This is a genomic window from Microcoleus sp. ARI1-B5 (assembly GCF_036705795.1).
In the GTDB taxonomy this organism is placed as follows: Bacteria; Cyanobacteriota; Cyanobacteriia; order Cyanobacteriales; family Microcoleaceae; genus Microcoleus.
In genome coordinates this window covers 57672-115119 of the sequence record NZ_JAUBVK010000017.1, presented here as the reverse complement: position 1 = coordinate 115119, position 57448 = coordinate 57672, and the positions used below count along the sequence as shown (strand labels likewise).

The following is a 57448-nucleotide window of genomic DNA, read 5'->3' as shown; positions in this document are numbered from 1 at the left end:
AATCCTCCCCTTTCTTCTTGTACAGGCACAGCGGTACTGGTAAAGTTCGTTGTTCTTTCTCGCGATCGAACAGATACGCATTCAAGTAACGAGTTGGACTGTCAAAGAATAGGCTTCTGATTTTATCATCCAGGATATCTAAGTCTTGGATATCCGGTTGCCGCAGATAGCGACTAATTAGCATTCCCCGAATTGTACTTCCAGGAATATAAGAATGGGAGACATCACTGTTTGGGTCGCCTTGTAATGAGGTGGCGAGAATGGGTTGTTGGGTATGTAATAAAAAAGTAATAGCTTTCATTGGATTTTCCCAAAAAGGTCAATGTATTTTCTAGTAATATCTTCGTCAATATCTTGGTTTTTATCTAAATAATGCAGAGTGCATTGTACGTGACCTCTTCCTCGGTTTCGTCCACTTCCCATGCGTCGAAGTGCCAAGGTTCCAACTCCTAAAAGTGCCAGCATATGGGATGTGGGATCTATATCAAAAAATAGGGGTGCTTCGTAACTGGGTTGAGAGTCGGGACAATCTCGTACAATAACCCGCATCGATCGCAAACTATGTTCGACAGGTGCACCATTTTCGGGATCGATCGCAGTTTGCTTGCGAATGGTAGTCAAGGAATTGAGGACATCTTCACGAGTGGGAAAACTATCTTGCTGCTGCTGTTGTGCTACAGTTCTTCGTAAGTCTGCGGGTAAGCAAGCATCGCCAACGTGCATTTTTGCCATTGTGTCGTTGATACTACCGCGTTGACCGAATAAATCATTTCGGATTTTTAGCCAATGTTGTTGCTGAGACATGGGTAATAAAACGACTAAGTTATCGCACTCTTCACTTAACAACCCTTTCAAAGTCCGACCTCTTAAGTAGGGGAAACCATTGCGATCGTGTTCTACTTCTGAGTCAACTAAACCAGCAACTCCGTCCCCTCGCCCAAAAGTTGTATCGCTCAATAGTTTAATTCTGATGGCGTACATGAATTACTCTCCTAATGGGATATAAAATTCCATTGCTTCAATGGCATCAAAATAGCGACAACGCCCTTCACTCCAACCTTGCTTTTTGAGAGCAGAATCAGCAGAGAAAGCTGGTAACTCATCTATATTGTAAGTATTGAGAAATTGCTCGGTTGCAGTGATACCCTCTCGTAACACTTCTCGCAGATTAATGACTTTGTTTCGCTTGTCTTTCCAGGGTTCCTCTTCGTTAAAAGTCCTGACAACTTCAAAAAAATTAGTACAGATTAGCCCCTCATTACCGTATTCGTGCGATCGCATCGGTCGTGTTGTTAGTTTTCCTCCTTGGTATTCTCGTTCTCTAATTTCACTAATTGAGCCTGACAAACCACTGGCTGCGATGTGCCAATCTAAGGCAGAAAATATCGGTATTCTCCCTGAATAGTTATTCGTCTTTTGACAAACAAACTTTTTCGCACTGCTGCACAATGCTTGACATAATTCGTAAGTTCTCGTAAATGGATAGTGAGTCTTGACAATGGCAATTCCAGCGCAAGCTGTAGCTTTACCCTTTCCATCAGGTAAATTTTGAGTTCGTTCTTCAAACTCTTTCAAAAACTTAACTGCGAGGGGCAATCCTATTCGACCATCACAGACAAAAGTAACATCATCACCTCCATCAACAATAGGACGGAATGGTAAATAGTTTTCTTTGATGCTAATCTTTTGTGTTTCAATTGCATCAATAACCAGTTTCCCTACGGCTTCGATCGCTTGACTTGCAGCTTTACTGACTCCCCAAGAAAGTCTACGCATTTCTACAATAAAGTCTCGATTGGATTTCTGTAATTTTCCATAGTTTTCAAATCGCTTACCCATCTGATTGCCATCTGCGTGAACTAGGGCGATGTAACTACTTTCTTGTTCCGTCCGACCCATATCATCAACATCACGAGCTATTTTATACTTACTCGGCTTGCCTTTAAATAGCATCTCCTTAAACTGTGTATTAGCTTCATCTGCTGCTTTCAGCTTGGCAATAATTTCTCTTGAAGCCAGATAGCCTTCACCGTCAGGAATTCCATATTTACCATTAGTGTCTTCAACAGCAACTAATCCAGTTGAACGACAAGTTGCTGTTACGCTTAAACCTAGCAAAGGTACAGAAAGTCTTGGCTGTCTTTTTTGGGCATCTAACTTACCTTTTATCAGGTCAGTTTCGATGACTTGCTGTAATAATTGTGTATCCCAGTTAAAAGGATGGTGAGCAATGACTATGTTGAGTCCAGGTGCATCCTCTAGTATCTTTATGGTTAGCTTTTGGGTAAATTGTCTGGCATTTTCCATTCTTCTAAATACCAAAACAGTATTTCCACCACCTGCATAAACCAATTCAGCAATGATACTTTCATCGCTATTGATGCGAGGTTCTACTTCATCTTTATCTTCATCAGGAATATGGACATTACCGAGACATCTCAGACACTCCTTAACCCATTGAACGGTTGCTAGCTTCACCAAATGCGAAGCCCCAATATTTTCTTTCAATCGATTGCTACCAAAGACATACTTTTGAATCCCTGTTGTGTCAATGACTGTTGCGATGTAGTGACTCATTTCGACTCCTGACTTAATAGTTATTTCCTTCGAGCCAATTAGTAATAGCTTTTGATAATTTTTTCAGATGCTTATGTCCAAAAACAGCAATTTTTGGATCTTCAATTAGAGACTTAAAGGTTTTGATGATATTTTCTGGATTTTTATGAAAGCAAACTAGAGCTACTCTTGCTTCGGAACCGCCTAGTTGTTTGGCTCTGATATATGCCTCAAAAAGTTTTTCTTTACAACGCTCAGTTGAACGAGAAGTCGTACAAGATATAGCAAAAAGTTGGTAACTCCGCATAAAAGCAACGTCAAACTGAAACTTTTCCCAGTTGTCATCTGGCTGATCGATGATGTTGAATGACATTGCACTTCTATCTATCGGTGGATTGACGGAAATTTGTTGAATCTGGTCTAGTACATAATGTTCTAGCCATCCGCAGCTTAACCACTCACAGACATGAGAGAACTTATCAAATTGTCCATGCTGTTTAGCAGTTTGTAGCGATAGCTTATCTGATGATGCACGTAAATGCTCCATCAAAATATTTTTAATTACTTCTGGTGCTGCTGTTAAGTCAAGTTCAATAATTTTTTTGAGATATTCCTCATCTTTCCAATCTATATACTTGCCATATTGATTTTGTTTTTGCGTCTTCGGAGTCAGCACGTTTTCACACCACTTTAACCAAGCATTGTCAAAGCTGCCTCGTTGGTGGTCATCCATATAAAGGTTTACTATGGTTGTTGCAGCTTGTATCAGTTTGGGTTGATTTATAGGTTTTTTACCCTGTTTCCAATACAGCCTATGCAAGCTAAAAAGAGTTTCTCCTGTTATTTCCAATTTCTCTTTAGGTACTTCCAGAGGAATAGGACGATCGTTTTTGCGATCGAACATCATTTGTAAGCTACGGGAGTCAAGGTAGCTGAAAACAGGTTCAGGAGAAAGGTTTAAATCGAGGAAGGCTTGGTAGGCGTGAACTGCCATTGCCTTTGTTCCTCCCGTGTAGTTCAGTCCAAACCGTTTTTTATCTGGGTACTGCTTTTGAAGTTCTTGGACTTTATCTTTAATAGCCTTTTGAATTTCAAAAGCATTCGACTCGTTGTTCCATAGCTCAACTTTTTCTTCTTCACGGAGACCTAAAACTTCTTTTAGCCGCTTGTAAGCCTCAGAAGTATATTCAGTGTAAACAAGGTAAGGCTTACCACCTTCTTTGAGTAGTGTCTTAGCAGCTACATAATTAGGTAAAGGGTTTTCTCCTATGAGTAAAAATAGATGCTCTACTTGATGGTGTTCCCAATCTAACGGATTATTGGTAGTCATACTTTAGTCCTTGTTTCATTTGTTGACGTGCAATTCCATCTAATTTCATATTGTCACCTAAATTTTCCACAAAATCAACCGCCAAAAAAATAATCCCCCAAATCCCCAAAAAACCCGCCACTCCCCCAACTCCCTCAACTCCCCCAACTCTCGCCAATAATGATTTTTTAGACATAACTTGCTCTGCACCTACCCAAAATGACAACAAATAAGGTAAAGTAAACGGCACAATAGTCTAAGGTTCTCGAACTGCCACAACTCGGCAAACCCAGCCTTGACCTGCAAAACTCGCCAATACAGGCGACATTAACCGCTAATCGCTAACCCCTAACAACCGACAAAAATGCAAACCTACTACTACGTTTTAGCCAGCCAACGCTTTTTGCTAGAAGAAGAAGCTCTAGATGAAGTGTTTAAAGAAAGAACTCGCAACTACCACGAACAAGAAAAACAAATAGATTTCTGGTTGGTCAAACAGCCCGCTTTCCTAGAAGCACCGACAATGGCCGAAGCTAAAGCAAAATGCCCTCAACCAGCCGCCGCTATTGTTTCCACCGATCCAGTCTTCATCACCTGGTTGAAACTGCGATTAGAATATGTACTGACTGGTGAATTTCAAGCACCGTCAGCAACTATTCCCGATGCCCTCGCATCCCTACAGACAGCATGAATCAACTAGCCCACAAATCCACAGCGAAGCTGGGAAAATTCAGGGGAAAATTGTACAATTTTATTGTGTCTATTCCCCTATTTTCTGCTACTTCGATCGCCCTTTTGACCTTGACAATTCTAGCGAGTTCTGTTAAGGCTCAGTCGAGCTGCGAACCGCCGAAGTCCGACGAATATCTACTGTTAATTGTCACCCGAACACCCGAACAGCAAGAAAGAGCAAAACGCTCTTTTCCCGGAAATACTGACAATACAGTTTGTCGGTACATTAACGATACAGTGACGCGGGTTGGTGGGTTTCGTAACTCGCAAATTGCCATCGATTGGGTGAAATATATCAAAGATGTTGTCGGATTGCAAGCTTACGTAGTTCGATCGCCCGCAGCGGCACTACCCCAAAATCTGCCAGTCTACAACCCCCAGCCAGCACCAGGTTCTGAACCAATCGCCAATCCCCAGACTGGGAATAGTGGGTTCAATCCCCAAGCCCTCGGCCCCGGTTACGCCGTGTTAGTAGATTACTTCAATCAACCGGAATTAGCCGGCCAAGTCAAGCAAGCATTGGGTACGCAAGTAGGCTTAGCTTCCTACGGCCAACGTCCCTTTTTATTCGTCGCTTATACAACGGATCAAAACGCTGCTACTGCGACGGTAAAAGCATTGAGCGATCGAGGTTTTTGGCCGATGTTGGTAGACAGCCGCCGCGTTACGGTAATTAGTCCTGCTGTTAGGTAAAACTTATGTTTGTAGATCAGACGGCGAAGGTCATTCGCGCCTATACAAACGATGTCCGCCTCCGCGGACGGAAGAAGAAGATCGCCTAATTTTAACGGTCAATTCTTCAACCCGCTTGGAGTGGGTTTTGTTTGTATAGACGCGAATTCCATTCGCCCGGTTTTTTTTAACCCGCTCTTCTAGGGTTTTGTTTGTATAGACGCGAATTCCATTCGCCCGGTTTCTTCAACCCGCTCTTCTAGGATTTTGTTTGTATAGACGCGAATTCCATTCGCCCGGTTATCTTCAACCCGCGGAGGCGGGTTTTGTTTGTATAGACGCGAATTCCATTCGCCCGGTTTTCCTAATTAACAATCATTGTTGTTTAGGCGGTGGCTGGCTGATTCCGGGCTGACTTTCGGCCCGTTTTTTTGCTTCCATTGCGGCTCCGTAATCCGGTTTGTAGCGAATTGCTTTGTCATAGGAGGCGATCGCATCTCCGAATCTTTTCACCGCTACAAGGGCGTTACCGCGGCTGTACCAGGCTTCCGAATAGTCCGGCTTGACATACACGGCTTCGTTGTAAGAGGCGATCGCATCTTCGTACCGCTGCAAATTGTACTGAGCATTGCCTCTATTGTACCACCCTTGAGATTCTTTGGGATTTAAATCCAAGGCTTTGCTGTAACACTCAATAGCTGCTTCGTACTTGCGTAATTCGTGGTACGACCAGCCTAAATTATACCAGGCTTGATGATAATCCGGTTTTAATTTAACAGCTTTTTCGTAAGCTTGTACCGCTTCTTCATGTCGGCGCATTTTCAGCAAAGCGATGCCTTTACTGTACCACGCTTGATAAAAATTTGGCTGAAACCGCACGGCTTTTTCGTAGGCCTCAAAAGCTTCTTGGTTTTTGTTCAATTCAAGGAAAACATTGCCTAAATTGTACCAAGCCTCAGAATTGTCGAATTTAATTTCAACTGCTTTTTGATAGGATTCTGCGGCGCGATCGTACTGTTTTAAATTTTGGAAAGCTTGTCCCCGATTGTACCACGCGCGGTACAAATTTGGCTGAAAATGTACGGCTTTTTCGTAGGAGGCGATCGCTTCTTCGTACCGCTGCGAATCTAACAAAGCATCGCCTCTACCTTCCCACGCTGCGGGATAATCTGGCTGGATTTTCAAAGCATTGTCAAAAGATGCGATCGCCTCTTTTGACTGCTGCAACTTATCCAAAGCATAACCGCGTCCCGTCCAAGCCTCCAAATATTCCGGCTTTAATTCTATTGCTTTATCGTAAGCTGACTGCGACTCCTTATATTTTTTCAATTCATATAAAGTTTTAGCTTTTTCCTGCCAAACTTCCGCGTAGTCAGGCCTGAGAGTTATAGCTCGATCGTAAGCTGCCAGAGCTTCTTCAAATCGGCTTAAATTGTAAAGAGTAATGCCTCGGTTGTGCAAGTCAGTTGCATTCGCCGAATTAAAACTATTGACACCATAAATTGATGCGAGAATGGTGATGCCAATAAAACTGGCGATCGCCCCGATTTTAAAATACAGTTTTTTTCGCGGTTTATGCGGCCCCTTCGCAGCAGCAACCGGAGGTAATACCGGAACTGTACCGCTGAAAGAATTTCTCAATTCTTTAATAGCTTCTAGAGTTTCGCCGGCACTCGAATAACGCTGCCGAAAATCGTACCGCACCATCTTATCTAAAATCTTCGCAAATTCAGGACTCACCGATGCTTTGTCCTGCCAAATAATTTCCTCTGTATCGGGGTTTTTTGGCATTTGGTGGGGATTGATGCCTGTGAGGAACTGAATTGCGATCGCACCTGCGGCATAAATATCGCTGCTGAGTTTCGGATTACCGTGAGATTGTTCGCTGGGCATATAACCGGGAGTTCCGATGCTCACACTTAAGCTATTCTTGGGCTGAGTATTGGTAATTTGAGTAGTAATTTCCTTGACTGCGCCGAAGTCAATTAACACTAACTTACCATCTCTGTCTCGGCGCAGGATATTGCGGGGATTGACATCGCGGTGAATCACGTTTTGCTGGTGTACAAAATCTAAAATTTCCAGAAGTTCCTGCAAAATTGCAATAACTTCATCTTCTTTCATTCCGCCCGGATTTCCAGGAGAACCCCCCCCTGCCCCCCCTTGGTAAGGGGGGGTTTGGGGGGGTGTGATTTCTTGACTTAAATCGTGGCCTTCGATAAATTCTTGAACGAGATAAAACTCTTGATTTTCTTCAAAGTAAGCAAAAAGTTGCGGAATGCGATCGTGATTTCCCAACTTGTACAAAACCTGTGCTTCCGTATCGAACAAACGTCTTGCTATTCGTAAAGTTTCGGGATCTGTTGCTTGAGGTTTAAGCTGCTTGACGACACAGAGGTGATTACCTGGTAGCTGCTTATCTTCAGCTAAATAAGTTTGAGCAAATCCCCCGCCTCCCAAGTGACGGATAATGTTGTAGCGCGTGCCGAGTGTTATTCCAAGCATGAAATTTACCTGATATTTCCGAGTGTTTCTCCCCTTTCGGAGTAAAACATGGGTTGGGGGAGAGGTTTTGTATTTATAGTCCTGGACGCACGGGTGGTCAGAAACCGGGTTTTTACGAAAAAACTCGTTGCAGTCCTAGAATTGCTAAAAAACCCGGTTTCTTGAGTCGCAGTGCATAAGTCCTGATGTGATTAAGTTTAACTAATTTGCGATCGACTTTACAGCACAAAGCCTGTGAAAATACCAGCAGATTCTGCCGACAAGCGGTAAAATAGTCGGCGCATCATGTTTGCAGTGACAGTTGCAGTTCAAAAAATAGCAATCAGTTTATTGAGAATTAGCCTGCAACCAAGCTGTCAAATCTTCCGCGTTGGAGAAATCTAACAGGGCTTCTGCTAAATTCTCTAATTTGTCGATCGACAATTCGCCGATCCGGGTTTGAGTATCCGGGTTTAGTTGACCTAAACGGCGATTCAGGAAACGTATAATGGCGCTTATTTGTCCTTGTTGCTGACCTTTTTTTAGGATTTCTTGTCTGGCTAATTCTAGACCTTCTTTTCTGCCTTGCTCAAATGAGGTTTGCTCATAGCTTTGCTGATCGTGCGCGAAAAATTCTTGTTTTTGCAATATGTCAAATTCTTCGCGAGTTAGATTAACATCCTTGGCAATTTCAAAAGCTCTATTAATTTGCGGTACTTCGCCCAGTATTGCTGGAATTTCACGTAAAACTCCGCTATTTTTGATAAAGTAAATCCACCGATCAGTAATATTTTCTAATTGGTCTAATTCTTTCTTGAATTTTGGCAACTCTAGAAAAACCAACTCCATCTGAGTATAGGGATAATCAAACAAGTGAGTTGTTTCTTTTAAAGCAAAGCGCGAAGTTACATTTAGATGATGATTAAACATTTTAAAGTCTGCAATTGCCAAAAAAATGACAGGCTGCAATCCCTTGTACAATTCCCGAATCATGAATTGCGTTCCATAAGTTTTTGCTGTATCCGACAAAACTAGCTTAGCAGATGTCCGCACGTGCAAAACTTGTATTTTAATAATTACAGATGTGCTGTTGTTAAGTGTGGCTTGGACATCTAAATAGCTGTTTTTCGAGCCGATTATTGGGTAAGTCACATTAGGGTCGATAATTTCTAGGCTTTCAATTATTGTTTTTCCTTCATATAGTAAAGCATTCAAAAAATCAATTAAGATATCTGTATTGTCGGGTGAGCCAAATATTTTGGTAAATGCAAAATATATTTTTGAATTCATGAATCTCATGTTATTTTTCTCCCTCCATATCTGTATTGTGCGGACTGTGCACTTTACTTTGATTTAACATGGTTTAGACGCATGGGCTAGAAACCCGGTTTCTACGAGTTTTGCCAACAATAACGATAAATCTACGAAGAAACCGGGTTTCTGAAGTCGCAAGTGCCTCAGTCTAATTTTAGTTTAAACGGCTTTCAAAATCTCATCATCCACCGAAAAATCTATCTCAGCTTTGTCTCTTCCCGAAACTAGATAATCATTCTGAAATGAATCTTTCAATCCCGAAACCAAGTCAAATTCCGGCTTCCAGTTAAGCTCGGTGACAGCTTTATTAACAGAGGCGAAAAAGTGCTGCAATCGCATCGGGAAAGCTTTCTTTTTGCCGAAGTCAAATTGTTTCGGATCGTAGTGTACAATCTTAATAGCATCAGGGGATTTGCCGATCGCCTGAATGCAGGCGCGCGCTAAACCGTCAAAGGTGACAAATCGATCGCCCGAAACGTTGTAAATTTGCCCGATCGCCCTTTCATTCCCCAAAACCGCCGCCATCGCCCTCGCCAAATCCTGACAGTGCCCCAACTGCGTGAAGTGCATTCCGTTACCGGGAATCGGAATCGGTCGATCGCGCGCAATGCGATCGAAAAACCAAGCCTCCAAATCGTTATAATTTTGGGGCCCGTAAATGTAAGTCGGGCGAATCGAAGTCCAAGGCAAACCGGACTCGGCCAAGTAATTTTCCGTGTCGCACTTACCCAAATGCCGGCTTTTCGGATCGGTAGCGTCCCCTTCAATATGAGGCATTTGATCGGATTTCAAATAAACCCCCGCAGAGCTCATGTAAACAAAGTGCTGCACCCGCCCTTTAAATATTTCAGCTAAAGGCTGTGTATCGCTCAGTTCCCGACCGTTGTTGTCAAAAACCGCGTCAAACTCCTCCGTCGATAACTGTTCTTGCAATTGTGCGACATTCGTGCGATCGCCCAAAATCTGTTTCACACCCGAAACCGGCACAGGCTTGTTGCCCCGGTTAAACAACACCACATCATGCCCTTGTGCTGCTAAAATCTTAGTAAGATAAACCCCAATAAACCGAGTACCGCCCATCATTAAAATTCGCATTATTGCCGATGCTCCTTACAGTTAGTCTAAATATTTTACAATAAAGTTATGCCCTAGGCAGAAACCGGGTTTTTCACGAAAAAACACGGTGACAGCTATCAGCCCCGGTACAAAAACCCGGTTTCTTAAGTTTTCGTGCGCCAAAACTACTTAAGCCCAAAGAAACCGGGTTTTTAAACCGAATATCCGGGCTGCAACCTGTGTATTTTCGTAAAAAACCCGGTTTCTACGTCCAGGAAAACTCAAATTGTGCGATCGCTCAAAATAAACATACTTTTAATTTCCCTAAAATAGCCCTATGCAAGTTCCCCGGCTGCATCCAGAAACAATCGAAGAAGTCAAACAAAGAGCCGACATAGTAGATGTCATTTCCGGCCGCGTCGTATTGCGGAAACGCGGCAAAGAATTCGTCGGATTGTGTCCCTTTCACGACGAAAAATCTCCCAGTTTTACCGTCAACCAAGCCAAACAAATGTACTATTGTTTCGGCTGCGGTGCAGGCGGCAATGCCTTTAAATTCCTCATGGAATTGGAGAAACGCCCTTTCAGCGAAGTAGTATTAGAACTAGCTAAAAATTATCAAGTCCCCATCAAAACAGTCGAACCAGAACACCGACAAGAATTGCAGCGCCAAATTTCTCTGCGGGAACAACTCTATGAAATCTCAGCACTAACAGCCAAATTTTACGAACACGCTTTGCGGCAATCTCAAGGACAAGAACCCTTAGCATATCTCAAATTAGAACGCAAACTCAGCGAAGAAACTATCCAACAATTTCAATTAGGTTATGCACCCCAAGGTTGGGAAGCACTTTACAGTTATTTGGTAGAACAGAAAAACTATCCGGCACAGTTAGTAGAACAAGCAGGATTAATTGTACCTCGAAAGAATGGCGGCAGCGGTTATTACGATCGCTTCCGCAACCGCATTATGATTCCCATTCGCGATACCCAAGGCAGAGTCATCGGTTTCGGCGGCAGAGCTCTCGGCGACGAACAACCGAAATATCTCAATTCTCCCGAAACAGAACTGTTCGATAAAGGCAAGACTTTATATGGCTTAGATACAGCCAAAACAGCCATTAGCAAAGCCGATCGCGCAGTCGTCGTAGAGGGGTACTTTGACGCGATCGCACTTCAGGCCGCGGGCATCTGCAACGCCGTCGCTTCCCTCGGCACAGCCCTGAGTTTAAACCAAGTGCGGCAGCTACTGCGCTACACTGATTCTAAACAAATTATCCTCAACTTCGACGCCGATAAAGCAGGAACCAAAGCAGCAGAGCGCGCAATTGGAGAAATAGAAAAACTCGCGTATCAAGGAGAAGTTCAACTGCGAGTGCTCAACATTCCCGACGGCAAAGATGCCGACGAATACCTCAAAACATACTCCCCAGAACAATATCGAGAATTGCTCGAAAACGCTCCGCTGTGGCTCGACTGGCAACTGCAACAAATGCTCGTCAATCAAGATTTGAAGCAAGCCGATACCTCCCAACAAGTCACGAAAAAAATCGTTAAGTTATTAACCAACATCACTGACGACAACCAACTAGCACATTATTTGCAAAAATGCGCCGAAATCCTCAGCAAAGGAGATTTTAGACTCACAAAAATGCTAGCCGAAAACTTGCTCAATCAAGTTGTCAGCGATTGGGCAAAGCGGCAGAGTCAAGACGAATCTTTGACAATGCCCCTGTTAATTAGAAACAAGCTGAAGCCGAACAAACAATATAAAAAGCAGCGTGCAAGCGGCGACAAAAATAGCTCAAAATCCGGCTTTTCAGCAGCCGCCCGCAGTCTTTTAGAAGAAGCAGAAGCGCAATTATTGCAGATTTACTTGCACTGTCCCGAATACCGCCAAGAAGTCAGAGAAGCCATAGAAGCTAGAGACGTGCAGTTTAGCCTTTCTCATCACAGATTTTTGTGGCATCACATTGTGAATGCAGAAATATTCCACAAAATGTCTTTACAAGTAGCGCCTTCTGAGTTAATATTTAAATTGCAGGATAGTTTGATTGATTATCCCAATCAACTCAATCAAATCTCGCATTTATTTCACTTAAACGAGTTTTCCGAAAAAAACGTTTATCGCGCACCTTTAGTAATTCGATCTGCGATCGCCTGTATCGAGCAAATCATCAGCATGAAGCGGCGCCGGATTGCACTCGATATGTGGAAGAAAACCGATGCTGCTATAGAATATTACCAACAACTGTGCGCCGAACAAGAATGGATAGAGGAACTAGAGCGGCTGCGTCAAGTTAATTTTTACGATTTAACCTCCGTACCTTGGGGCTAATAAGATTTTATAAGACGGGCGCGGTTGAAACCGCGTAAGCGTCAAACACTCACGCGAGGAGTGCGGGTTGAAGACGGGCGCGGTTAAAATCACGTTATTTCCTTCAGTCGGCCCGAAAGCGGACATCGTTTGTATAAACCTGGTTTCAACCGCCGTCCTATCTTTTAGTAATCGCAAAACAGAGTTTCGCGAGTATCTCTACCAGTCACCGGATTAGTACCTTTTGCGACTTTACAGAGCTTTTCGATCATATCGTCTCGCAGCAGTGCCTCAGTAAAATCAGCACCGTCAATGATTGCTCCTTCGAGTCTGGTATTGTAAGCAAAAGCACCCTCAAGGATAGCATTAGTTAAATTTGCTTTCATCATGCGAGCCAAATCCAAAGTCGCACCCGTGAAATTAGCGCCTTCTAAATTTGCCTCTTCCATATTGGCTGCAAAAAAGCTCACGCCCCGCAAATCTGCATTAGTAAAATTGCTGTTGCGAAGATTAGCTTTATTAAAACTGTCGTCAGTCAAAACTTGTCCTGTAAAATCAGCGCCAACTAGGATTTCTTTGTCGTGATCCAAGGCGAAAGCAGGTGCGGGATTGATGCCGATCGCCAAGGCGGCAATTACTGCTAAAATAACAAAACTCAGCAAGAAAGTATAAATATTTTTGCGATGTTGGCGAATTCCAGAATTCATAAGTTAAACCTAATGGGCAGCCGTGACAGTTCAGAATTGAATTCTACCAGAAAGCGCGCGCGGCGCAGCTATCCCGTAGGGAATCGCCCGTTAGAGCCCGCCGGCTCCAACTCTCCCCAATCCCCAAACTCTCGGGATTTGGGTACATTGGGAGAAAACTTAGTCGCCGAGTGGTTGCAGCAGCAAGGCTGGGAAATCCTGCACCGACAGTACCGCTGTCGCTGGGGAGAGATTGACATCATCGCCCTCGCAAAAGATGAAGAAAGCCCAAAAAACCGAGGCATTCCCCATCACCCATTCCCAACATTAGCCTTTGTAGAGGTCAAAACTCGCCGCCGAGGAAATTGGGATAGCGGCGGAATGCTGGCTGTTAGTGCTGCAAAACAAGCCAAACTTTGGCAAACCGCCGAAATTTTTTTAAGCACTCGTCCTGATTTAGCAAATAATTCTTGTCGCTTTGATGTCGCCCTAGTCAGGTGCGAACCTTCACGACCAAACACTAAGCAGATAATACCACCCTTAACGGCAGCGAACTCTCAATCCGCCCTTGCCGGAAATTACCTGCTCACCCTGCAAGAATACATTCGATCGGCTTTCAGCAATTAGAAATGTCAAATTAAAAATTACAGGGTAAAATCAAAAAGCAATGCCACTTGGTAATTTTTAATTGTTAACTTTGCCTTACTGTCGCCCATTTCTATCTTCATCTTTAACTGACGTGGAAAAAGCCTTAAATCCTCTCCCCGAATCCCCGAATCCCCATCGGAGCCTGTGTCATAACAGGCAATTTATATGCTCCGCAGTCTAGGCGAGAGTTTCTGGGCAGTATCCCAGACCCTTGACAAATTGCTGGCGAAACGCTTCAATTTCCTTGCGATCGGGGCTGCCGTGACAAACCACGGCCACCTGGTAGCGGCGCATCACGCTCAGCGGGGACTGTCCCGTTTCCAAGCTCCAGAGTGCCATTTGCAAACGAATTTCAGGATCGTAAGGAATCCCGAGTTCGTTCATAAAAGCCCGAAAATCCCCGTGCATTTCTGGAGTTAAATATTGGCTCATTTTCACCTTCACCACCCAGCCGTCAATTTGGTGAATAACAGTGATAAATTGCAAGGGAAGATGATGAGCCGTGCGCAGGTAATCCACGACTCTCAGAGTAAGGCTAGTATTGGCGATGTAGTAGAGGTATTCCATAACGATCCTTCGAGCAAAGCTGATGCTACACCTCTATCGTCGCGGGCTAGACCGGCCACCACAAGGGGAAAAGCACCCGACTTGGGATGGGGGTTTTTACCCAATTTGTTACCCAGTTGACAGATTTTTGACAGGAATTCACCCGATGACAGAGATAGACTGGTCTTTGGACGGTTATGACTACGAACTTTCGCCCGATCGCATTGCCCAAAATCCCGCAGTGCCGAGGGACAGTTCTCGCTTGCTGGTTGTAGATTCTGCCAGCAGCCACCAACACCGGATTTTCCGGGATTTGCCGGATTTGCTCGAACCTGGAGACTTGCTGGTACTGAACAACACCCGCGTTCTGCCAGCGAGGCTATACGGACACAAACCCAACGGCCCGGCTGTGGAGATATTGTTGATGGAAGAACGGCAGCACAACTGCTGGCTGGCTTTGGTTAAACCGGGGAAACGCTTAAAGTTGGGAGCAAAAATTGAGTTTGAGCCACACTGTGATGACTCCGCAGCAGCAGGCCCTTGCTGTTGCCTTCCCCAGGCGCAGGTACTCGATCGGCGATTGACTGCGACAGTTATAGATAGAGACGAGGCAACAGGGGGACGGCTGTTAGAGTTTGACATCCCCACAGATGCGACTCTGGCGAAGTTTTTGGATGAATACGGCCACGTACCGCTGCCGCCCTACATCGAAAATTCCCAAGCAGCAGCGGAACAGTACCAGACTGTTTATGCCGAAAAACCAGGGGCGGTAGCTGCCCCGACAGCCGGCTTGCACTTCACCGAAGAATTGTTCAGCCGCTTGGAAGAGCGGGGAATCGAAAAAACTTTTGTTACCCTCCACGTCGGAGTCGGGACGTTTCGCCCGGTGGAGGTAGCAGACGTGACGGCTCACCAAATGCACAACGAATGGGTGGAAGTACCCCCCGCTACCGTCGAGAAAATCCGCTCCACTCAAGCCCGAGGCGGGCGGATCTTTGCTGTGGGTACGACAGCAGTGCGAGCTTTAGAGGGAGCCGCAGCCGCGAGCGGCGATTTTTCCTTGCAGCCTTTTTGCGGCCAGACAAATTTGTTTATTTATCCCGGTTACAAGTGGCGGGTTGTAGAGGGGATGATTACCAATTTTCACTTGCCGCGCTCTACTTTGATGATGATGTTAAGCGCGATGGTTGGAAGGCCTCGGCTGTTGGATTTGTACCGATCGGCGATCGAGCACCAGTACCGATTTTATTCCTTTGGCGATGCCATGCTCATTTTACCTGCGGCAAAAAGAGATTGACTCATATCGCGATCGCGCCGACGGTTAGGACGTTCTCGCTTTGCACAAACCAAGGGTTTTATTGCGAATTGCTGCTTGCTTCTGCTATATCTGGCACCATTCTCAACCTTTCCTTTACGGGCGGCCCGTTCGTGGCCACCCCACCATCAACTTTAGGTGTTGTGGGACAGCCAGGAAAGCCTCTTAACCGAGAATGGTGCAAAATATCAGAAATGCCAATTTTTAATTTTTAATCGCTTTATTCTTCCTCCTCTTCTTCATTGCCGGGATACACGAAGCTGTTGGAACGCCCAGTCAGAACTGATTTGCCCAGGGACAGAGCTTTCTGAGCTGCCACTACAGCTTTGCGCTTCCATGTGGCCTTGCGCATATTCTTTCTGGATTTGGAGGTTTTCTTCTTAGGGACTGCCATGACGCTAAATACTTTCGGATTGTACAGACAAACAAACATTCTAGCCGATTTTGCCTCGCTGGCTTCTTCGACAAACGGCAACAAGCGATCGGCAAGCAATATCAAGTAGTAGGGTGCGTCAGCGATTAACTTCTCCAACAACACGCCGGCATCCCGTAGCTGAGGCACCCGCTGCAGTTAAATCCTCGCGCGGGTGCCTCAGCCATTAGCTTCTCCAACAACACGCCGGCATCCCGTAGCTGACGCACCCGCTGCAGTTAAATCAGGCTTGCTCGACTCTGGGACAACATCGATCGTCGGTATTCGTCAGAAGGCATTCCTCAGAAAAAGATTCTCCCCCGATCCCCATCAGACCCTCTCTGCCGCTTAGAGTTCGTGAAAGTGGTACATCACGACGCCAGTAACTGGGTCGTTCTCGATGCTGACATAACCCGTTTTGAGCATTGCCGTGAAAGCCTCTTCCACTTCCACAAAAGTAGCCCCGGTTGCCATCACCCCTTGGGTGACAGATAATCTTCCGTTCTTGGTATAAGCTGCCTTCAAGAGTTTAATCCCTAACTGATCGGGAGTTTGTTTGGGGTATGTCGAGGCGATCGCCCCGCTGGTGGAATATAGCGGTATACCTTCGCGAGACACGCCGAGTTTGCCCCTGAGACTGGCATTGTGTTCGTCCACCATGTTCGGCAGCAGCAGCAAGTCAAACAATTGCCCGAACCCAAACAACCCAAAGGTACACAGCCACAGCAAACCCGTGCCAATCTTGCCGTTGTAGAGGCGGTGGAGTCCGAATGGGCCGAAAAAACAAGCGGCCCATAAAAGGTAACTAACACCCAAATTGCTCATTTTCTGACCGTCCTGCCTGGTTATTCTAACTATTGCACTCCCTCAATATATATTTTGTACTTTCTCTTTGGTGTTTAAACAGCTTGACACCAGCATATATTTGTGCATCATCTGAAGGAAGAGAGAAGACAAAAATTGAAATTCTCCCTCGCACACTCTCCCCCACTCCCCCTCGGACACTCGGACACTCGGACATGAGTAATTCTGCGTAGCAATTCTTAACGCCAGCGACATATTTCCGGGGTCGAGAGCTTGGTAAACTGGAGGGCGTGGAAATTACAGCAGCTTTGACCTGAATTCCACAGGGAGCGTCAAAGTGCGCGCGCCGCCAGCGCTGGCCGGACATACAGGGGCGATCGATCGCCCGCAGTACCCGACACCTGAACCGATCAAGTAGTTGTTATAAGCAAAAATCCAATAAACATATGGTAGATTCCCTCAAAAAACCCACTTTTGAAGAACTGCGGCCGGGAGTGAAAGCCCCAGCCAAAGAAACTATTCTCACGCCGAGATTTTACACAACAGACTTTGACGAGATGGCCAAAATGGACATCTCGATCAACGAAGCCGAACTAGAAGCAATTATCCAAGAGTTCCGCGTTGACTACAACAAAAACCACTTCGTGCGGGATGAGGAGTTCGCTCAATCTTGGGATCACATTGACGGCGAAAAGCGCCAGTTGTTCATTGAGTTTCTAGAACGTTCATGCACCGCTGAGTTTTCTGGCTTCTTGCTTTACAAAGAATTGGGACGCAGGCTCAAGGACAAAAATCCAGTGCTGGCCGAAGGTTTCAACCTGATGTCGCGCGACGAAGCGCGGCACGCCGGATTCCTCAACAAAGCTCTCTCGGACTTTAATTTGTCCCTAGATTTGGGTTTCTTGACAAAGAGCCGCAGCTACACATTCTTTAAGCCGAAGTTTATTTTCTACGCTACATACTTATCCGAAAAGATCGGTTATTGGCGCTACATCACGATTTACCAGCACTTAAAAGCGCATCCTGAAGACCAGATTTATCCGATTTTCCGATTCTTTGAAAATTGGTGTCAGGATGAAAACCGCCACGGAGATTTCTTCGATGCGGTGATGAGAGCTCAGCCTCAGATGTTGAATGATTGGCGCGCTAAACTTTGGTGCCGTTTCTTCTTGCTCTCGGTGTTCGCGACGATGTATCTCAATGATATCCAGCGGGCGGGTTTTTATCGATCGCTCGGACTCGATGCTCGCGAATACGACATTGAAGTGATTAAAAAGACCAACGAAACCGCAGGCCGCGTATTCCCCGTCATGCTCGACGTGAACAATCCCGAGTTTTACGAGCGGCTGGATGTTTGCCTCAAGAACAATCAGAAGTTGACCGCAATTGTTGCTTCTAATACTCCGAAATTCTTGCAGTTATTCCAAAAATTGCCTCTGTATTTGTCGAACGGTTGGCAGTTGGTGAAACTGTACTTCATGAAGACAATCGAGTCGCCTTCTGTTGAAGGTGCAGTCCGTTAAGTTTTGATTTTTCATCCTCTGTTACGGCGGTTCTGCAGCAAGCAGAGCCGCTTTTTTGGTATGATGTTAGGTCAGTTTTCGTGAAAGGGCGATCGGGTTTCAAATTTTTTTGAGGAACTTTATGAAGAAGAAGTTAATTGTGAGATGAAAAGTGAGTAATACGAACACGGGAAGACGCAACTCTTTTGCAGACTACAAAGCAGATGGACACAACTGGATAACCTTGACTCTCGGAGAATACTATCCCGATATATTGCAGGAGGCTTGCCAACTTTACGAACCAGTTTTAGTAATGTTTGGGCAATTACTCAGGACTTCTGAATCCTCTGTGCGTCTATTTATACAGATTTCAGATGTTCCCAGCACATGGATGCGAGTTCAACTTTTTAGGGTGTTTCGCAAGTATGTCAGCCCTGAACTCCCAGTGGAAATGCTCAGAAGGAAAAAAAAGGTAACAGAAATTTGCAATCAGTTCGGATCGCGTTTTAGGTCGGTTCAAGAAGTTCAAGCTGCTTATATGACTCGTCCAATTCCCGATGAGGCAATGTCGGCTCTATTGTGGGAATACAAAAGTCGCGGCAAGAAGGGATACGACTTAACTGAAAGATTTTTCTCCTTATTTCGCTTACACTTTCCCTACTTGGCAATCAGAGGGCCAGAGCGAGCAGGAAAAGATATCATGATGGGAAATGTCTTCGCCAACTATCCGAACCCGAAACGTCCTGTTGATTTTGTGATTTACGATATTAATGAAAATGACTTGCTGGCAATAGGATTGGCAAGATATGATTCAGATAGAGGCGGTGCACAAGAAGACGATCGAACAGGTGGTTATCGTAGCTGCGCTGATGAAATCCTCAGTTATACACACAATCATAACTTAAGAACCAAAGTAATTTTTCTGAATGATGGGCCCGGTCTTTTACTCGGCTCGATGTGGGATGACTACGCCAATATTGAAAATAGCTGGCAAGATAAGATTATGGTATTGACACTGCGGATGGTTCCCGATCGCATTACAGTGGAATGGCTGCGTTCTTGAAAATAGGAGTGACAATGGCTACTGGTATTTCAAAAAAACAATCGCAGAGTCAAGCTGCATCAAATTTTAGTGAAAGCCAACTAAACAATAGCTTGGATGCGTGCTTTTCCTATCCAGGCAAAGTGCCTGCAAGTGAAGTTTTAGACACCGATCGAGCTGAATGTGTAAAATTGTGGCCTAGCAATGAACAGCCAAGTATGGCCAATGAAAACCGTCTTTACTATGGTGATAATTTACCAATTTTAGCATCTTTACTTAAAGATAGTTCAGTAAAAGGTAAAGTAAGATTAATTTATATAGATCCGCCTTTTGCAACTAAAAGTGTGTTTCAGTCGCGTTCTCAGAATGATGCTTATTCAGACTTATTAGCAGGCAACAATTATATTGAATTTATTCGTCAAAGGTTGATAGTTCTCAGAGAATTATTAGCGGAAGATGGTTCGATATACGTCCACCTTGATGAAAATATGGCATTTTATATCAAGGTAATTATGGATGAGATTTTTGGCGCGCGCAATTTCAGAAATTGGATTACTAGAAAAAAATGTAACCCCAAAAACTACACAAAAAAGACTTACGGGAATGTTTCGGATTTTATACTATTTTATACGAAATCAGATACTTATGTCTGGCATCGTCCTGTTGAAGAATGGACTGAGCCGCGCGCCAATAAAGAATATGAATACATTGAAAAAGAAACTGGGCGGCAATATAAAAAGGTTCCGATTCATGCGCCGGGAGTGCGAAATGGCGAAACTGGAAAGTCTTGGCGAGGGATGAATCCGCCACCGGGAAAGCATTGGCAGTTTCCACCTAAAACACTAGATGAAATGGATGCTAGAGGGGAAATATATTGGTCAAAAACTGGCAATCCCCGCCGCAAGATATATTTGGACAGCAGTCAAGGAATTCCAGTACAAGATATTTGGCTTGAATTTCGCGATGCTCACAATCAGAATATTAAGATTACAGGTTATCCAACCGAAAAAAATCCCGATCTACTTGCTAGAATTATTCGAGGATCGTCAAATCCTGATGATTTAGTTCTCGATTGCTTTGCTGGTTCTGGTACAACTTTGAGTGTTGCTTCGGAGTTGGGAAGGAGATGGATGGGAATTGATAATAGTTCGGAGGCGATCGCCACTACTTTGCGCCGTTTTGCTAAGGGCTGCGAACGGATGGGCGATTTTGTCAGCCAGCAAACATCCCCACACCAGAATCCATCGGATGACGAGTCTCGCCAGTTATCGCTTTTTAACTTAGAGGAATCTAGATTTCAAGCTGAGTCTCCCTCAGAAAAAAGCGAGACGATTAATAACTTTGCTCTTTATGCAACTGATTCGTTTGCTGGGGAACTAGAAGATATTGTGAGACAATGGATAGAATGGCAGTAGGATCATACAGTGGCTCAACTCAGTATTTTTAAATTAGCGATCGCCCTCTAATCTAGCATCTACTATTTTCTGCTGTTTTATGAAACTCAACAAACAACAATTAAACAAATCGACTTCTATTTTCGCTCTAGGAATGCTCGCTGTTTTCCTCGTCTCCTTAACTCTGCGATTTTGGGAACTGGAGCGATTTAACACTTTAGTATTTGACGAGGTTTATTACGCGAAGTTTGCCAACGATTATCTCACCAAAACTCCTTTTTTCAACGCTCACCCGCCTCTGAGTCAATACATAATTGCGATCGGAATTGCGATCGGCACTCACCTCCCCTTCGGCAAAACAGCCGTCAACAGTCTGGCGGGTTCCCTGCTTTCCCCTTGGGATTACCGCTGGCTGAATGCCCTCACGGGTTCGTTTATTCCCCTAGTTGTCGGAGCCTTAGCTTATCAGCTAGTTCGCCGCCGCACCTTTGCTTTTCTGGCTGCTTTATTTATCGCCTGTGACGGTTTATTTTTAGTTGAATCTCGCTACGCGCTCAACAACATTTATCTAGTTTTGTTGGGAATATTAGGACAGTTATTTATTCTGAAATCCGTAGAAGCAGAAGGCAAAAAGCGGTGGCTTTGGCTGGTGCTAGCCGGGATAGGTTTCGGCGCTTCTGCTGCTATCAAATGGAACGGATTGTGGTTTATTTTCGGTACTTATCTCATTTTAATCTGCGCTTGGGCAGTTCGTTTTATCCAGGGAAACCAAAGAGATGAAGAACAGAGTGCCGAGGTAAATTCGGCTCTCCTTCCGCCCGAAAGTCCCGTACAAAAACTGACTCAACTCAATTTTATGGAAGTAATTTTGAGTCTAGCTGTAATTCCTGTTTTAGTTTACAGCATCTCCTGGATTCCTCACCTGCATCTCAATCCAACTCCCAACTTTTGGCAGATGCAAACGGAAATTTTGACTTATCACCAGCGGATTAAAAGCGGGCCTGACGTGCATCCTTACTGTTCCGCGTGGTACGGTTGGCCTTTGATGCTCCGCCCGATAGTTTATTTCTACAAAAAAGCTAGCAGCAATGCACAATCCGATCCGGTTTTGCCGCCTTTACCCAGCGGTGTTAACCCGGTAATTTTTGACGTTCACGCGATGGGAAATCCTTTTCTTTGGTGGCTGTCAACTTTAGCTTTACTGCTAGTAATAGGAGTTTTGGTTCACCGGATTTTGGTGTGGATGGAAACGCGCAGCGAGGCTTCTGTGGATGCGATCGAACAGCAGCGGCCGATTTTGTTTCCGCCGACGGCCCAAATGTGGCTGGGACTGTATTTAATAGTTAACTGGGCCGCTAATTTGTTGCCTTGGGTGAAGGTGACTCGCTGCGTATTTTTGTATCATTATATGGGCTGTTCTGTGTTTGCAGCCTTAGCCCTTGCTTGGTGGACAGACAGGTGGCTGCACAGTCCACAAACTCGCCTCCGAGGGATGGGAGTAACAATTATTTTTCTGGTTTTGGGTGCTTTTATTTTCTGGATGCCTATCTATTTGGGACTGCCTTTGTCGGAAATGGAATGGACAATTAGGATGTGGCTGAAGTCTTGGCGTTAAGTTAGAATATACAAAAATTGTGCAGGAGCTAGAAAGCCGGTTTCTTTGTGTAAACTGGACTTACGCATCAAGCTAAAGAAACCGGGTTTTTACCAATCTGCGGGTTGAAGGAAGGATTTTCGTAAAAAACCCGGTTTCTTACCGCCCGCGTGTAAGTCCTAATAGAAATGTTATGTCTCAAAACTTGCCAAAAACCTCAGCGGAAATGGAAGCGATCGCCCGCGCACCAAACCTTGTCGAAATCAACAAAGAAATCCGCGACTTGATTATAGATTATGCCATTGGCGCAGCAATTCTGGGACTCAACCCGCTGCCGGGAACTATGACGGTGACGCTGCTGGCGGCGAGCGTGTTGCTGTTAAAAATGATGCGGGATATTGGGGCAAAATGGGGATATCCAAAAGGTCAAGATGCGCTGGCGATCGGAGGCAATCTGTTCGGGGGTTTGGGTTCTTTTTGGGTAGCGTTTATGGCTTGGATATCGATGTATGGTTTGGGTTTGTTTGTGCCGTTTGTGGGCGGTTTTGCGGTGGCATCGTCGCTGTTTGCGCTGACTTGGAGGGTGGGACAGGCGACGCACCTTTATTATGCTAGCGGCCGTCAAATGGATGCAGCGGAACTCAAGCAAGTGTTCAATGATTCTCAACCGGAAGGTGAGGCATTGTTTAAGGCGAATATTGGGGCGATCGCCTATCCCGAGCAAGTAGCAGGAAATCCGATTAAATCCCTGAACGATGACTTGATAAATGGTAAGATAACTCAAGAGGAATTTGAGGATAAAATTAAAGAAATTTTGCGTTAAAACCTGTCACTCAAATAAAACTATGAAATTCACCGTCGATGTAGAAAACAACCCCGCAGGTTGGCCGGATCACACTCAGCTACCAGAATCAGACGGTACTTTTGTGAAAAAGTTTCAAGAACATCCCCAAAGCATTTTGTTAACGGATTCCATTACTCCGGTTCTCCAAACTATTCATCCAGATGCTGATTACTGTATTGGTCAAGATAGCGGCATTTATTGGCGATTGACAGACCCGCTAGAGCGTGGTGCGGAAGCACCGGACTGGTTTTACGTTCCCAATGTCCCGCCAACATTTGACGGTCAAGTGCGTCGTTCTTATGTGATGTGGCAAGAGTTTATAGCACCGTTAGTTGTGTTAGAATTTGTGTCGGCAAATGGTGCCGAAGAACGGGATAGAACGCCGGGATCATCTCAATTTTGCTCAGCTAACTAAATCCGCCATATCGATTTTAGATTGAAGAATTGTTGGATTGAAGAATTGTTGGATTGTTAGATTGAGGGATTGGGGGATTGGGTGCCAAGCATCAGCACAAGCGTGAGTATTTCCCGGTACACTCTGCGTTCATTAAAAAATGCTTTTTGCAACCCTGAGATGCTCCCTTGCCCTTCAACAAAGAATGCTGGCAATGGTGGGGTCAGCCGTTTGGCAAGTAAAACCCCTAAGAATTGATACTTGTAATTAATCGCAATTCTGAGCAAACTACAAGTCCCTGAGCAAGAACCAACCGTGCGCTTTACGGTTGATATGTCTGAATCACTGCACCGTAAATTGTCGATATTAGCCGTGAGGACTGGGCGCAAAAAGGTTGATATTGTTCGGCTTTTGCTCGAAGACTCGCTCAAGGATGTGGAGGTGTAATGCGATTAATCGGTTCCTGTGTTAAAATTAAATGTCGCTATCGGTACTGTGTCATGTCCCGAATTGCCACTCTAATAGTTTTTTCTGTTTTGTCGCTCCCCCTACCAGTTTTGGCCGCTTACCCCGACCGCGAAACGAATGAATTTGTCCAGCGAAGGTATAACTTGTTTCTGCAAGCCACCAGAGAAGGTTGCACTTGGTATGCCAATCCAAAAAGCGCACGAATGTATAGCGATAAAAGCGCACCATTGAATAGCTATGGCAAGCGTTCTGTGAGTGTTTCAGTGAGTGTCTTGCAGGTCAGGGGGGAAGGTGGGGGGACGGCGTGTAACGGCGTTTTCGAGTTCTTGGCCGTTACCGCCGAGTGTGAGTCGGGATACATTTCTTGGAGCCGACACATTGGGTCTATTCCTTCATGGGAGGTTTTCCGCGATAATCACAAACCCCAAACCGCCAGCAAAATCTGCTCTCTAATTCACCCAGAAGGCGAGTGAACCGAGCGTCCCCCTTCCCTTATACCGAATTTTTTGTGTACACCTATGGACTGCGTGCCAGAAATGATACGTCAAGTGCAGGTAGAAGTAACTTTTTCCGATGGGACAAAATTGGTCACGATTCATAATCTAATTTGTTAAAAAGAGGGCATGATGAAGAAACAAATCACCCGCCTTTGTTGCGAACTGGTCAACAGGAAACTAAACCTGGCAAATTCTGGATTTATGAAAATGTCATCCGTCCGGAATTTTACGGAATTTATGAAGTGACTAAGGCGAGTGTAGAAGTTTACCATTTAGTAGGCCGTAGCTATCATTTAGTCCCGGCAAACGATCGCGGTCATTATCCAATTCCACCGTTAGGAGTAGAATTGGGAATTTGGCAGGGAAGGTATCAAAATGTTGAGTTACCTTGGCTGCGTTGGTGGGATAGTGAAGGGAATTTGCTGTTAACGGGCTTTGAAAGAGTTGAGGAAGAACAACAAATAGCTGAACAGGAACGGCAAAGGGCTGAACAGGAAAGGCAAAGGGCTGAACAGGAACGCCAAAGAGCCGATCGCGCTCAAGAAGAATTAGAGCAATTGCGCGCTCAGTTGCGATCGGCTGGAATTGAGCCCCAATTGTGAGGAAAGCTTTGTTGGGAGGGGACTGTATTGGGAAAGCAGAAATAAAGGACGAGGTGAGAAACCGGGTTTTTTACGACAATCCCCCGTTGCAGCCAGCAGATTAGGTGAAAAACCTGCTGGTTGAGCCCAGTCGAAATCCGGTTTCTTTAGTATTGATATTTAGAGTTAGTTTATGACCAAGTATATTGCAGCAAAAATTACCCGCAGACAACTGTTGCTCGGAGGATTGGCAGCCGCGTCAGCAGCTACGGCAATACCTGAATATTTGCGCCGGAAAGCTGATAGCGATCGCCAGAAACAAGTTTTAGCTTTACTCGACGAAAGAGACGCCGATAAGATTTTCCTAAAAACCTTAGAAGCCGATGCCAAAAAAATCAATCAAGCGCGGCAAATTCAAGCTTCTGTCAAGCTATCTCCGCCACCAATTCCCTACAATCGCGAGATTTCTAAACTGTTGATTCTGTGCAGCAAATTGGCAACGCAGCAGTACCTCAAAGGCAAAGTAGAGCCTAAATATGACGGTAACATCAAATCGCTGCCTGCTTACACGGCTAAGTTCAAAGACTATACTCTAGTTGCTGCTATCAAAGGAGAAGAAGCTAATGTTTCAGAAGAAATCGAGGTAGATATTCCGCAGCCGACGGCTTCCCCCAATAGTGCAACAGATCCGATCGGCGACAATGTAGGTACTGCTAAAAAAGCAATTGTAAATACAGCTAAGGAAGTAGTGAAAATAAACCGCAAAATTCCGGTTTATTTTGGTTTTGTCCTCAGTTCAAAAAAACACAATATCATCGTCTTTCGCGGCACCCAAAGAACCATCGAATGGGTACTCAATATCAATGCTGTTTATGCTACCAAAGAAAGTAAGGTTTTCAGTAAGTCCTACGGTACAATTCATCCCGGTTTCTCAACCATCTACAGCAATATTGCCGCTCAAACACTGGAAATTGCCAAAAAGCTAAATCCGTCGGTTCCTTGCTACTTATCGGGCCACAGTTTGGGTGCTGCGATCGCTACTTTGGCTGCGATCGACATTGCGGTGAGTATTCCTCGGTTGAAAAAGCAGGTGCAGTTGTATACTTATGCCAGTCCGAGGGTGGGCGATCCGCTGTTTGCTAGGGAGCACAACCGATCGATACCCAACAGCTATCGAGTGGTAAATTTGGCGGATGCTATTACGCTGGTGCCTTTTACGGTATTCTTTAAGACTGAATACGTGCACGTCGGTGAGGAGTGGGCTTTTTTGGCGCAAAATGGGGATGTGATGCCGAATCATGTGGTGGATACTTACAAAAGTGCGATCGACAAACAAGTCGAAACCAACAAACCCCGAAAATCCCCAACTTCCGGGTTAAAATAAGTTTGTAGCTAATAGCGAATAGCCCGGGCGAATAGAATTCGCACGCCAAACAAACGAAGTCCGCAGCTCGACATTATATTCTAGATCCTGTCTCCTCGAACAACCCTAAGAAGATTGGTTTGTAGTGAGGACTTTAGTCCTTCTTTCTGCGGACTAAAGTCCTCACTACGAACCTTTAGAGATTGCGTCCCCAGCGTTGCGGAGGGAATTCCCCGGACATAATATTACATTAAATTAGCTTTTATTGATACCCTTTATTTGTGAAACAATGCGCGATAAACTGGTTCCCCGCGTTTGAGAGTAGCAATTTCTCTTTCAGTAGCAACAGGTAGAGGATTTTCTGCTAGCCAATTATCCCCATTTTGGCGTTTAAAACTAGGATTAGATGAAAAGCGATCGCACATTTCGCTTTCTACTTCCTCAATATCAGATTGAATAAACACTTCGCCCCCAATTGCCAGATAAGTCGCCAACTCGCCGACTAATTCCTGCTGTACCACCCGCCGCTTGTGGTGCTTTTTCTTGAACCACGGATCGGGAAATTGAATGCTAACCCGCTGCAAAGTACCAGCGGGAAGAGTTTCTAAAATAGGCTTTAGGGAACTATTCGCGTTGCAAAACAAATAGTGGAGATTTGTCAAGCCTTTTTCATCGCGCCAAAGATTCGCCTCCTCTACAAGAGGTTCCCGAATTTCTAATCCGAGAAAATTCCAATCAGTTTGGATTTGCGCCATGTGCCACAAAAACCTTCCTCTGCCGCAGCCGATATCTAAATGCAGCGGCAAATTTAAGTCGCTATATATTTTCGTCCACTCCGGGGGGCTGGCGGATGCTTGATATCTAATTGATAGGGGATTTACGTGTTCCCGCACTCTTACTCTTGCCAATTTTGCTGTCTCCTGAATGTAATTTTTAACGGCTGATGAAGGCACGCATTCCTGGACGCACTCATACCAAAGAAACCGGGTTTTTTACCCTTACTGCGGGTGAGTGCGAAGGATTTTCGTAAACAACCCGGTTTCTGGCTGCCCCGGAGTGAGTCCTCGCAGATTAACGCGGATTAACGCAGATTAATTTAGAAATGAAAAATCGCAGTGTTATGATTTTTCATTTCTAATTATTGTATCAAGCTTCTGGTTCAATGCCTGCTGCTCTTAATTGTGCGGATAGTCGATCGGCTCGCTGCCTTTCCCTTTCCACCATCTCCGCTCCCCACAATAACATTTGTCCGCTTTCATCCCACCAGCGCAACCAGTAGCCGGTTCTTTCAGCTTTTGTTCCCTGCCAAACGCCTAAAAATAACCCAACTCCTTCAATCCAATAACGATTGTTTGCATCCGGCTGCTGTGCTTCATATCTTCCTGATGAATTCAACCGATAAACTTCTAGCAATCCTGCCGCCGGCTCAAAAATACCATAGATTGGTACTCGCAGTATTTGCTCGTAAAAAAACCATTTTCCTGGGGTAAAAGTTGGTTTACTTGAATATTCGTCGTACTGATTAGCTGATAAAAACTCCAGCGCGATATCCGGGATTTCTCCTTCTAAGTTTGGGGTGTAACTGCGGCGAATTTCGGGGGCAGCAAGCGGTTGTACGTTGCGGGCATAAAACCAATCTGGCGCTTTAATAACTAGCTTGCCATTTAATGTAGCGCACACACCCATATTTGAGGCAACTAAGATTCCCTGTAACATTAGTCCCGCGATTTCTAGGATTTCGCGCAAGGCTGCTGCGAGCAGGGGTTGGTCGATATTTTCCACTGGTTCTTCGTCTAATATGAAATCGTCTGGCAATTTTTCCCAGGTAATTTTTATGTCGGCTGTACTTACTGTCACGGTATTTTACCTCTTAGCAAAAAATAGATTCAGCATCCCTGCCATCAAAACTGCGCTGTTTCAGGTCAACTGTCAACCCTTCGACTTCGCGAGCGCGCAAGCTGTCAACTGTTTACTGCCAACTGTCAACTGTCACAGGTCAACTGTCACAGGTCAACTATCAACTGTTTACTGTTTACTGAGACTGCTGGAGTGCGGTTTGCAATACTTCCTTATGAAAGAGCGATCGCCCTACAATAAATTTTATCCTTTCCGGCGATAGTGCGTCGCCGTTGGCATAGTGATCCATCCAGGTTTTGCTGATTAAATACGGATCTTCGGGCAATTCTGATAATAAGTATCCCGGCATTTCTAACTCATCCATTAATTGGCTGACTTTGGGATCGTAGCTGAGGGCAAAACAGCGGCATTCTTCGGATGCTGCCATAATTAAACTGTGGTAGCGCATCCCGATCGCCATTTCGACTCCCCGGAACACTCCTTTCAACTTCCTCGGATCGTCTAAACTGAGGATGCGGCTCCTTTTCGGCAGCGCTTCGTGCAAATGTTTGGCAATTTCTAAGTCGTGAGATGCTTGAAAAGGCAGCAGTAAAATCAAGGTGCGAGTGGCTTTTTGAAAGTCAACTAAAGCTTGAGTTAAGATTGACAAACGGGCGGGTGTTAGTGTAGGATGCGATCGCAAACAAACCGCAACTCGGGGCGCCGGCAAGTCCCACAAACCCGACACGGGCGAATTTTCTAAAGCCCACACGGGATCGGGCGCTAAAGTAAAGGGAATTTGCCAATCTGCAAGTAGGGTAGCTGAGCCTTTATCCCGCACGCTGACGGCGGTGCATCCAGCAAAACAGCGCTGAGATAATTTGCGAGTCATTTCCCGCTTCAAAGGCCCAATTCCCTGGGCCCAAGCAACAGTTTTCAAGCCCATCCGCTGCGCTAATCCCATCAAACCGCCATAATAGAAAGGGCTCGCAAGGCTGGTAGCGTCTTGGATTAAGCTGCCGCCTCCCCAGATTAGCGCGTCACAGGTGCGGAGTGTATCGAGGACTTGAAACGCATTCATGCGATCGCGCGCTGCTACTCCGTACCGCTGATTTGTCTCGACAGGATTGCCAGAAAGGACGATCGGCGTCACGCCATCTGGTAACATTTGCAGTAGCGAAGCCAACAGCGCCTCGTCGCCGCCGTTGCCTTTACCGTAATAGCCGCACAAAATTGCTCGCATTTCTACTCTTTGTTGGGAATCGAATATAACTATTACAATACCTAATTATTGTTACCAAAAGATTCTTTTGAAAACAACAAAATATCACAACCGCCCGATCGCTCTTGACACAAATAACTTCATGAATAGAACCGCAAACCTGCTAGCATAAACGGTGTAAGTGTCAACCCTTCTCCCTTGCTCTTCGGGCAAGCTGTCAAATCACGAAGTTCGCTCTTCGGGGACGCTCTAATTTCAGTTGACAGTTGACAGTTGACAGTTGACCTGTGACGAAAGGAGGGCGACCTCTACCTGGAAGTCCGAGGATTGGAGTAATGAATAGTCGGATTTTAATTTCTCCCTACAAGGCTTGGGGCTTTAAACCAATTCTTTCTGGTAACGGTGAACTGTAAACTGCTAACTGTCAACTGTCAACTGTCAACTGTCAACTGCCACACATCTTCTTTCAGAATACAAAAAATGCACGCTTTGTCAATTCCCACCTGGATTATTCACGTCTCTAGCGTCGTCGAGTGGATTGCAGCCATCTGGTTAATTTGGACTTACGGCGAAGTCACTCAAAACCGAGCTTGGTGGGCCCTTTCCGCCGGAATGCTGCCCGCCCTCGTCAGCGCTATGTGCGCCTGTACGTGGCACTATTTTGACAACTCCCCAGCCCTAGAATGGATTGTTACCCTGCAAGCGGCGATGACTGTCATAGGCAATTTTACTCTGTGGGCGGCGGCTTGGTGGATTTGGCGATCGGCTCAACCAGCAGAGAAAATTAAAGATTAAAAAATGGAGAAATTAATTGAAAAATAGCACTCTTTTGGCAACATTTACGGCAAGTTCACTTTTGTTAGCTCCCGGATTTCTTCTCCCCAGCCAAGCCAGCAACAACCGAGTGCAAATCGCCCAACAGCCTAACTGCAAAAGTCCTCAAACTACGCTTGACATGAATATGTGTTCTAGTCAAGAGTTTAAAGCAGCAGACACAAAGCTCAATCAATTATATCAGCAACTTCTGCCAAAACTCAACAGCAAACAGCAGCAAAGATTGACGGCTGCACAGCGTAGTTGGGTCAAGTTTCGCGATGAAACTTGTGATTATGAAGCAGGGAAGTTTGAAGGCGGTACTTTGGCTGCTCCTACCTACGGTTATTGCAGAGCCAGAGTGACGCAACAGCGCGTTAAAGATTTGGAAGATTATTTGAAACAAGCAAGTTTGTAAAAGCGCGATCGATATTTAGGGAGGTGCGCGCGGTGCACTCTAGGATATGCAAAGATATTTTTTTGGCACTTACCTACTTACCCAGAGAATTCGCAGCAATTAAATTAGTTTCAATCAACAATCGATCGAGACTATCAACCAGTCCATCAAGACACTCTAAAATTTGGCGATCGCCCGCAGGTAAAGAAATACAATGAGTTAGACTGCAAATCAGGCTCTCCAAACGCTCGGGCAAGTTGGAACACAAACTTGTTGCCCTTTCTACAAGACGTTTTTCGCCCGGATGGGGGATCGAGTTAACCGCAAAAACAATATCAAAATAACTGCCTAAAAAAGCGGCGGTGCGGTGGATAATACTTACTGAATCGCGGCGGGAGACAGCCGATTCTAGCTGGTGGCGGAATGAAGAAATATTGCGGCGCAAAATCGGATAATTTTTGGCAATTATAGCTTGGCGGAGTTTTTCTGGGTAAGGGCGATCGGCATTTGCTTGCAATTGCTGAAACCAACCGTCTCTGTCATACAATGATACTGAGGTGAGAACGTTCCACCAAAAACAGGTTGAATAACCTACTGATGCTTGATGTTTGACCAGGACGCGATCGATCTCTGCTTCGATCCATTCCGGGCTGCGGTACATAATATCTACACCGCATCCCGTGTTAATATCTATCCATTCGTCCCCGGGTTCCCAAAATTGATTGTTGATTTCGATGCGATCGCCCCATTGTCTCGCAATCCTCTCCCGTATGTCAACAGAAATTTCCTCTTCAACATATACGTAAACATCAAAATCAGACGACTCATCCGCAAGTATAGTTGTTCGAGAACCTGCTAAAGCGACGGCTACAACTTGAGGCAAACTGCCAAACCGATCGCCAATAGTTTGAGCCAGCGGGGGAATTTCTTCGAGAGCGAGTTGATAATTGTGCAGCATTTAATTACCTGGTTTGGAGACAAAAAAAGCAACAGCAAATTCTTCACTTTAGCACTCAATAGTTTAACGCATAACTTTTAAGTTGTAACTCAAAATTGAGAATTTTTAACAAATCCGGCGCAGGCGAACTGATGCGCGGCAGCATCAGCCCCCCTACCCAAATTAGCCCAAAAGTGATATAAAGCTTTGTTTTTTTATTTTACCTTTTACCGCGCCGATAGTGTAGAATCTAAAATCTAAGAATCTAAAATCTAAAATCCCTATGTCCTTCGTTGGTTTGCACATTCACAGCGATTACAGCCTGCTGGACGGGGCGTCTCAGCTACAGCAGCTCGCAGAACGGGCGGTGGAATTGGGGATGCCCGCGATCGCCCTTACAGACCACGGCGTAATGTACGGGGCGATCGAGCTAATCAAAGTTTGCCGAAATAAAAATATCAAGCCGATTATTGGCAATGAAATGTACGTCGTCAACGGCGACATCGAAGTCAAAGTTCGAGGTAGAAGAAAATACCATCAAGTTGTATTAGCTAAAAATACCCAAGGCTATAAAAACCTCGTCAAACTAACCACAATTTCCCACTTAAAGGGAATGCCAGAAAAAGGTATTTTTGCCCGCCCCTGCATCAACAAAGACCTCCTAAAACAATACTCCGAAGGTCTCATTGTTACCAGCGCTTGTTTGGGCGGCGAAGTTCCCCAAATGATTCTGCAAAACAAACTAGATACTGCCCGCGAACGCGCAAAATGGTATCAAGAAGTATTTGGGGATGACTACTATTTAGAAATTCAAGACCACGGTTCCCAAGAAGACCGGATTGTTAATGTTGAAATCGTCAAAATAGCCCGCGAACTCAACATCAAAATAGTTGCCACCAACGATTCTCACTATATTTCCTGCAACGACGTAGAAGCACACGACGCTTTGCTGTGCATCAACACCAACAAACAGATTGAAGAAGACAAGCGGATGCGCTACAGCGGTACTGAATATCTTAAGTCTGCGGAGGAGATGGCGCAACTGTTTCGAGACCATTTGGACGATGAAACCATCAAAGAGGCGATCGACACCACATTAGAAGTCGCAAATAAAGTAAAATCTTACGACATCATGGGGGAATACCGCATTCCCAACTATCCAATTCCCCCAGAACACACAGCCGATACCTATGTCGAAGAAGAATCCTGGAAAGGACTATTAGAACGCCTCAAATCTAGAACCCGCAATGAAATTCCACCCGTTTACAAAGAACGGCTGGAATACGAACTAAAAATGATTCAGCAGATGGGTTTTTCCACATACTTTCTAGTAGTTTGGGACTACATGAAATATGCCCGGGACAATCACATTCCCGTAGGGCCGGGACGCGGTTCTGCGGCAGGTTCCCTAGTGGCCTACGTCTTGAAAATTACTAATATTGACCCCGTGCATCACGGACTGCTGTTCGAGAGATTTCTAAATCCCGAGCGCAAATCCATGCCAGATATCGATAGCGATTTCTGCATAGACAGGCGGGACGACATGATTAAATATGTTACTGAAAAGTATGGCGTAGAGCGCGTAGCGCAAATTATTACTTTCAACAGAATGACATCAAAAGCTGTGTTGAAAGATGTTGCCAGAGTGTTAGGAATTCCCTACAAAAAAGCCGACGAAATGGCAAAATTAATTCCCGTATCCCGGGGAAAACCGGAAAAACTTAAAGTGATGATTTCCGATGACACACCCGCCCAGGAATTTAAAGACAATTACGAAAATACAATTTGCATAAATGCCGAAACCGGGACAGAAGTCCCAGTTCGTCAGTGGATTGACATGGCAATTCGGATTGAAGGGACAAACAAAACCTTTGGCGTTCACGCAGCCGGTGTAGTGATTTCTTCCGACCCGCTCGATGAAATTGTACCGCTGCAAAAGAATAACGAAGGTGCTGTGATTACCCAGTATTACATGGAAGATTTGGAAGCACTAGGTCTGCTGAAAATGGATTTTCTGGGATTGAAAAATTTGACGACGCTCCAGAAAACTGTTGATTATATTCAGCAAACCCAAAATCTAATTGTCGATGCTGAAAGCCTACCTTCTGATATAGAGCGCAGAGCTCAGGAAACCTTTGTTAGAATCAAAAAGTTACCGGATGATGTTGATAAAACCTATAGACTTTTAGAAAGAGGAGATTTAGAAGGTATTTTTCAGTTAGAATCCTCTGGAATGTTGGATGTAGTTAGAAAACTCAAACCTTCCTGTCTCGATGATATTTCTTCTATTTTGGCACTTTACCGGCCGGGCCCGCTGGATGCAGGTTTGATTCCTCAGTTTATTGACTGCAAGCACGGTAAAGCTGTTGAGTACGATCATCCGCTATTAGAGCCGATTTTAAAAGAGACTTACGGAACGCTTTGTTTTCAAGAGCAAATTATGCGGATGGCTCAAGATTTGGCGGGCTATTCTTTGGGTCAAGCTGACTTGCTGCGCCGCGCAATGGGCAAGAAGAAAGCTGATGAAATGCAGAAGCAAAAGGAAACGTTTATCGATGGTGCAACTAAGAATGGAGTGAGTCAAAGAATTGCTGAAAAGTTGTTCGCACAGATGCTACAATTCGCTGAATATTGCTTGAGCTATGACACGAAGATATTGACTGTGGAATATGGGCCGATGGCTATTGGCAAAATCGTTGAGGAAGAAATTGAATGTCATGTTTACAGTGTTGATAATAATGGCCATATCTATACACAACCAATTGCACAGTGGCATCGCCGAGGTCAGCAGGAGGTCTTTGAGTATTGTCTGGAAGATGGCTCGATAATTCGTGCGACAAAAGATCACAAGTTTATGACTGCTGACGGTCAAATGCTGCCCATTGACGAAATCTTTGAAAAAGGATTAGACTTAAAACAAATCAACTCCATCTCACATCTATAAAATGTATCTCGACTATAGGAAACTAAAATCGGAACACAAGGAACAAATCATTTCTGCCTTTAATGGGTAAGGTGCGCAGTGCGCACCCTACAAAAGACAAGATTGAAAAAGTCGCTTTCCAATCAAGAAGTAATCTGCGTTGCATCTGTGTTTATCTGCCTTGCATCTGCGGTCGATCTATCAATCAAAGATTTATGCAATTGCTCGTCTAAACTCTACCGGTGCGCCGCGCACACCTACAAAATACTGCAAGGAAAAAAGACTAAAATTGAGGAAATTATAAGGAGTTACAAACATGGTTAAAATTATTAGTCGAAAATCACTAGGAACTCAAAAAGTATATGACATTGGTGTGGAACGAGAACATAACTTTATCCTAGAAAATAGTTTGGTGGCCTCTAATTGTTTTAATAAATCCCATTCAATGGCCTATGCCTATGTAACTTATCAAACTGCTTATTTAAAGGCGAATTATCCTGTAGAATACATGGCTGCACTGCTGACAGCTAACAGCGGCGATCAGGATAAAGTGCAGAGATATATCGCCAATTGTCTCAAGCTGAATATTGAGGTTGAGCCGCCGGATGTTAATAGCTCTGAACTTACTTTTACACCGCTCCCCAAACAGATGACGGGATCTCCAAAAGATAAAATTTTGTTTGGGGTTTCGGCGGTAAAAAATGTGGGAGAAACGGCAATTGAAACTATTTTAGCCGCCCGCAAGGAAGGGGGTAAGTTTAAGTCGCTGGCTGATTTGTGCGATCGCGTAAATCTACATTCTGTCAACCGCCGCGCCCTAGAAGCCTTAATTCAGTGCGGTGCTTTTGATAAAATAGAGCCGAACCGCCGTCAATTAGTAAACGACCTCGAAGGCGTGATGAAATGGGCCGGGGAACGCAAAAAAGATAGAGAAAGCGGTCAAGGTAATCTGTTTGACTTGTTAGGTGGGAATAGCTTCGGAAAGTCGGCAAGTACCTATGACTCTGCCCCCAAATCAAAGACTGTGAAAGATTTTGATAAACAGGAAAAATTGCAGTTAGAAAAAGAATTGCTCGGCTTCTATGTCTCAGAACATCCCCTAAAGTTGCTCGTTCAAGTAAATCAAGACCCAGATGTTGTGACTCTCGGACAGTTAGCCGATAAAAAGGGGAAAGTCTCAGTTATTGTCATGCTCAACGCTATCAAACTTGTGGTGACAAAGAAAGGCGATGCGATGGCTATTTTGCAATTAGAAGATTTGACAGGTCAAATCAAAGCTGTTGTGTTTCCCAAGGCTTACGAACAAGTCAAACCTTACGTGGTAGAGAATGCTATTTTACTGATTACTGGAAAAATCGAGAAAGATGGCGAGGAAATTCAGATAATTGTAGACACTGCAAAGCCTGTGGAAACAGTACAGGTTGCAGAGGAAATTGAGGTAGCCCAACCTGAAATACAAAACTCTTGGGAGACGCCACCGGAAATACAAAATTCTTGGGCGGCGCCACCGGAAATACAAAATTCTTGGGCGAATCAACCAGTCAACTTTGGACGATCGACAAAACCAGTGGAAGTTCTAGAAATGGTGATTGTCAAGTTTACACCGCCGCAGGTGCAAGATGCAAAAAATCTCAATTCCCTGAAAGCTATTTTGCAAGAACTTTCCAATCGGGGAGAGGATGCTAGCGTTTCGGTGGGCGGAATCGTTGTCGGTGAATATTCCTGTCAGCCGCTTCGCATTAACCCTAAATTGTGGGTGCAAGATGGCGAGCAAACTGTTAGCCGTCTCAAATCTGCTGGATTTGAGGCTTGGGTTTTCCCTCTCGACAGTCGCGGGGATGCTGCGATATTTCGGGAAATGCGATCGCAACTTAAGATACATTCTTGGGCCAATCGCTTAATTGACGCAGATGTCGATCGCATTTCCCAGTATCTCAACTATCTCGCCCAACTAAACAAACGCCCGCCAAACTAACACCTCGCCGCTATCCCCTCCGGTGACTAAAGTTTGACCGTCAGGACTAAAAGCCACCGGATTGCACCCCACAAGACTGCAAAAACATTCGCCTGTTTGCAAGTTCCAGAGTTTAACTGTACCATCTCGGCTCCCGCTAGCCACAATTTCGCGATCGGGACTGATAGCTACCGAAATCACCGCGTCAGAATGCCCGCTCAAAGTATTAATTAATTCCCCTGTATCGGCATTCCACAATTTTACCGCAGTATCGGCACTGCCGCTGACAATCATCTTGCCATCTTGACTAAAGGCGATCGCATAAACCCAATCCGAATGACCGACAAAAGTCCGCACACTCTCCGCAATACCTACACACCAAACCTTGATAGTTTTGTCAGCACTGCCGCTAGCAAGCATCATACTTTGAGGGCGGAAACTAACAGATAAAACCTTGTCAGAATGTCCCGAAAGTTTTTGAACCAATGCTCCATTGCGCTGGTTCCACAACTTAATACTCTTGTCGCCGCTTGCACTAGCAATGGCTCCTCCATCGCAGCTAAAAGCCACCGAATATACGGAGCCGTACCGGTGACTGTACGGCGACCCATAATCGCTGTAAAACTCGCGAATCATCGCCTTTTTATCCAGCTTCCACTCAATAACTTTTCTGTCAAAACTACCGCTAACCAGCATTCTCCCGTCGGGGCTGATTGCTACAGCATCAACGGTTGCGGAATGACCGAAAAAAGTATGGATTAATTCTCCTGTTTGCAGGTTCCACAGCTTAATTGTTTTATCGTCGCTGGCGCTAGCGAGAATATTGCCTTGAGGACTAATTACAACAGCATTAACCGAGTCTGAATGACCGTGGAGAATGCGCGCGCACTGCCAGTTACGAGACAATAATTTCGGGTTGCTAGCTGCGGTTGCCACGTGAATATTCGGGGGCGGCGCGGCCGAGACGGCGGTTGCTGTATTGGGCTGCGGGTTAGTTATTGCCGAATTAATAGCTATTTTTGTGCGATAATTATAAGCAATTTGCGATCGGGGATATTGCCCAAATTTTACCAAGTCTTGCAGCACTTCGGCAGCGGATTGATATCGCTCTCTGACGGAATCTTTGAGCAATTTATTTAAAATAGTTGTTAATTTTTGGCTGACTTTGATGCCTTTTTGTGCTAAGTGCGATCGCCAAATCCATTCGCATTCCAAAGCATCAAACAAATCATTGAGCACCGCCCCAGTCAGCAAGTGAATGCAGGTAACGCCCAAACTGTAAAGGTCGCTCGCCGGATACGCCTTGCCGCTGCGGATTTGTTCGATCGGCGCATAGCCAGCAGTTCCAGTTATCGTACCAGTTTTCGCCTCAGAAATAGCGCTAATGTGCTTGGCCACCCCAAAATCTACCAGCACAAACTGACCCCCCCTCGGCTTCCCCTGTACAGCCGGACACCCGGTCCGAATTATCCCTTTTTTTCCATTACCAGCAGTCGCCGCCGAGAGAGTTTGGGCATTTCTCCGCAAAATATTTTCCGGCTTAATATCGCGATGAATCACCTGCTGCTCGTGAACAAATTGCAGAACCGGCAACAAATTAATTAACAATTCCCAAATTTGTTCCTCGCTAAAAGCTCCCCGCTGCTGCAACTCCTGAAACAAATTATTTCCCTCGATTAACTCTTCCACAAGATACAAATGTTTGGCTTGTTCAAAAGAAGCCAGCAAACTTGGAATCTGCGGGTGTTCCCCGAGTTCGTAAAGCCGGTGAGCTTCTTGTTTAAACAGTGCAGTTGCTTTTTCTAATTCTGCCTTTTCTTGAAAGTGGGGGAAAAATTGTTTGATGGCGCAGCGAGTTTTCAACCTATCTTCATCGACCGCTAAAAAAGTTCTGCCAAATGTTCCTTCACCGATAGGTTGAAGGGCGCGGTAACGCTCTTTCAGCAGCAATTTTGAGCCGCACGCCAGACAAAACTTGGTTGAATCAGGATTCTGCGGCTTTTGGCAATGGGGATTGAGGCAATAGCTCATCTTTTTTCCTGCCTGGAGATTCCCACCAAAGCTAAACTTAGCAACATGGTAGTCTATTTGGGCTCACGGCGAGAGTAGGATTGTCGATCGTACCTGAGAAACCGGGTTTCTCAACCCAAAATCTCGGTTCTGAGGTAAGCCCGGGGCTAGAAGTGCCTGAGGTGAGTTTCCATATATTCTAAATATTCTAATGCTTTGGTGAAATTTTGCAGGGCAAGCCGATCGCCAACTGCTATCTCCACAGTTAACTGGAGGACGCGCTTGACCGTAAAACCCGGTTTCTACCCAAAATTACCAATTGTGAGCGATGGAGGTTAAGACAGAAACCGGGTTTTTGACCCCGCCTGCGTCCAAGACTCAACAGTTAACGGCTTATTCTCCCGCGTCTGCAAGACACTCTTGCTTTTCGCCCTCATTCTGTGAGGCTTCTTTGGCTTTCATCACCGCTTCCCTAAAGCCTAAAACTACTAAAATATTGGCAATTGTCAAGAATAGTTCAGCAGAACCGTGCAGCCAATCGACATTTGCTAGCGACTCGTTGTAGGCAACTTTTGCGTAAATTGCGGCAGGAATAGTCACGGCCACAAAAACCAGAGTCCCGTAAAATCCCATCAGAGCTAAACGGGGTGTTTTTCCCGAGCGAGTCAAAAACCACAGAAATCCCAAGTAGGGAAATAGAGACAGCACAAATAAACTTTCTTTGGAAATCATTAGTAATTGGTGAGCGACCAAATTACTATGATAAATTAAAAGCTCAAAAATTAATGTGAATAATTTTTAACTTTTAATTGTGAATTTGTCATGTCTAATTTGACAGATGCACCCGTTTCTCTCGCACCGCTAGAGACTCACCCAAGTCCATAGCTTTTAACCTCATCCGCAGCAAGTAGCCAGTATTCAAAACCCCTGACGCACGCGGAGACAAAACCCGTAACTCTTCCCCTAACACCGTTTTTAGAATAACACATTTTCCACCGTACCAGTCTGTTAATTGTCCCTCACTCCAAAGCTACCCAGCAATCAGAAACTGAGACCGTTCCAAAGTTTTCGCTCTGCTAGGAGGCATTAAGCAAGGATCGTTCAAAACCTCTAAATCCGAAAAGCGTTTTCTATCGGCTGCGATAATTTCCGCGAGCTTAGCATCAAAATCAAAACGCGGGCCGCAATCCCAAACATTGAGTTCCAAGCGTCCGTTAAACACCGTAATTTCCAGTTGAACAGGAGTTGCTACTGGCAGATTTTTGTGAGCGTGGCGAACTGCATTCGTGAAACCTTCAGCCAAAGCTAGCTGAAACTGGAACCAAACCATATCGGGGAGCGATAAATCTTTTAACTGATCGAACCACTCCAAAACTCTAGTTAAAGCATTCACATCTGTGTTGACTTCGAGGCTGATGTTTTGCACGAAACTTTCATTCAGTTCTTCTTCCTGCTCTATTTCATCCTGCCAATCCCAGCTCTTGAAGAAATTCATTAACCCATCTAAAGCGCTAGCCTTTTTTATATTTTGCGATCGATTGCGACCTTCTACTTCGTAACTTTTGCTCAGCGATAAACAATTTTTACCGTCGAGAGTCCGGGTGTAACTCAGCTCGTCTGCAATCTGCCACATGAGTTTGATCCCTCTGCCGCCTTCTGCCAGTTGATCTATGCTGTTCGACATTGATTTTCCTCGGATGAAAGTATTAGCTGTACCCAAATTTCACACCCGCCGACACACTTAGTCTTTTTTTATACTTGCTTTTTCAGTATAATTTCGGCGCTCACACGAAAATGCTATCTTTTTTACAGAAGGCAACGCATCAGCAATATGTCTTAAGAGTCTAAGCCAATTGGCTTATTTACCGATCGCCTGTACCCAGAACGATCGCCCCCGGGAGCAAAATCCCCCTGCATCCACCACAAATTACCGCTCCGCTGCCGGAGCCAGCCATTTGCCGGAAGCCGTCGCACGCTTGCAAATACAAGGCATTCAGCGCCTGCCAACGGCGGTTGGCCGATCGCCTGCAAGGCTGTTTTGATGTGTTCGCTCTCATCCTAAAGGCGTAAGTAATATCCGCAAGTGCGATCGCCGGCGAACCTGACACCGCCGCGCCGCGTCAACGCACTAGACTAGAACTTACGCAAACAACCCGGTTTCTGCTAAGAATGTGGGGTTTGACAGCGAAAAATAACAAAAAAACCCTGTTTTTAGCTCCGCGCGCGTCATTCCAGCAAAAAACTAGGTGTTACAAGATTTACCGAAACTAAGTTTTGCTTGCATCTAGATTGTCTGTTATGTTCGAGGGGGAGGAGGGGATTCGGGGAGAAAGGAAGAGGGGGAGAAACGGAGAGGGGGAAAGAGGGAGATCATTTGACGAATGGGAAATAGGGAATTGAAATATACAATTTAAATGCGCAACAGCTTATGACCAAAATTAAACTGACAATTCTCGCAGCAGCGATACTGCTACTCCCATTTTGCGCAGCAGTTCCCTTACAAGCTCAAAATCTGTCTCTAGTCAAGCGGCTGCTAGCAACAAGAGGATGTCCCGGATGCGACTTATTTGGCGCTTCCTTGAGCCGTGCAGATTTGTTTGGCGCTTCCTTGAGCCGCGCCAGTCTCAGCAGGGCCGACTTAGTTGATGCGGACTTGACGGCGGCGGACTTAATGGAAGCTAATTTAAACAACGCCAACATGAGAAATGCCTTTTTGGCCGACGCCGACCTCAGCAAAGCCGATATGAGCAGGGCCGACATCCGGGGAGCAAACTTAGAAAATGCCAACCTCAGCGAGAGCTCTCTTCTAGACGCATCGCTCCAGTTGGCTAACTTAAAATGCACTAATTTGAGCGCCGCTAAACTAAGTCGAACCGACTTGAGAAATGCCGATTTTAGTGGTGCAAATCTCAGCGGTGCAGACATCAAAGAAGCTGATTTAAGCGGTGCAAATCTCAGCGGTGCAGACCTCAGAGGGGCTGATTTGAGCGATGCGAGATTGAACAAAGCTAATCTTACAGATGCTAATTTGTGCGGTGCCCGGATGCCGAACCGCAAACTATCTCGGCGAGGCTGCGAAGTTAACAAACAACAACCGATTAGCTCGAACAATTACTGCAATTACTGCCGTCCCATCAATGACTGGTGGCTGGATGTTTTAAGGTTTAATTAAGTCTTAAGCTGTTGTGCGTTTGAATTGCATAGGGGCGATCGCACTCGCGAACCCCGAAACCGGGTTTCTTCCGAGAGTTCTCGTTACCAAACCCAAAACTCGTAGAAACCCGGTTTCTCACCCCCCATGCGTCACTAACTACTACAAACTCAACTCAAAAACCCGGTTTCTTGCTATACAACTGCTTTTCTCTACTTTGAAATATCCAAAAATTGCCTGACTATGAGCAGATATTCTGCACCGCCGATTTGTGCCGCATTATTGTGCCCTCCATCTGGAACCATGTAAAGCTGTTTGGGCTCAGGTGCTGCATCAAACAGTTTTTTGCCCATTTGGGGTGGAACTACAGTATCAGCAGTCCCGTGAATAAATAGTACCGGCATTTGCAGCCGATCGACCTTTGAAAGAGAATCAAACCGCTGCCTCAGCAAAAAATCTATCGGAAACATCCAAAACTGCGGTTTTTGGAAATCAACCATCGCCCGCACCGAAGTAAAAGATCCCTCCACAATTAACCCAGCCGCCTCCGGGTGGCGCACTGCCAGATCGATCGCAATTGCCCCTCCCAAAGAATGACCGTAGATATAAATTTGATTAGGGTTAATCCCGCGCTGTTTCACCAAATAATCCCAAGCCTGTTGAGCATCCTCATACACCCGGGATTCGCTCGGAAAATCGCCCTGACTTTTGCCGTAACCGCGATAATCGATCAGAAATACCGACAAACCTAAGCCATGAAATCGATTAGCGTGTTCGACATTTGCTCCCACATTTGAACCATTACCGTGCAGGTACAAAACTACCCGCCCTAACTTCCCCTTGTTAAGGGAAGGAACCGGAACGGCCTCTCTTGCTCCCCCCCTTAACAAGGGGTGGCTGGGGGGGGTTTGGGATGGTTGAAGTGGAACGGCTTCTCTGACTTCCCCCCGAACCTTGCGGGGGGTTTCCGAGGCAGGAATCCACCACCCGTGCACGGTTTCCACTGCGCCTGTTTTCGCTGGAATTGGCAGCAAAACATCTTGATATTTCAACTGAAAATTATCTGGGGTAGTTTCGATCGCCCGCGCTGGAAAAAAGATAAACTTACCTTGCGCCGCAAATAGAAATACACAAGCAGCAGAATAAGCGATCGCCAAAACTATCCCAAAAGTTATGAGCGATTTAGACAAAAGGAATACCAAAAACTTGTTCATAGAAAATAGGGCACGCGGGAAATTAGCGATCGGTCAAAAGCTAACGATGATGATTAATTCAGATTATTAGCCCCGATCTATTACTAACTTCCGCCGCAGCGTTCCGCCGAATTTCAAAAATTAATGCAATTGGGGGCGACGCAAGTGCCAATTTGTAGACTGTTCGTAAGCGTGAGCCACTTGAAACAGCCGAGATTCTTGCAAAAGATTGCCAATCAGTTGTATGCCCACCGGCAGTCCTTTCTCATCAAATCCGCAGGGCAAACTCAAAGCTGGCAAACCAGCAAGATTCACCGGAATAGTCATCAAATCTGACAAATACATACTCAGGGGGTCGTCAATTTTTTCGCCTGCCTTAAAAGCCGTAGTCGGAGCAGTGGGACAGACCAAAACATCAACTTGAGAAAAAGCTTTTTCAAAGTCTTCTTTAATCAAAGTCCGAACTTTTTGAGCTTTGAGATAATAGGCGTCGTAATATCCAGCCGACAGCACGTAAGTGCCGATCGCAATCCGGCGTTTAACTTCCGCACCGAACCCTTGGGCGCGAGTTTTGGCATACATATCCAAAAGATTATCGGGATCGGGCGATCGGAAACCGTACTTCACTCCATCATATCTCGCCAAATTTGCCGAAGCTTCCGACGGAGCAATAATGTAGTAAGTGGGCAAACCGTAGCGGAACCGGGGACAAGAAACTACTTGAATTTCTGCGCCCAATTGTTGAAATTGCTCGATCGCCTTAGTAACAGCCTCTTTAACCCCCGAGTCCAACCCTACCCCAAAAGTTTCTTTAATTACACCAATTCTAATCTGACCCTTCGGTCGCAAACTCGGTCTCAAAGCTTGGGCGTAGTCAGGAATTGGGACATTGAGACTCGTGGAATCTTTCGGATCGTAACCGGCGACGGCCCCCAACAAAATCGCCGCATCCTCAACATTCCGGCCAAAGGGCCCGATTTGATCGAGAGAAGAAGCATAGGCCACCAAACCGTAGCGAGAAACCAACCCATAAGTCGGTTTCAGCCCCACCAAACCGCAAAAAGCAGCAGGTTGGCGGATCGAGCCCCCAGTATCAGAACCCAAGCTGACGACGCATTCTCCGGCGGCTACGGCTGCTGCTGAACCGCCAGAAGACCCTCCGGGCACGCGCTCCAAATCCCAAGGATTCGCGGTAACTTGATAGGCAGAAGTTTCCGTCGAACTCCCCATTGCAAACTCGTCCATATTCGCCTTACCCAAAATCACCGCACCGGCTGCGTGGAGTTTCGAGACGACGGTTGCATCGTAGGGAGGCACAAAATTCTCCAAAATCCGAGAGGCGCAGGTTGTGGGAACGCCCTCGGTACACATATTGTCTTTAACGGCGATCGGGATGCCGGCCAACAGCCCAATTTGCTCTCCGGCGGAGATTTGGGCATCCACTTTGTGGGCCTGCGCCAATGCGCTGTCTGCTGTCACGCACAGAAAGCTTTTCAACTTCGGCTCTAGCTGGGTAATTCGGTCTAATGCTTCTTGAGTAATTTCCACAGCAGAGCGTTCTTTATTGACCAGTTGTCGGTGCAACTCGCGGATGGATGCCATGCTCGTACCTTTATCATTTCTACTAGCCACTTAGCCAATATAGCTGGCAATTGCACCCACTTACAGCCCTTCTTCAACTGCGTCTATCTGCGTGCATCTGCGGTAAATAAAGCTACGTATTTGCCCCAACGATCCCCCCGAAGACAATTTCATCCGGAATTCTCCCCAAAACCAGAGATATATGGTAAGAAGTTCCCGATGCCCCGTTGGAGGAATGCCACCTAAAGCTCACTTAGAATCTCACCTGACGGCAGAGGAACTCAAAATTCGCTACCGGCAGGCACAAAACACCACAGAGTCGCGCCGCTGGCACTTGCTACTCTTAGTTTCCCGTAATTGGACTATCAAACAAGCAGCCCAAGTCGTAGGTCTCAACTACGACTACGCCAAAGAAATTGTCCAGCGCTACAACCGAGAAGGGCCCAACTCTGTGAGAAACCGCAGCGGAGACCGCCAGCCCCCTCCTGCAAAATCCTTGCTGAGTCCAGAACAGCAAGAAGAACTGCGACAAGCGCTGCAAGGCCCCGCCCCCGACGGCGGAGACTGGACAGGCCCGAAAGTAGCTCGCTGGATTGCCGAAAAGACTGGTAGCGCTCATGTCTGGCCCCAACGCGGCTGGGATTACCTCAAGCGGTTGGGTGTTGACTGGCGGCGGCGCCGCAGAAAGTAGATAGTTCGCCATATTTAGAGGGGTCGATCGCCATTGGGTGCGATCGCTCCCTTTATTTTTGAAGAAGTCATTAGTCATTAGTCAACAGTCATTAGTCAGCAGTCATTAGCAGTATTCCTAGGGTGTGTCACCACGAAAAATCCCTTGCATTAAATCGACAATTTTGTGGCGGCGCACCTTATACCATTTATCAAAAAGCTTGCTACCACAAAAATGTTGGGTTTGTTGCCCGGGTTCATTAAAATAAAAGGTGCGCCGCTATGAGATTGTCGCTCTTTTTTGAGGATTTTCGATGTATCCGCACCTACGGCTACTAAAATGCCCAATCTCAAATCTCAAATCTCAAATCGTTTGACTCTTGTAACAATAGCTGCTTATATAGAATTTGGTTGTGTTGAGGATGTTGAATATGCCAGGGTTCAGGCGTTTTTTGTCGATCGCAAACAAGATGGCGGCATTCGCAGCCGGCATCGGACTGGTTCAAGTTTTAACCATCACAAGTTCATTCTCTCAATCATCTAACCCGCGTTCCCTAGACGAACTCTACAAAATTCGCGATCGGCTCGTCACCCAATTAGAACAACCCGCCTCACCCTCCCCAGAACCAACCCTGCTCTCGGGCTTAGTTCCCTTCGCCGGCAATCCTCAAGAAAAACTGCTTTCTCAGTTGCAAGCGGTAGAAGTTCAAATATTAGTAGAACAGAGGGCTAACGACAACTTGCAGCAAGCAGTCCGTTTAGCCAACAGAGCCGTAGAAACGGGACGGCAGCAAAATCAGTCGATCGAATCTTCGCAGCAAACCCAATTTTTGTGGCACCAAGCCCTCAACAATTTGCAGGAAGTTCCGCAAAATTCATTTTTAGCTCCCCTCACAGCCTCAAAAACTCAAGAATACCGGGAAAATTTAACCGCAGCAAGCTCTGTAGTGCAGCAAGCAAAATCAGATTTTTTGGCGGAGGTTGCCCGTTCAAGCGGTTTGTCCGAGCAAGCTTCGATCGGGATTTGCCACCTTTCTAGAGAGTGCGTTAACCTGCGGGGCGATGTGCCTCCTGTCAGTCCAGCCAGCTTAATTAAACTGCCGATTGCTGTCGCCCTGATGCAAAAAGTCGAAAAAGAAAGAATTAGCCTCAACCAGGAAGTATTCGTCACTCCGGGCAATTTCACCGAAGACTCATCGACGAAGATTTTGTCTAGGCGCAATTACCCGCTGCACCTACTGTTAGAAGAAATGATCGATCGCAGCAGCAACATCGCCACCAATCAACTGATCGATTATTTGGGCTCCGATTACATCAATCAATTCTTAGAAAATCGCGGCTACCAAGTCACCCGCGTGAACTTCAAATTAATGGGGGAAAAAATTATGCCCGCCAACCCCGGTTCCGGGCCAAACCGCGTGACTGCCAACGAACTCACCGAAATGATGGTGCAAATTTACAACGGCGAAACACCCGGTGCTAAAATGTTAGTAGAAACTCTCAACCAGCAGTACGATCGCGCCCTGGGATTTGCCGCCTTGCAAGGAACTAAAGCTCAGTGGTTGGGCGAAAAAACCGGCGAAAATTCCCTGGTACTCGGCACAACTTTAGCGATGAACATTGACGGCGAAGCCTATGTAATGACTGTGATTGACAGCCGCAGCAGCGGCGATCTACAAATCCGCCAGTCTATTTCTAAAATTGCCGATTATATTAGTAATAATCCCAGCTTTTAACCGATGTATATAGCACTTCTCAGAAAGATGAGGTGCAATCGGCCCGCGCAGGGCATGGGGCTCCGTGGCCCGCGCAGGGCTCCGTGGCCCGCGCAGGGCATTGGGCATAGGGCTCCGTGGCCCGCGCAGGGCTCCGTGGCCCGCGCAGGGCATTGGTACTAAGAACCAATAACCAATAACCAATAACCAATAACTAATAACTAATGACTAATGACTGATGACTGATGACTAATGACTAATGACTTCTCTTAAAAAATGTCGCATCAAAAACTCAACGTTTCCGTCAAAGGAGAAGGATTTCCGATTCTCTGCTTGCACGGCCATCCCGGTTCCGGCGATTGTATGTCTGTGTTTACAGAACACCTATCAAAGCGGTTTCGGACGATCGCCCCAGACTTGCGCGGCTACGGCAACAGCCGCACCTCAAATTCCTTTGAAATGACCGACCACTTACTTGATTTAGAAGCACTTTTAGACCGATTGGGAGTCGAGCGCTGTTTGGTAATCGGATGGTCTTTGGGAGGGATTTTAGCCCTCGAACTAGCGATGAAATATCCCCAGCGAGTCACCGGTTTGATTCTACTGGCATCCGCCGCCAAACCGCGCGGCAGTCACCCGCCCATTTCTTGGCAAGATAACCTTTACACCGGTTTAGCCGGAATTATCAACTGGCTGGTACCCGGTTGGCAGTGGAATATCGATACTTTTGGCAGGCGATCGCTCTTTCGCTACTTGATACAGCAGCATACAGCCACGCCTTACCGCTACTTAGCACGGGCAGGTACCCCCGCCTACCTCCAGACTTCCAGCGCGGCTGCAAAGGCGTTAAATACCGCTCTCAGGGCCGGATACGATCGACTGGTGCACCTCGGCGACATTCAATGTCCGTGCTTGGTGTTGGCCGGAGAGGGCGATCGGCACATCACCTCGGCATCCAGTTTAGAAACAGCCCGCCACCTCCACGATTGTCAGTGGCAGTGCTATCCAAATACAGCCCACTTGTTTCCTTGGGAAATTCCCGATCGGGTACTCGCAGATATCGATCGCTGGATTGAGAATTTCCCCCAAGCAGTTAGCAATTGCCAGCCTTAAATTTTGAGTTTTTCATATCATATCAGGCAAATTACTTGCGAGCTCTCAAACAGCGAACGAAACGAAGTGAAGTGAAGCAATCGCAGTGTTTGAAATTACTTACCTCTGCTTTCGCAAGCTTTGGAATCATCGGTATTTAGACGGACATGATATCAGAAGCAATTAACCACTAAACAATCCCTGGTGCTACTGGCCGCTCAAAACAGGCAACAACCCTCCCTCACCAAACTTTCCCAAATCATCTGCTACCGTCAAAGCAATCGGTTTGCAGCGCTGAATGGAAACACTAAGACCTTCTGCGCCTTCATTTTCTATGTCTTCTACATATCCTGCTTTTGCACCTTCCGCCTCTTGAGAAGTCAAGAACGGGCCAAAATAGTAAATGCACCGCGGCGCTGAAGTTTTCACTTCAACCCACCAAGCCAATCCGAAAAAATTGAGCAAGCTAATCAAGAATTCTTTCATCTGCTTTTCTAATGTATTTAACGGTGTTTTCAGGGTGCTGCGGGCAACGCCTGCGCTTTTGTTATTTACGCGGCTGTAATGCTACCTTTGAACCTATCCAAACCTATTTAAAGCTGATCTCTAAATAGATTGGTGTCGCATTCCTGTTTGAGCGTAGGGGGAAGGCCCCTTATGCTTTCGCCTGTCCGTAGCGATAGCCGATCGGCTATCCTTACTTGTTCAGGCTGTGCAACCGCTCAATTTTTGGTAGCCCTCACCTATTCTGGCATCGCCGTAGCTGCTGACAAACCGGGAACAACCAAAGTGGTTTCTCATCAGAGTTACTTGTTTTTTATTCAGCTTTAACTGTAATTTTGAGTGCATACATGGTGTTTTCCCAGATGACATTCTACTCGGCATTATGCTAGTCAGGTCTAAGTAGCTATAGACAGCGAGCGCAAGGCTTTAGCTACTTACATAAATTACTCTGTTGTGCTGTTTTTTTCAACCCATTTCACCGTTAGTGGACGTGAAACTTTTTGGGCCCGCGCTGGCGGTAAATTTCGTATAAAGCCATCCCGGTTGCTACCGAGACATTCAGGCTAGGAGTTTTTCCCCTCAAAGGAATTGAAACTAATCCGTCACATCCGCGCTGTATCAAAAGGCTCAAACCGTCAGCTTCACCGCCCACAACTAAAACAGTGGGCCCGGAGAACTTGATTGTCTCTACCGAGTCACCGACGCCGGCAGCAGTGCCATAAATCCAGAATCCAGCCTCTTTCAATTCTTCCAGCGCCCGGTTAAGATTGACAACCCTCGCCACTGCCAGGTTTTCCAATGCCCCTGCTGCCACTTTTCTCACTGCCGAGGTAATCCCAACGGCGCGCCGCTGCGGAATCACCATGCCCTGAGCTCCCAATGCTTCTGCGGTGCGAATAATCGCCCCTAGATTGTGAGGGTCGTTGAGTCCTTCTGCTACCACAATAACGGGATCTTCGCAATCCGCCTTAGCCTGTGCGATCAGTTCGCTCAAATCCAGGTATTCGTGGGCTGATACTTGGGCGGCTACGCCTTGGTGGTTGGCCTTGCGCGTGATGTAGTCGAGGCGCAAATCGTCCACTTCGTCGATGATGCTGCCGTTAGCTTTGGCTTCAGTCAGCAAGCTGTGAAAGCGGGGATCGTAGCGCAGGTGCGGGACAACCCAAATCCGGTTGAGGACTTGGTTTGTTTCTAAAGCTGCTTGCACCGCATGGCGGCCGTAAATCATGTCGTCTGTGTCTGCGTCTGGTTGCACGACGGTATTTGAGGCAGTGTCAACCGGGCGAGTGTCTCTGTCTTTGTCTCTGTCTCGGAAATGATTTCCCCGGAATTCCGGCGGGTTATTGTCTTTGTCTCTGTCTTTGTAATAATTGCCCCGGGATTCCTGCGGGCTGCTGTCTCTGTCGCGGAAATTGTTGCGGGCTGGCTGCGGGCTGCTTCTGTCTCTGTCACGGAAATTGTTGCGGGCTGGCTGCGGGCTGCTGTCTGTGTCTCTGTCTCTGTCGCGGAAATTGTTGCGGGCTGGCTGCGGGCTGCTGTCTGTGTCTCTGTCTCTGTCACGGAAATTGTTGCGGGCTGGCTGCGGGCTGCTGTCTCTGTCTCTGTCTCTGTCTCTGTAATAATTGCCCCGGGATTCCTGCGGGCTGCTGTCTGCGTCTCTGTCTCTGTCTTTGAAATGATTTCTGCGTATGGAGGGTTGGCTGTCGGAATCGACATTCCGTTTGTAAATCGATCGCACGGGCATTTCTCGGGATTGGGGGGAGAAGGTCGATCGCTTTTGAGGCGCGTCTACTGAGCGAGTGTCGGGACGGGGTTTGCGTTCAAAGCGGGCAGAGGATGGTTGTGAGTCCTGACGCCCGCCTTCGCGAATGAATGGCTTGCTGTCGGAATTCGATCGCGAAGAGTTTGGTCTGGTAAATTTTCTCATTGCTTTCTTGTAGTCAAAAAGATTTTGGATTTGGGATTTTGGATTTTGGATTGACGGAGCAATCTTGGGGCTTTGAGATTTTTAGATTTGCGGGTGATGAATCCAGGATTTTTGCACAGAAACAAGTTGCTAGTTATTAATAACTGATAAATCCTGTTTTCCTTCGCGAGCTTTTTGCTGTTGCACGGTTGGTCGCCGTGCCAGAGTTGTTGATTAATACCTCGCGATTCGCAACTGTTAACTGCTAAATGATTTCAGTCTCAAGTTCTAAAAGTGCCATAATTTCGGTCAATCTTTCGGGATCGGTGAGGTACAAATATCCCACCAAAGTTTCTAAGCTGCTGGCTTGTTGGTATATTTCTGGATCTGCTCGTTTGGAACGGCCTGATACGGCATTGCGGCCGCGCTTGACAATTGCTAATTCTGTACTGTTCAAGTAAGGAGAGATCGATCGCAAGTGACGCGCTTGAGTTTCGGCTCGTACTTGCCCCACCACCAATTCGTGATAAGCTTGCAATCTTCTCGGCGGCATTAAGTACGAACTCCGAATGTAGAGTTCGTATACTGCATCTCCCAAATATGCCCACGCTGCGGGCGAAATCCTTTCTATTTCTGCGGGTGTCGCCCTCGCAGTATGCTCTCGATTTAAACTGATATCTGTCAGACTCAGCTTGAGCCCGTCATCTGCGATCGGCGACATACTTTTTTAAATAAAACTTCCGCACAGCTTGGTTTTTCTACAACTTACTTATTTCGTCTTTCGTCTCTTCAGCAATTATAGCGACTGCACGGCTTTGTTAAGGCGATCGCCTAGACCTGCTGGTTCCCTAATTCTTATACCATTTTTGAGCGTGTTTCCAACACATATTTTACTGCCACTCCCCATCCCTCAAAGCATCGGGGGAAATAGCGGCCCTTCATCGGCGCAGCTTTTGGGAAAAGCGATATTATTTTGCCCCTCCCAACCATAAAAATTTGCTATCCAGCGTTAAGAACCGGATAGCTAATTCAATCCACTGTGGCGTCAAGCATCCTTGACGTTTTTTACCGCCTCATCAACCGAAGGCTGCAAAGACAAAAATTTCTCTAAGCGAACCAGTTTAACAGTCTGAGTTACGCGGGGATTTGAGACAATTTGCAATGTCCCCTCCAAAGTTTGGGCTTTCTTGACAAGTTGCACAAGTGCGCCCAAGCCTGAACTATCCACAAAGTCTATCTGAGACAAGTCCAAAATTACGTGTTTTGGGCCCTCGTCAATACATTTGCTCAGTACCTTCCGAAAAGTGGCCTCAGAAAAAGCGTCCAGCAGGCCCGTCAGGCGAAATAACTGATGGTTATTCCTGACTTCGCGAGTGCCTCTGAGGCTAACGGTCAGGGTCAATGACTCAGGAATGACACCCTCCTAGCTAGATATGGCTTAAAGTCGAGGCTTCATTATAGGAGTTTTTTGGTCTTTTGTCTACAGTTTTTTAGTCATCAGTCATTAGTCATTGGTCATCGGTCATCGGTCATCGGTCATCGGTCATCGGTCATCGGTCATTTTTCCTAATGACTAATGACTATTGACTAATGACTGCTGACTAAGCTGCTACTTTCTGATTGTCTCGCATTGACTGGACGAATCGATCGAACAAATAGTCAGCGTCGTGGGGGCCCGGACTGGCTTCCGGGTGGTACTGGACTGAGAACAGCGGCAGGGTTTTGTGCTTCAATCCGGCTACGGTGCGATCGTTCAAATTGAGATGAGTAATTTCTACTTCCGGGACTAGAGAATCAGGGTCGATCGCAAAACCGTGATTTTGGCTAGTAATTTCTACTTGCTGAGTTAAACCCGCCGGATGATTTAATCCCCGGTGGCCGAACTTGAGTTTAAAAGTTTCTGCACCCAAGGAAAGTCCCAGAATCTGGTGTCCCATGCAAATGCCGAACACAGGTTTGTCCGACTTCAACAGAGCTTTTGCAGTCGCGATCCCTTCCGTTACCGCCGAAGGATCTCCCGGCCCGTTGGACAGAAAAATCCCATCCGGGTTGTATTTGAGAATTTCCTCCGGCGCCGTGTCAGCGGGGACAACGATCACCCGACAGCCGTAACTCGCCAAACGCCGCAGGATGTTGCGCTTGATCCCAAAATCTAGCGCTACCACCGTCCACATTTCGCCGTTATCAGGCTTGACTGTGGGACTGAACTCCCAAACCGAGTCTGTGGCTTCCGACCACTCGTAAACCTCGCGGGTGGTCACTTCCCGCACCAGATTCAGCCCGGCCATGCTGGGGGCGTTTTGCACTTGCTCCAAAAGCTCCGCCTGGTCGAGAATCGCGGTCGAAATGCCGCCGTTAATCGCTCCCACCGTGCGAATTTTGCGGGTGAGGGCGCGGGTGTCGATGCCGTAAATCCCGGGGATATCGTACTGTTTTAGGTAGTCTTGCAGGGATTGCGAACAGCGCCAGTTGCTGGGGCGGCTGCATACGTTGCGGGCGATCGCACCTCGAATTTGCGGGCGCGAAGACTCTTCATCTTCTAGATTTACCCCGGTATTGCCCAATTCTGGATAAGTAAAAGTAACAATTTGACCGCAATAGCTCGGATCTGTCAAAACTTCTTGGTAGCCCGTCATTCCCGTATTGAATACTACCTCGCCGACAACGGTAGCGTCAGCGCCAAACGACCAGCCGCGGTAAGCAGTACCGTCAGCCAGGACTAGGAGAGCGGGTTGTGCAGTTGAAAGTGACATGGCATCCTTAATTACTTTAGGTTTAGTTTCATTTCATTTTCATCCCTAGTAGGGACTTCTGGCTGATTAGCCAAATAAAAATCTTATTTTAGTTTCCGATATTTTTTTTTGCTGTATTTTTTTTTACGGTTTGTAGCTAAATCCGATCAAAATTTATATAGCCTGCTTTGGCACTTTTCACTTGCAAGCCTTTGAGTCTCAATTACTTAAACAAATTGTTTGTCGTTTGTCAAGCATTTTTTTACATAGCGCCCTTGAGGACAAAATAACAGCTAAACTTCCCAAACTGGGCATCAACGCTCAATCTACACCAAAAGGCAGTTGTCGTTGTTACGATCGACCTAGACGTTTAATCAAACTATGCCTAGCAACTCTCCCTTGCCTTTACCGTCCAACCACAAAAAGCCTCTGCTGAACGCTCACAACCTGCGCCAACCTTTACTGGCTTTGACAGCAGTTATTTCTCTGAGCAGTTCAATTTTAGTTTGCACCGCAGTCAACTCCTCGCGAGCCGTAGCTCAAGAGAGCGAGGGATGCTTCATTCGCAACTCAAGCGGCCAAACTGTCAGCTTGAGCCGCTCAGTATGCGGTTTTCTCCCGGAAGAATTGAAGCCTGCGACGGGGCCGGCAGCCAAGTCGGGAGTATTTCAGACAAAAATTAAACGCCGAGAAGCTAATATCCCAGTCATAGAAGTCACATTTAACGGCCAACAAAAGTTCGATATGATGGTAGATTCTGGAGCCAGCGGCACAGTAATTACACCAGCAATGGCTAAAGCCTTGGGCGTTGTTCTCCAGGGAACAGTGCAAAAACAAACTGCCAACGGAGTGGCTACTTTTCCCCTCGGTCGTTTGACTTCTATTGAAGCAGGTGGTCTGGCGGTTAACAATGTAGTTGTGGCCATCTCGCCATCCCTAGATATCGGACTGTTGGGTCACGACTTTTTTGGTAATAAAGATATGACTATTAAGCAAGATGTGATTGAATTTCGATCGCGCTCTTAAAGAGAAGTCATTAGTCATTAGTCATTAGTCATTAGTCATTAGTCATTAGTCATTAGTCATCGGTCATTAGTCATTAGGAAGAAGTCAAGCGTGAAGTCGGAAGAAGGAAGAAGTGCGAGGGAAGAAGGAAGTCGGAAGAAGTCAAGCGTGAAGTCGGAAGATTCTACGGTGCATCAACTCTCAAAAATGTTCGATCGAGAGAGGTTTTGAGGATTGTATAACGCCCGAAGATTGGGGAACATCCCGATTTTGTGAAAAGCGTTTTTTGGGAGTGCGCTCTGTCGCGAGTTCACACTACAAAATCAAAACTGAGATGCTCCCCTCTTCCTTCTTCCAAATGACTACTGACTAATGACTAATGACCAATGACTAATGACTAATGACTTCACCGCAAAAATTCAACCAACTGCTGCAACTTCAACCAAGATTCGCCGCTCGATAAAATATCCTTAGCCAAATCAACTCCTGCTGCATGGGAACCCATAGGAATTGCACCTCCCACTTGCAAAGCCAAAGACGCATTCAAAGCTACAACATCCATTTGTGCTGCTGTACCTTTGCCTTGCAAAACGCGGCGCAAAATCTCGGCGTTTTCCTCAACATTTCCGCCTTTCAAGGAGCCGATCGCACTTGGTGTCAATCCTACCTGTTCCGGGTGTAAAGTAGTGAGTTCCACCTCGCCGCCCGACAAAACAGCCAAATCAGTCACATCACCCAAACCCGCCTCATCCAACTTTTCTCGGCCGTGAACGACTACCGCCAACTCAGTCCCCAACTCGCCCAAAGCTTGGGCAATAGTTGATAGCAGACTGGGATCGAACACCCCGATTACCTGCCCTGTAGGGCGCATAGGATTGACGAGCGGCCCTAAAAGGTTAAAAACAGTCCGCACCTTCAAAGTGCGCCGGAGCGACGCTACAGCCTTGAGTGCGGGATGCCACCCCGGCGCAAATAAAAATGTGATGCCTGCGGAGTCTACAGCGGCTTTTACCTTCTCCGTATCGGCGTTGAGGTTGACTCCGAGTGCTTCGAGCACGTCAGCAGAACCGACTTTGCTGGATGCCGATCGATTTCCGTGTTTGGCGACTCGAACTCCGCCCGCGGCGGCGACAAAAGCGACAGCAGTGGAAATGTTAAATGTGGACGCACCGTCTCCGCCGGTGCCGCAAGTATCAATTAATTTGAGATTGGAGATGGGAGATTTGCGATCGACAACGCTCTGGGACTCGCCCGTCAGAGATTGAGACTGCAATACCTGAGCCATTCCTGCTAATTCTGAGGCAGAGATGCCTTTGGCTTGGAGGGCTGCTAAAATCGCGCCGGAAAGCACGGGGGGTATGGCTTCTGCCAGCCATCCCTGCATTAAGTCGCAGGCTTGGGCGCGCGAGAGGGATTGTCTGTCTAACAGTTGTTGCAGCAAGGCTGGCCACAGGGGAGAATCGGCCCTCAAGGTTGAAGCAGGGGATATATCTGGTGTTGCAAGTACGGGAGAATCAGTCATGTATAGCTTTCTCAGGTATATGAGGTACAGATTGAGATTTTAGATTTTAGATTTTAGATTTTGGATTGGGGAATTGAGGAATTGTTAATTAATTGGTGAATACCTCACTCTTCGAGAGAACCGCTGTAGCTAGAATATTTTTTTTGCTGGGGCGGATCGATGATGTCGGGCCTGCGCCGAGTGTCGATCGGGATTTTACCAGACTGGCAGACGCTATTTTGCGCGCTGCCGCCCAGATTTTTGCCGAAATGACAGCATCGCTACAGAATTTATCCGCCCGCAGTATCCGAATATGAAGTTTTTGATACAACAATCGTCCCCCGGATTGTGACAATTTTAGATAGGGTATCCATATCGTAAGGAGCGATCGACCGTCAGCTCTGTTATCTGCCGCCTCAAAATCAATTTTAACTGGCATATTGGTGGCAAGCATTCAGATCGATCGGCGGATTACTTGCTCTTAGTTAGCCGCTCGGACGATCGCCGCCTAAAAATCGGCAGTTGGTGCTGTACAAGAGGCTCGATCGCGGTAAAAGCCACTGCTGAAACAGGAGAAACAGGCTTGCAGCTAATTTCATGGTATGTAATTGCTCGTATGTTCGGGAAGATTTTAACAGGCGGGTTTTGCTCAAACGAGTGCAACTTTCGGCAGATTGATTGGCAAATCCGATTTTCACACTCATTTGTAGCACAAGCAAAAATCTACCCGACTGGTTAAACTTTCACAACTCTACTAACAACTAACAGCGCCGTAGATGAAGTTAATAAATACAGCAGTGTCACTGGAATCCCAGACTCTAGCAGTTCTCGATCGCATCGCATACACATATTCTGTAGGGACACAACGCCGTGTTGTGTCCTGATATGTGTTGCCTATAAATGAGAAGTCCTAGAAACAATCGCACGGCTTGGCGGTTGATTTATCGGCGGGCGACACAGCATCTATACTAACAGATAGCCAAAAATATTGAATTTTACACAACAAAAACACAGCAGGGTATTCAAAAATGGGACACCAAAAATTAGAAAACAAAACGATCGAGTGTAAATTGGAAAACAAAGCGATCGATTGCCAGAATATCGAGGAGGCACTGCACCAAATGGAAGCCAAATATTACAGTATGTTTGAAAATGCTGTTTCTGGCATTTTCCAGACAACACCGACCGGGCGCTACCTCAGCGCCAACCCAGCTTTGGCTCGGATCTACGGATATAATTCCCCCGAAGAATTGATGGCCAGTCTGACTGATATCAGCGATCAGCTTTACGTCAATCCCGATCGCCGCGGTGACTTTATTTCTGCTTTGCAAGAACAAGGCATCGTGTCAGATTTTGAGTCGCAGATTTATCGCCGAGATGGCACAGTAATTTGGATCGCAGAAAATGCCCGGGCTGTCTGCGATGAAGGCGGAAAATTGCTCTACTACGAAGGTTTTGTGGAAGATATCACCCAGCGCAAAAAAGCAGAAGCTGGACTTCGAGAAAGTGAAGAACGCCTGCGCATGGTAATTGAAGGTGTTAAAGATTATGCTATATTCATGTTAGATACTAAGGGATATGTAGCTAGCTGGAATTCCGGAGCCAAACGAATTTTGGGGTATGAAGCCAGCGAAATAGTCGGCAAAAAGTCTGAGTGTTTTTATACGCCTGAAGATATTGCAATGGGCAAGCCACAAGAAAAATTAGTCACAGCTACCGCAGCAGGTAGATATCAAAGTGAAGGCTGGCGCTTGAGCCAAGACGGCTCCCGATTTTG

The 57448-nt window shown here is 46.2% G+C and carries 53 protein-coding genes and 3 pseudogenes (2 of these 56 only partly in view); 26 read left to right on the top strand and 30 right to left on the bottom strand.

Translation table 11 applies throughout. The features are described from left to right. The 5 genes in view from QUB63_RS22715 to QUB63_RS22695 are tightly spaced (at most 13 nt apart) and all read right to left on the bottom strand, a layout consistent with a single transcriptional unit that may run on beyond the window. Positions 1–301: the start of an RAMP superfamily CRISPR-associated protein gene (locus QUB63_RS22715; protein WP_332947587.1), read on the bottom strand. Its footprint begins 1340 nt before the window's first position; only the first 301 of its 1641 coding nucleotides appear in the window; the start codon lies at positions 299–301; the stop codon falls past the left edge of the window. Further along, positions 298–981, bottom strand: a complete 684-nt coding sequence (locus tag QUB63_RS22710; RefSeq protein WP_332947586.1) for an RAMP superfamily CRISPR-associated protein — start codon at positions 979–981, stop codon at positions 298–300. The genes QUB63_RS22715 and QUB63_RS22710 overlap by 4 nt, the downstream gene beginning before the upstream one ends. 3 nt (positions 982–984) lie before the next feature. Beyond that, positions 985–2577, bottom strand: coding sequence for a Cas10/Cmr2 second palm domain-containing protein (locus tag QUB63_RS22705; protein ID WP_332947585.1), 1593 nt, complete (start codon positions 2575–2577; stop codon positions 985–987). Between the two features lie 13 nt (positions 2578–2590). Further along, a complete protein-coding gene (locus QUB63_RS22700) occupies positions 2591–3886 on the bottom strand; it encodes a Card1-like endonuclease domain-containing protein (protein WP_332947584.1) in 1296 nt (431 codons plus the stop codon). After that, positions 3873–4061, bottom strand: a complete 189-nt coding sequence (locus QUB63_RS22695) for a hypothetical protein (RefSeq protein WP_332947583.1) — start codon at positions 4059–4061, stop codon at positions 3873–3875. Before QUB63_RS22695 ends, QUB63_RS22700 begins: the two co-directional genes overlap by 14 nt. Positions 4062–4229: 168 nt before the next feature. Between QUB63_RS22695 and QUB63_RS22690 the strand changes: the two genes are divergently transcribed. Together QUB63_RS22690 and QUB63_RS22685 are read left to right on the top strand one after the other, a co-directional pair. Next, positions 4230–4556 (top strand): MgPME-cyclase complex family protein, encoded by a 327-nt coding sequence (locus QUB63_RS22690; RefSeq protein ID WP_332947582.1) that lies wholly within the window; start codon positions 4230–4232, stop codon positions 4554–4556. Continuing rightward, a complete protein-coding gene (locus QUB63_RS22685) occupies positions 4553–5290 on the top strand; it encodes a hypothetical protein (RefSeq protein ID WP_332947581.1) in 738 nt (245 codons plus the stop codon). The genes QUB63_RS22690 and QUB63_RS22685 overlap by 4 nt, the downstream gene beginning before the upstream one ends. 354 nt (positions 5291–5644) lie before the next feature. Here the strand turns inward: QUB63_RS22685 and QUB63_RS22680 are convergent, their stop codons facing one another. The 3 genes from QUB63_RS22680 to QUB63_RS22670 form a co-directional block, all read right to left on the bottom strand. Then, entirely contained in the window at positions 5645–7774 is a 2130-nt protein-coding gene (locus QUB63_RS22680; protein ID WP_332947580.1) for a tetratricopeptide repeat protein, read from the bottom strand. Between the two features lie 327 nt (positions 7775–8101). After that, a complete protein-coding gene (locus QUB63_RS22675) occupies positions 8102–9043 on the bottom strand; it encodes an Rpn family recombination-promoting nuclease/putative transposase (RefSeq protein WP_332947579.1) in 942 nt (313 codons plus the stop codon). Positions 9044–9226: 183 nt separating this feature from the next. Then, positions 9227–10162 (bottom strand): NAD-dependent epimerase/dehydratase family protein, encoded by a 936-nt coding sequence (locus QUB63_RS22670; RefSeq protein WP_332947578.1) that lies wholly within the window; start codon positions 10160–10162, stop codon positions 9227–9229. Positions 10163–10460: 298 nt separating this feature from the next. Between QUB63_RS22670 and dnaG the strand changes: the two genes are divergently transcribed. Beyond that, positions 10461–12461 carry a DNA primase gene (gene dnaG / locus QUB63_RS22665; RefSeq protein ID WP_332947577.1) on the top strand — a complete coding sequence of 667 codons (2001 nt, stop codon included), beginning with the start codon at positions 10461–10463 and terminating at the stop codon, positions 12459–12461. A 164-nt stretch (positions 12462–12625) separates the two neighbouring features. Here dnaG and QUB63_RS22660 read toward each other — a convergent pair whose 3' ends face one another. Beyond that, positions 12626–13147, bottom strand: a complete 522-nt coding sequence (locus QUB63_RS22660) for a pentapeptide repeat-containing protein (RefSeq protein ID WP_332947576.1) — start codon at positions 13145–13147, stop codon at positions 12626–12628. Positions 13148–13159: 12 nt separating this feature from the next. On the opposite strand from QUB63_RS22660, the gene QUB63_RS22655 reads away from it, so the two are divergent. Continuing rightward, a complete protein-coding gene (locus QUB63_RS22655) occupies positions 13160–13753 on the top strand; it encodes a YraN family protein (RefSeq protein ID WP_332947575.1) in 594 nt (197 codons plus the stop codon). A gap of 198 nt (positions 13754–13951) precedes the next feature. Here the strand turns inward: QUB63_RS22655 and QUB63_RS22650 are convergent, their stop codons facing one another. Beyond that, positions 13952–14341 carry a hypothetical protein gene (locus QUB63_RS22650; RefSeq protein WP_006632408.1) on the bottom strand — a complete coding sequence of 130 codons (390 nt, stop codon included), beginning with the start codon at positions 14339–14341 and terminating at the stop codon, positions 13952–13954. A 145-nt stretch (positions 14342–14486) separates the two neighbouring features. On the opposite strand from QUB63_RS22650, the gene queA reads away from it, so the two are divergent. Continuing rightward, positions 14487–15617, top strand: coding sequence for a tRNA preQ1(34) S-adenosylmethionine ribosyltransferase-isomerase QueA (queA, locus tag QUB63_RS22645; RefSeq protein ID WP_332947574.1), 1131 nt, complete (start codon positions 14487–14489; stop codon positions 15615–15617). A gap of 238 nt (positions 15618–15855) precedes the next feature. On the opposite strand, the gene rpmF is transcribed toward queA, so the two are convergent. Continuing rightward, positions 15856–16029: a 50S ribosomal protein L32 gene (gene rpmF, locus QUB63_RS22640; RefSeq protein WP_293132726.1), complete on the bottom strand. Its 174-nt coding sequence runs from the start codon at positions 16027–16029 to the stop codon at positions 15856–15858. A gap of 366 nt (positions 16030–16395) precedes the next feature. Continuing rightward, complete coding sequence (locus tag QUB63_RS22635; protein WP_332947573.1) at positions 16396–16872, bottom strand: TM2 domain-containing protein; 477 nt, start codon at positions 16870–16872, stop codon at positions 16396–16398. Between the two features lie 425 nt (positions 16873–17297). On the opposite strand from QUB63_RS22635, the gene acsF reads away from it, so the two are divergent. The 10 genes and pseudogenes from acsF (at position 17298) to QUB63_RS22585 (ending at position 26551) form a co-directional block, all read left to right on the top strand. Further along, positions 17298–18374: a magnesium-protoporphyrin IX monomethyl ester (oxidative) cyclase gene (gene acsF / locus QUB63_RS22630; protein ID WP_332947572.1), complete on the top strand. Its 1077-nt coding sequence runs from the start codon at positions 17298–17300 to the stop codon at positions 18372–18374. 151 nt (positions 18375–18525) lie between these two features. Further along, on the top strand, positions 18526–19416 hold the full coding sequence (locus QUB63_RS22625) for a hypothetical protein (RefSeq protein ID WP_332947571.1): 891 nt from the start codon (positions 18526–18528) through the stop codon (positions 19414–19416). Between the two features lie 14 nt (positions 19417–19430). Further along, positions 19431–20810: a site-specific DNA-methyltransferase gene (locus QUB63_RS22620; RefSeq protein ID WP_332947570.1), complete on the top strand. Its 1380-nt coding sequence runs from the start codon at positions 19431–19433 to the stop codon at positions 20808–20810. A gap of 79 nt (positions 20811–20889) precedes the next feature. Beyond that, entirely contained in the window at positions 20890–22404 is a 1515-nt protein-coding gene (locus tag QUB63_RS22615; protein ID WP_332947569.1) for a dolichyl-phosphate-mannose--protein mannosyltransferase, read from the top strand. A 172-nt stretch (positions 22405–22576) separates the two neighbouring features. Beyond that, a complete protein-coding gene (locus tag QUB63_RS22610; protein ID WP_332947568.1) occupies positions 22577–23206 on the top strand; it encodes a hypothetical protein in 630 nt (209 codons plus the stop codon). Between the two features lie 22 nt (positions 23207–23228). Continuing rightward, positions 23229–23612: pseudogene (locus QUB63_RS22605) on the top strand (Uma2 family endonuclease); the annotation flags it as partial. 342 nt (positions 23613–23954) lie between these two features. Next, positions 23955–24068, top strand: a complete 114-nt coding sequence (locus QUB63_RS22600) for a hypothetical protein (RefSeq protein WP_332947567.1) — start codon at positions 23955–23957, stop codon at positions 24066–24068. Between the two features lie 539 nt (positions 24069–24607). Next, a pseudogene (locus QUB63_RS22595) lies at positions 24608–24703 on the top strand (urease subunit gamma); the annotation flags it as partial. Between the two features lie 14 nt (positions 24704–24717). Further along, positions 24718–25188, top strand: a pseudogene (locus QUB63_RS22590) (Uma2 family endonuclease); the annotation flags it as partial. Between the two features lie 172 nt (positions 25189–25360). Beyond that, positions 25361–26551, top strand: coding sequence for a lipase family protein (locus QUB63_RS22585; RefSeq protein ID WP_332947566.1), 1191 nt, complete (start codon positions 25361–25363; stop codon positions 26549–26551). 254 nt (positions 26552–26805) lie between these two features. Here QUB63_RS22585 and trmB read toward each other — a convergent pair whose 3' ends face one another. The 3 genes from trmB to csaB form a co-directional block, all read right to left on the bottom strand. Continuing rightward, positions 26806–27438, bottom strand: a complete 633-nt coding sequence (trmB, locus tag QUB63_RS22580; protein ID WP_332947623.1) for a tRNA (guanosine(46)-N7)-methyltransferase TrmB — start codon at positions 27436–27438, stop codon at positions 26806–26808. Positions 27439–27676: 238 nt separating this feature from the next. After that, positions 27677–28387, bottom strand: a complete 711-nt coding sequence (locus QUB63_RS22575; protein ID WP_332947565.1) for a Uma2 family endonuclease — start codon at positions 28385–28387, stop codon at positions 27677–27679. Positions 28388–28562: 175 nt separating this feature from the next. Beyond that, complete coding sequence (gene csaB / locus QUB63_RS22570) at positions 28563–29609, bottom strand: polysaccharide pyruvyl transferase CsaB (protein ID WP_332947564.1); 1047 nt, start codon at positions 29607–29609, stop codon at positions 28563–28565. A gap of 459 nt (positions 29610–30068) precedes the next feature. On the opposite strand from csaB, the gene QUB63_RS22565 reads away from it, so the two are divergent. Together QUB63_RS22565 and QUB63_RS22560 are read left to right on the top strand one after the other, a co-directional pair. Continuing rightward, complete coding sequence (locus QUB63_RS22565; protein ID WP_332947563.1) at positions 30069–30383, top strand: DUF2499 domain-containing protein; 315 nt, start codon at positions 30069–30071, stop codon at positions 30381–30383. 16 nt (positions 30384–30399) lie between these two features. Continuing rightward, positions 30400–30819 (top strand): lysozyme inhibitor LprI family protein, encoded by a 420-nt coding sequence (locus QUB63_RS22560; RefSeq protein ID WP_332947562.1) that lies wholly within the window; start codon positions 30400–30402, stop codon positions 30817–30819. Between the two features lie 73 nt (positions 30820–30892). On the opposite strand, the gene QUB63_RS22555 is transcribed toward QUB63_RS22560, so the two are convergent. Continuing rightward, entirely contained in the window at positions 30893–31756 is an 864-nt protein-coding gene (locus tag QUB63_RS22555; RefSeq protein WP_332947561.1) for a DUF4037 domain-containing protein, read from the bottom strand. A 262-nt stretch (positions 31757–32018) separates the two neighbouring features. Between QUB63_RS22555 and QUB63_RS22550 the strand changes: the two genes are divergently transcribed. Beyond that, positions 32019–34679 carry a DNA polymerase III subunit alpha gene (locus QUB63_RS22550; protein ID WP_332947560.1) on the top strand — a complete coding sequence of 887 codons (2661 nt, stop codon included), beginning with the start codon at positions 32019–32021 and terminating at the stop codon, positions 34677–34679. Positions 34680–34974: 295 nt separating this feature from the next. Then, positions 34975–36633 (top strand): helix-hairpin-helix domain-containing protein, encoded by a 1659-nt coding sequence (locus QUB63_RS22545; protein ID WP_332947559.1) that lies wholly within the window; start codon positions 34975–34977, stop codon positions 36631–36633. On the opposite strand, the gene QUB63_RS22540 is transcribed toward QUB63_RS22545, so the two are convergent. The 4 genes from QUB63_RS22540 to QUB63_RS22525 form a co-directional block, all read right to left on the bottom strand. Continuing rightward, complete coding sequence (locus QUB63_RS22540; protein ID WP_332947558.1) at positions 36610–38643, bottom strand: serine/threonine-protein kinase; 2034 nt, start codon at positions 38641–38643, stop codon at positions 36610–36612. The two genes, QUB63_RS22545 and QUB63_RS22540, sit on opposite strands and share 24 nt — an antisense overlap. A gap of 372 nt (positions 38644–39015) precedes the next feature. After that, a complete protein-coding gene (locus QUB63_RS22535) occupies positions 39016–39354 on the bottom strand; it encodes a DUF3593 domain-containing protein (RefSeq protein ID WP_332947557.1) in 339 nt (112 codons plus the stop codon). 298 nt (positions 39355–39652) lie between these two features. Next, on the bottom strand, positions 39653–40306 hold the full coding sequence (locus QUB63_RS22530) for an ATP-binding protein (protein ID WP_332947556.1): 654 nt from the start codon (positions 40304–40306) through the stop codon (positions 39653–39655). A 178-nt stretch (positions 40307–40484) separates the two neighbouring features. After that, on the bottom strand, positions 40485–40730 hold the full coding sequence (locus QUB63_RS22525; RefSeq protein ID WP_332947554.1) for a hypothetical protein: 246 nt from the start codon (positions 40728–40730) through the stop codon (positions 40485–40487). A 320-nt stretch (positions 40731–41050) separates the two neighbouring features. Here QUB63_RS22525 and QUB63_RS22520 point away from each other — a divergent pair, with 320 nt between their 5' ends. Continuing rightward, positions 41051–41794, top strand: coding sequence for a pentapeptide repeat-containing protein (locus QUB63_RS22520; RefSeq protein WP_332947553.1), 744 nt, complete (start codon positions 41051–41053; stop codon positions 41792–41794). Positions 41795–41985: 191 nt separating this feature from the next. On the opposite strand, the gene QUB63_RS22515 is transcribed toward QUB63_RS22520, so the two are convergent. Then, on the bottom strand, positions 41986–42987 hold the full coding sequence (locus tag QUB63_RS22515; RefSeq protein ID WP_442922320.1) for an alpha/beta hydrolase: 1002 nt from the start codon (positions 42985–42987) through the stop codon (positions 41986–41988). A gap of 120 nt (positions 42988–43107) precedes the next feature. Next, positions 43108–44568 carry an Asp-tRNA(Asn)/Glu-tRNA(Gln) amidotransferase subunit GatA gene (gene gatA, locus QUB63_RS22510; RefSeq protein ID WP_332947550.1) on the bottom strand — a complete coding sequence of 487 codons (1461 nt, stop codon included), beginning with the start codon at positions 44566–44568 and terminating at the stop codon, positions 43108–43110. A gap of 214 nt (positions 44569–44782) precedes the next feature. On the opposite strand from gatA, the gene QUB63_RS22505 reads away from it, so the two are divergent. From QUB63_RS22505 to QUB63_RS22495, 3 genes are all read left to right on the top strand, one after another. Further along, on the top strand, positions 44783–45238 hold the full coding sequence (locus QUB63_RS22505) for a helix-turn-helix domain-containing protein (protein ID WP_332947549.1): 456 nt from the start codon (positions 44783–44785) through the stop codon (positions 45236–45238). 409 nt (positions 45239–45647) lie between these two features. Next, positions 45648–46952: a serine hydrolase gene (locus QUB63_RS22500; RefSeq protein ID WP_332947548.1), complete on the top strand. Its 1305-nt coding sequence runs from the start codon at positions 45648–45650 to the stop codon at positions 46950–46952. A gap of 255 nt (positions 46953–47207) precedes the next feature. Further along, complete coding sequence (locus QUB63_RS22495) at positions 47208–48044, top strand: alpha/beta fold hydrolase (RefSeq protein WP_332947547.1); 837 nt, start codon at positions 47208–47210, stop codon at positions 48042–48044. 186 nt (positions 48045–48230) lie between these two features. On the opposite strand, the gene QUB63_RS22490 is transcribed toward QUB63_RS22495, so the two are convergent. From QUB63_RS22490 to carA, 6 genes are all read right to left on the bottom strand, one after another. Beyond that, entirely contained in the window at positions 48231–48509 is a 279-nt protein-coding gene (locus QUB63_RS22490; protein ID WP_332947546.1) for a DUF1816 domain-containing protein, read from the bottom strand. A gap of 219 nt (positions 48510–48728) precedes the next feature. After that, complete coding sequence (locus tag QUB63_RS22485) at positions 48729–48872, bottom strand: helix-turn-helix domain-containing protein (protein ID WP_332947545.1); 144 nt, start codon at positions 48870–48872, stop codon at positions 48729–48731. Positions 48873–49008: 136 nt separating this feature from the next. Beyond that, positions 49009–50454 carry a 23S rRNA (guanosine(2251)-2'-O)-methyltransferase RlmB gene (rlmB, locus tag QUB63_RS22480; RefSeq protein ID WP_332947544.1) on the bottom strand — a complete coding sequence of 482 codons (1446 nt, stop codon included), beginning with the start codon at positions 50452–50454 and terminating at the stop codon, positions 49009–49011. Positions 50455–50698: 244 nt separating this feature from the next. Then, the gene (locus QUB63_RS22475) at positions 50699–51154 is read right to left on the bottom strand and encodes a Mini-ribonuclease 3 (RefSeq protein ID WP_332947543.1); all 456 of its coding nucleotides are present in this window, start codon (positions 51152–51154) and stop codon (positions 50699–50701) included. 324 nt (positions 51155–51478) lie between these two features. Then, positions 51479–51835: an STAS domain-containing protein gene (locus tag QUB63_RS22470; RefSeq protein WP_332947542.1), complete on the bottom strand. Its 357-nt coding sequence runs from the start codon at positions 51833–51835 to the stop codon at positions 51479–51481. A 199-nt stretch (positions 51836–52034) separates the two neighbouring features. Further along, positions 52035–53186: a glutamine-hydrolyzing carbamoyl-phosphate synthase small subunit gene (carA, locus tag QUB63_RS22465; RefSeq protein ID WP_332947541.1), complete on the bottom strand. Its 1152-nt coding sequence runs from the start codon at positions 53184–53186 to the stop codon at positions 52035–52037. A 360-nt stretch (positions 53187–53546) separates the two neighbouring features. Here carA and QUB63_RS22460 point away from each other — a divergent pair, with 360 nt between their 5' ends. Continuing rightward, positions 53547–54191: a retropepsin-like aspartic protease family protein gene (locus QUB63_RS22460; RefSeq protein WP_332947540.1), complete on the top strand. Its 645-nt coding sequence runs from the start codon at positions 53547–53549 to the stop codon at positions 54189–54191. Between the two features lie 385 nt (positions 54192–54576). Here QUB63_RS22460 and trpD read toward each other — a convergent pair whose 3' ends face one another. Then, positions 54577–55692, bottom strand: a complete 1116-nt coding sequence (gene trpD / locus QUB63_RS22455) for an anthranilate phosphoribosyltransferase (protein ID WP_332947539.1) — start codon at positions 55690–55692, stop codon at positions 54577–54579. Positions 55693–55784: 92 nt separating this feature from the next. On the opposite strand from trpD, the gene QUB63_RS22450 reads away from it, so the two are divergent. Continuing rightward, complete coding sequence (locus tag QUB63_RS22450) at positions 55785–55988, top strand: hypothetical protein (RefSeq protein ID WP_332947538.1); 204 nt, start codon at positions 55785–55787, stop codon at positions 55986–55988. A 168-nt stretch (positions 55989–56156) separates the two neighbouring features. Here the strand turns inward: QUB63_RS22450 and QUB63_RS22445 are convergent, their stop codons facing one another. Next, the gene (locus tag QUB63_RS22445; RefSeq protein WP_332947537.1) at positions 56157–56375 is read right to left on the bottom strand and encodes a hypothetical protein; all 219 of its coding nucleotides are present in this window, start codon (positions 56373–56375) and stop codon (positions 56157–56159) included. A gap of 324 nt (positions 56376–56699) precedes the next feature. On the opposite strand from QUB63_RS22445, the gene QUB63_RS22440 reads away from it, so the two are divergent. Further along, positions 56700–57448 carry the beginning of a PAS domain-containing sensor histidine kinase gene (locus QUB63_RS22440; RefSeq protein WP_332947536.1) on the top strand. The gene runs 2281 nt beyond the window's last position, so the window shows 749 of its 3030 coding nt (coding positions 1–749); its start codon is at positions 56700–56702; its stop codon lies off the right edge, out of view.

What these genes read in the sequence shown, in the direction of transcription:
- QUB63_RS22445 (WP_332947537.1), bottom strand. Translation starts at nt 56,375, where the DNA reads ATGAGTGTGAAAATCGGATTTGCCAATCAATCTGCCGAAAGTTGCACT.
- QUB63_RS22635 (WP_332947573.1), bottom strand. Translation starts at nt 16,872, where the DNA reads ATGAGCAATTTGGGTGTTAGTTACCTTTTATGGGCCGCTTGTTTTTTC.
- rpmF (WP_293132726.1), bottom strand. Translation starts at nt 16,029, where the DNA reads ATGGCAGTCCCTAAGAAGAAAACCTCCAAATCCAGAAAGAATATGCGC.
- QUB63_RS22485 (WP_332947545.1), bottom strand. Translation starts at nt 48,872, where the DNA reads ATGCACTCAAAATTACAGTTAAAGCTGAATAAAAAACAAGTAACTCTG.
- QUB63_RS22565 (WP_332947563.1), top strand. Translation starts at nt 30,069, where the DNA reads ATGCACGCTTTGTCAATTCCCACCTGGATTATTCACGTCTCTAGCGTC.
- QUB63_RS22675 (WP_332947579.1), bottom strand. Translation starts at nt 9,043, where the DNA reads ATGAATTCAAAAATATATTTTGCATTTACCAAAATATTTGGCTCACCC.
- QUB63_RS22555 (WP_332947561.1), bottom strand. Translation starts at nt 31,756, where the DNA reads ATGCTGCACAATTATCAACTCGCTCTCGAAGAAATTCCCCCGCTGGCT.
- QUB63_RS22540 (WP_332947558.1), bottom strand. Translation starts at nt 38,643, where the DNA reads ATGAGCTATTGCCTCAATCCCCATTGCCAAAAGCCGCAGAATCCTGAT.
- QUB63_RS22490 (WP_332947546.1), bottom strand. Translation starts at nt 48,509, where the DNA reads ATGAAAGAATTCTTGATTAGCTTGCTCAATTTTTTCGGATTGGCTTGG.
- QUB63_RS22600 (WP_332947567.1), top strand. Translation starts at nt 23,955, where the DNA reads ATGTCTGAATCACTGCACCGTAAATTGTCGATATTAGCCGTGAGGACT.
- QUB63_RS22520 (WP_332947553.1), top strand. Translation starts at nt 41,051, where the DNA reads ATGACCAAAATTAAACTGACAATTCTCGCAGCAGCGATACTGCTACTC.
- QUB63_RS22585 (WP_332947566.1), top strand. Translation starts at nt 25,361, where the DNA reads ATGACCAAGTATATTGCAGCAAAAATTACCCGCAGACAACTGTTGCTC.
- QUB63_RS22700 (WP_332947584.1), bottom strand. Translation starts at nt 3,886, where the DNA reads ATGACTACCAATAATCCGTTAGATTGGGAACACCATCAAGTAGAGCAT.
- QUB63_RS22460 (WP_332947540.1), top strand. Translation starts at nt 53,547, where the DNA reads ATGCCTAGCAACTCTCCCTTGCCTTTACCGTCCAACCACAAAAAGCCT.
- QUB63_RS22710 (WP_332947586.1), bottom strand. Translation starts at nt 981, where the DNA reads ATGTACGCCATCAGAATTAAACTATTGAGCGATACAACTTTTGGGCGA.
- QUB63_RS22670 (WP_332947578.1), bottom strand. Translation starts at nt 10,162, where the DNA reads ATGCGAATTTTAATGATGGGCGGTACTCGGTTTATTGGGGTTTATCTT.
- QUB63_RS22685 (WP_332947581.1), top strand. Translation starts at nt 4,553, where the DNA reads ATGAATCAACTAGCCCACAAATCCACAGCGAAGCTGGGAAAATTCAGG.
- QUB63_RS22615 (WP_332947569.1), top strand. Translation starts at nt 20,890, where the DNA reads ATGAAACTCAACAAACAACAATTAAACAAATCGACTTCTATTTTCGCT.
- acsF (WP_332947572.1), top strand. Translation starts at nt 17,298, where the DNA reads ATGGTAGATTCCCTCAAAAAACCCACTTTTGAAGAACTGCGGCCGGGA.
- carA (WP_332947541.1), bottom strand. Translation starts at nt 53,186, where the DNA reads ATGTCACTTTCAACTGCACAACCCGCTCTCCTAGTCCTGGCTGACGGT.
- csaB (WP_332947564.1), bottom strand. Translation starts at nt 29,609, where the DNA reads ATGCGAGCAATTTTGTGCGGCTATTACGGTAAAGGCAACGGCGGCGAC.
- QUB63_RS22705 (WP_332947585.1), bottom strand. Translation starts at nt 2,577, where the DNA reads ATGAGTCACTACATCGCAACAGTCATTGACACAACAGGGATTCAAAAG.
- QUB63_RS22695 (WP_332947583.1), bottom strand. Translation starts at nt 4,061, where the DNA reads ATGTCTAAAAAATCATTATTGGCGAGAGTTGGGGGAGTTGAGGGAGTT.
- QUB63_RS22610 (WP_332947568.1), top strand. Translation starts at nt 22,577, where the DNA reads ATGTCTCAAAACTTGCCAAAAACCTCAGCGGAAATGGAAGCGATCGCC.
- QUB63_RS22495 (WP_332947547.1), top strand. Translation starts at nt 47,208, where the DNA reads ATGTCGCATCAAAAACTCAACGTTTCCGTCAAAGGAGAAGGATTTCCG.
- QUB63_RS22545 (WP_332947559.1), top strand. Translation starts at nt 34,975, where the DNA reads ATGGTTAAAATTATTAGTCGAAAATCACTAGGAACTCAAAAAGTATAT.
- QUB63_RS22655 (WP_332947575.1), top strand. Translation starts at nt 13,160, where the DNA reads ATGGGCAGCCGTGACAGTTCAGAATTGAATTCTACCAGAAAGCGCGCG.
- QUB63_RS22515 (WP_442922320.1), bottom strand. Translation starts at nt 42,987, where the DNA reads ATGAACAAGTTTTTGGTATTCCTTTTGTCTAAATCGCTCATAACTTTT.
- dnaG (WP_332947577.1), top strand. Translation starts at nt 10,461, where the DNA reads ATGCAAGTTCCCCGGCTGCATCCAGAAACAATCGAAGAAGTCAAACAA.
- QUB63_RS22535 (WP_332947557.1), bottom strand. Translation starts at nt 39,354, where the DNA reads ATGATTTCCAAAGAAAGTTTATTTGTGCTGTCTCTATTTCCCTACTTG.
- QUB63_RS22550 (WP_332947560.1), top strand. Translation starts at nt 32,019, where the DNA reads ATGTCCTTCGTTGGTTTGCACATTCACAGCGATTACAGCCTGCTGGAC.
- QUB63_RS22680 (WP_332947580.1), bottom strand. Translation starts at nt 7,774, where the DNA reads ATGCTTGGAATAACACTCGGCACGCGCTACAACATTATCCGTCACTTG.
- QUB63_RS22660 (WP_332947576.1), bottom strand. Translation starts at nt 13,147, where the DNA reads ATGAATTCTGGAATTCGCCAACATCGCAAAAATATTTATACTTTCTTG.
- QUB63_RS22650 (WP_006632408.1), bottom strand. Translation starts at nt 14,341, where the DNA reads ATGGAATACCTCTACTACATCGCCAATACTAGCCTTACTCTGAGAGTC.
- QUB63_RS22530 (WP_332947556.1), bottom strand. Translation starts at nt 40,306, where the DNA reads ATGTCGAACAGCATAGATCAACTGGCAGAAGGCGGCAGAGGGATCAAA.
- trpD (WP_332947539.1), bottom strand. Translation starts at nt 55,692, where the DNA reads ATGACTGATTCTCCCGTACTTGCAACACCAGATATATCCCCTGCTTCA.
- QUB63_RS22500 (WP_332947548.1), top strand. Translation starts at nt 45,648, where the DNA reads ATGCCAGGGTTCAGGCGTTTTTTGTCGATCGCAAACAAGATGGCGGCA.
- queA (WP_332947574.1), top strand. Translation starts at nt 14,487, where the DNA reads ATGACAGAGATAGACTGGTCTTTGGACGGTTATGACTACGAACTTTCG.
- QUB63_RS22690 (WP_332947582.1), top strand. Translation starts at nt 4,230, where the DNA reads ATGCAAACCTACTACTACGTTTTAGCCAGCCAACGCTTTTTGCTAGAA.
- rlmB (WP_332947544.1), bottom strand. Translation starts at nt 50,454, where the DNA reads ATGAGAAAATTTACCAGACCAAACTCTTCGCGATCGAATTCCGACAGC.
- QUB63_RS22475 (WP_332947543.1), bottom strand. Translation starts at nt 51,154, where the DNA reads ATGTCGCCGATCGCAGATGACGGGCTCAAGCTGAGTCTGACAGATATC.
- QUB63_RS22620 (WP_332947570.1), top strand. Translation starts at nt 19,431, where the DNA reads ATGGCTACTGGTATTTCAAAAAAACAATCGCAGAGTCAAGCTGCATCA.
- gatA (WP_332947550.1), bottom strand. Translation starts at nt 44,568, where the DNA reads ATGGCATCCATCCGCGAGTTGCACCGACAACTGGTCAATAAAGAACGC.
- QUB63_RS22505 (WP_332947549.1), top strand. Translation starts at nt 44,783, where the DNA reads ATGCCACCTAAAGCTCACTTAGAATCTCACCTGACGGCAGAGGAACTC.